At 73.9% G+C, this 44,959-nt stretch carries 34 protein-coding genes and 1 pseudogene (1 of these 35 only partly in view); 17 read left to right on the top strand and 18 right to left on the bottom strand.

Translation table 11 applies throughout. The annotated features are described in order from the left end of the window. Positions 1-194: 194 nt before the first annotated feature. The 4 genes and pseudogenes from ACTSKS_RS07010 to ACTSKS_RS06995 all read right to left on the bottom strand — a co-directional run. Positions 195-832: pseudogene (locus ACTSKS_RS07010) on the bottom strand (transposase); the annotation flags it as partial. Positions 833-1,015: 183 nt separating this feature from the next. Continuing rightward, positions 1,016-3,718, bottom strand: coding sequence for an aconitate hydratase AcnA (acnA, locus tag ACTSKS_RS07005; RefSeq protein ID WP_020625084.1), 2,703 nt, complete (start codon positions 3,716-3,718; stop codon positions 1,016-1,018). A gap of 201 nt (positions 3,719-3,919) precedes the next feature. Then, positions 3,920-5,392, bottom strand: coding sequence for a class I SAM-dependent RNA methyltransferase (locus ACTSKS_RS07000; protein ID WP_237069098.1), 1,473 nt, complete (start codon positions 5,390-5,392; stop codon positions 3,920-3,922). A gap of 159 nt (positions 5,393-5,551) precedes the next feature. Then, complete coding sequence (locus ACTSKS_RS06995; RefSeq protein WP_144820216.1) at positions 5,552-7,504, bottom strand: APC family permease; 1,953 nt, start codon at positions 7,502-7,504, stop codon at positions 5,552-5,554. 134 nt (positions 7,505-7,638) lie between these two features. On the opposite strand from ACTSKS_RS06995, the gene ACTSKS_RS06990 reads away from it, so the two are divergent. Both ACTSKS_RS06990 and ACTSKS_RS06985 read left to right on the top strand, forming a co-directional pair. Then, positions 7,639-8,340, top strand: coding sequence for a potassium channel family protein (locus ACTSKS_RS06990; RefSeq protein ID WP_010078554.1), 702 nt, complete (start codon positions 7,639-7,641; stop codon positions 8,338-8,340). Beyond that, positions 8,337-9,050: a potassium channel family protein gene (locus ACTSKS_RS06985; protein WP_041104627.1), complete on the top strand. Its 714-nt coding sequence runs from the start codon at positions 8,337-8,339 to the stop codon at positions 9,048-9,050. The genes ACTSKS_RS06990 and ACTSKS_RS06985 overlap by 4 nt, the downstream gene beginning before the upstream one ends. Here ACTSKS_RS06985 and ACTSKS_RS06980 read toward each other — a convergent pair. From ACTSKS_RS06980 to dut, 4 genes are read right to left on the bottom strand one after another with little or no spacing between them, the layout of a single operon-like run. Next, positions 9,002-9,706: a DUF3159 domain-containing protein gene (locus ACTSKS_RS06980; RefSeq protein WP_041104626.1), complete on the bottom strand. Its 705-nt coding sequence runs from the start codon at positions 9,704-9,706 to the stop codon at positions 9,002-9,004. The genes ACTSKS_RS06985 and ACTSKS_RS06980 overlap by 49 nt on opposite strands. A gap of 23 nt (positions 9,707-9,729) precedes the next feature. Beyond that, positions 9,730-10,047, bottom strand: a complete 318-nt coding sequence (locus tag ACTSKS_RS06975; RefSeq protein ID WP_041104625.1) for an OB-fold nucleic acid binding domain-containing protein — start codon at positions 10,045-10,047, stop codon at positions 9,730-9,732. Next, positions 10,044-10,820, bottom strand: a complete 777-nt coding sequence (locus ACTSKS_RS06970) for a DUF3710 domain-containing protein (RefSeq protein ID WP_442927410.1) — start codon at positions 10,818-10,820, stop codon at positions 10,044-10,046. The genes ACTSKS_RS06975 and ACTSKS_RS06970 overlap by 4 nt, the downstream gene beginning before the upstream one ends. Next, a complete protein-coding gene (dut, locus tag ACTSKS_RS06965; RefSeq protein WP_036382821.1) occupies positions 10,817-11,299 on the bottom strand; it encodes a dUTP diphosphatase in 483 nt (160 codons plus the stop codon). Before dut ends, ACTSKS_RS06970 begins: the two co-directional genes overlap by 4 nt. A gap of 117 nt (positions 11,300-11,416) precedes the next feature. On the opposite strand from dut, the gene ACTSKS_RS06960 reads away from it, so the two are divergent. Continuing rightward, positions 11,417-11,959 carry a DUF3093 domain-containing protein gene (locus tag ACTSKS_RS06960; RefSeq protein ID WP_230297437.1) on the top strand — a complete coding sequence of 181 codons (543 nt, stop codon included), beginning with the start codon at positions 11,417-11,419 and terminating at the stop codon, positions 11,957-11,959. 19 nt (positions 11,960-11,978) lie between these two features. Here the strand turns inward: ACTSKS_RS06960 and ACTSKS_RS06955 are convergent, their stop codons facing one another. Continuing rightward, positions 11,979-12,278: a DUF4193 domain-containing protein gene (locus tag ACTSKS_RS06955; protein WP_041104622.1), complete on the bottom strand. Its 300-nt coding sequence runs from the start codon at positions 12,276-12,278 to the stop codon at positions 11,979-11,981. Between the two features lie 291 nt (positions 12,279-12,569). Here ACTSKS_RS06955 and sepH point away from each other — a divergent pair, with 291 nt between their 5' ends. Further along, the gene (gene sepH, locus ACTSKS_RS06950) at positions 12,570-14,009 is read left to right on the top strand and encodes a septation protein SepH (protein ID WP_442927409.1); all 1,440 of its coding nucleotides are present in this window, start codon (positions 12,570-12,572) and stop codon (positions 14,007-14,009) included. Between the two features lie 24 nt (positions 14,010-14,033). Here the strand turns inward: sepH and ACTSKS_RS06945 are convergent, their stop codons facing one another. The 3 genes from ACTSKS_RS06945 to ACTSKS_RS06935 are packed head-to-tail and all read right to left on the bottom strand — an operon-like array spanning position 14,034 to position 18,667. Beyond that, positions 14,034-15,215, bottom strand: a complete 1,182-nt coding sequence (locus tag ACTSKS_RS06945) for an alkaline phosphatase family protein (protein ID WP_442927408.1) — start codon at positions 15,213-15,215, stop codon at positions 14,034-14,036. Next, positions 15,212-15,880: a DUF5998 family protein gene (locus ACTSKS_RS06940; RefSeq protein ID WP_442927407.1), complete on the bottom strand. Its 669-nt coding sequence runs from the start codon at positions 15,878-15,880 to the stop codon at positions 15,212-15,214. Before ACTSKS_RS06940 ends, ACTSKS_RS06945 begins: the two co-directional genes overlap by 4 nt. A gap of 57 nt (positions 15,881-15,937) precedes the next feature. Beyond that, positions 15,938-18,667, bottom strand: a complete 2,730-nt coding sequence (locus tag ACTSKS_RS06935; RefSeq protein WP_442927406.1) for a bifunctional acetate--CoA ligase family protein/GNAT family N-acetyltransferase — start codon at positions 18,665-18,667, stop codon at positions 15,938-15,940. A 48-nt stretch (positions 18,668-18,715) separates the two neighbouring features. On the opposite strand from ACTSKS_RS06935, the gene ACTSKS_RS06930 reads away from it, so the two are divergent. From ACTSKS_RS06930 to ACTSKS_RS06915, 4 genes are all read left to right on the top strand, one after another. Further along, complete coding sequence (locus tag ACTSKS_RS06930; RefSeq protein WP_442927405.1) at positions 18,716-21,322, top strand: DNA gyrase/topoisomerase IV subunit A; 2,607 nt, start codon at positions 18,716-18,718, stop codon at positions 21,320-21,322. Between the two features lie 139 nt (positions 21,323-21,461). Continuing rightward, positions 21,462-22,493, top strand: a complete 1,032-nt coding sequence (locus ACTSKS_RS06925; RefSeq protein ID WP_145951517.1) for a 3-oxoacyl-ACP synthase III — start codon at positions 21,462-21,464, stop codon at positions 22,491-22,493. Positions 22,494-22,511: 18 nt separating this feature from the next. Next, on the top strand, positions 22,512-25,448 hold the full coding sequence (locus ACTSKS_RS06920) for an alpha/beta fold hydrolase (protein ID WP_442927404.1): 2,937 nt from the start codon (positions 22,512-22,514) through the stop codon (positions 25,446-25,448). Continuing rightward, a complete protein-coding gene (locus ACTSKS_RS06915) occupies positions 25,445-26,518 on the top strand; it encodes an NAD-dependent epimerase/dehydratase family protein (protein ID WP_442927403.1) in 1,074 nt (357 codons plus the stop codon). Before ACTSKS_RS06920 ends, ACTSKS_RS06915 begins: the two co-directional genes overlap by 4 nt. Positions 26,519-26,660: 142 nt before the next feature. On the opposite strand, the gene ACTSKS_RS06910 is transcribed toward ACTSKS_RS06915, so the two are convergent. Then, a complete protein-coding gene (locus ACTSKS_RS06910) occupies positions 26,661-28,766 on the bottom strand; it encodes a DNA gyrase/topoisomerase IV subunit B (protein ID WP_442927402.1) in 2,106 nt (701 codons plus the stop codon). 252 nt (positions 28,767-29,018) lie between these two features. On the opposite strand from ACTSKS_RS06910, the gene ACTSKS_RS06905 reads away from it, so the two are divergent. Next, the gene (locus ACTSKS_RS06905; RefSeq protein ID WP_002858172.1) at positions 29,019-29,228 is read left to right on the top strand and encodes a DUF7455 domain-containing protein; all 210 of its coding nucleotides are present in this window, start codon (positions 29,019-29,021) and stop codon (positions 29,226-29,228) included. 65 nt (positions 29,229-29,293) lie between these two features. Here ACTSKS_RS06905 and ACTSKS_RS06900 read toward each other — a convergent pair whose 3' ends face one another. The 3 genes from ACTSKS_RS06900 to ACTSKS_RS06890 all read right to left on the bottom strand — a co-directional run bounded on the left by ACTSKS_RS06900 (position 29,294) and on the right by ACTSKS_RS06890 (position 33,011). Further along, positions 29,294-30,844: an RNA polymerase sigma factor gene (locus ACTSKS_RS06900; RefSeq protein ID WP_309544285.1), complete on the bottom strand. Its 1,551-nt coding sequence runs from the start codon at positions 30,842-30,844 to the stop codon at positions 29,294-29,296. A 160-nt stretch (positions 30,845-31,004) separates the two neighbouring features. Further along, a complete protein-coding gene (locus ACTSKS_RS06895; protein ID WP_115260985.1) occupies positions 31,005-32,063 on the bottom strand; it encodes a DUF4192 family protein in 1,059 nt (352 codons plus the stop codon). A 36-nt stretch (positions 32,064-32,099) separates the two neighbouring features. Then, the gene (locus ACTSKS_RS06890; protein WP_256972011.1) at positions 32,100-33,011 is read right to left on the bottom strand and encodes a PAC2 family protein; all 912 of its coding nucleotides are present in this window, start codon (positions 33,009-33,011) and stop codon (positions 32,100-32,102) included. A 279-nt stretch (positions 33,012-33,290) separates the two neighbouring features. Between ACTSKS_RS06890 and ACTSKS_RS06885 the strand changes: the two genes are divergently transcribed. The 4 genes from ACTSKS_RS06885 (at position 33,291) to ACTSKS_RS06870 (ending at position 38,646) form a co-directional block, all read left to right on the top strand. Continuing rightward, positions 33,291-34,823 carry a leucyl aminopeptidase gene (locus ACTSKS_RS06885; RefSeq protein ID WP_442927401.1) on the top strand — a complete coding sequence of 511 codons (1,533 nt, stop codon included), beginning with the start codon at positions 33,291-33,293 and terminating at the stop codon, positions 34,821-34,823. Between the two features lie 116 nt (positions 34,824-34,939). Then, a complete protein-coding gene (gene lpdA / locus ACTSKS_RS06880; protein ID WP_442927400.1) occupies positions 34,940-36,319 on the top strand; it encodes a dihydrolipoyl dehydrogenase in 1,380 nt (459 codons plus the stop codon). Positions 36,320-36,417: 98 nt separating this feature from the next. Next, entirely contained in the window at positions 36,418-38,283 is a 1,866-nt protein-coding gene (gene sucB, locus ACTSKS_RS06875; protein WP_442927399.1) for a 2-oxoglutarate dehydrogenase, E2 component, dihydrolipoamide succinyltransferase, read from the top strand. 18 nt (positions 38,284-38,301) lie between these two features. After that, on the top strand, positions 38,302-38,646 hold the full coding sequence (locus tag ACTSKS_RS06870) for a hypothetical protein (RefSeq protein WP_010078527.1): 345 nt from the start codon (positions 38,302-38,304) through the stop codon (positions 38,644-38,646). 116 nt (positions 38,647-38,762) lie between these two features. Here the strand turns inward: ACTSKS_RS06870 and ACTSKS_RS06865 are convergent, their stop codons facing one another. Further along, entirely contained in the window at positions 38,763-40,436 is a 1,674-nt protein-coding gene (locus ACTSKS_RS06865; protein WP_442927398.1) for a serine/threonine-protein kinase, read from the bottom strand. Between the two features lie 108 nt (positions 40,437-40,544). On the opposite strand from ACTSKS_RS06865, the gene lipB reads away from it, so the two are divergent. The 3 genes from lipB to ACTSKS_RS06850 are packed head-to-tail and all read left to right on the top strand — an operon-like array spanning position 40,545 to position 43,089. Next, positions 40,545-41,246, top strand: coding sequence for a lipoyl(octanoyl) transferase LipB (lipB, locus tag ACTSKS_RS06860; RefSeq protein WP_442927397.1), 702 nt, complete (start codon positions 40,545-40,547; stop codon positions 41,244-41,246). Further along, complete coding sequence (lipA, locus tag ACTSKS_RS06855) at positions 41,243-42,250, top strand: lipoyl synthase (protein WP_036383060.1); 1,008 nt, start codon at positions 41,243-41,245, stop codon at positions 42,248-42,250. The genes lipB and lipA overlap by 4 nt, the downstream gene beginning before the upstream one ends. Positions 42,251-42,276: 26 nt before the next feature. After that, the gene (locus ACTSKS_RS06850; RefSeq protein WP_036314203.1) at positions 42,277-43,089 is read left to right on the top strand and encodes a DUF4191 domain-containing protein; all 813 of its coding nucleotides are present in this window, start codon (positions 42,277-42,279) and stop codon (positions 43,087-43,089) included. 122 nt (positions 43,090-43,211) lie between these two features. On the opposite strand, the gene ACTSKS_RS06845 is transcribed toward ACTSKS_RS06850, so the two are convergent. Continuing rightward, a complete protein-coding gene (locus ACTSKS_RS06845) occupies positions 43,212-43,712 on the bottom strand; it encodes an RDD family protein (protein ID WP_049146950.1) in 501 nt (166 codons plus the stop codon). 151 nt (positions 43,713-43,863) lie between these two features. Between ACTSKS_RS06845 and glnA the strand changes: the two genes are divergently transcribed. Further along, positions 43,864-44,959, top strand: partial view of a type I glutamate--ammonia ligase gene (gene glnA, locus ACTSKS_RS06840; protein WP_036314201.1) — the 5' portion only. 329 nt of this gene lie beyond the right edge of the window; only the first 1,096 of its 1,425 coding nucleotides appear in the window; it begins with the start codon at positions 43,864-43,866; its stop codon lies beyond the right edge, outside the window.

Raw genomic sequence — 44,959 nt, 5'->3', positions numbered from 1 at the left:
CTGCCAGACCACCGGAGACTCCGTACGGATGACCCAGGCAATGGCCGGGAAGGGAGTCATGCCACTGAACTGATCCCATCACGGTGGCCAGCACCACCACCCAAACGGGCAAACCAGCTGGCCACCAGTGGGCAGTTCTGATGGCCACCAGCGGGAAGAAACACTGGCCGCCTATGGGCAGAACTCAATGGCCCTTGACACTCGATCACGTTCCGGCCCGTGTAAGCCTCCGAGTCCAGGCCCACGGTTCGGCCGCCGGCCGAGCCGCGGCGTCTGCGGTGGCCCTGCTGGTCAGCCGGTTGGGGAGGACGGCCTTGATGCCACCGGCGCGCAGATGGGTGCCGATCGCCCGCGATGAGTACGCCTTCTCGCCCAGCACCGTCGACCAGCTGATGGGTCTTCGTGCTCAGCCCGCTCCGTGAGCGCCCGAGGCCGTGATCGGCGGGCTCTTCACGCGGATTCCTTGTCGTTCGATCCAGCCCCTCTGAGCCGGGTGGTGTTCCTCGCGTGCTGATGGGCGCGGGCGATCGTGGAGTCGACCGAGACCGACCAATCGATCAGGATTTCGGCATCCGCTGCGGTGGTCCGTGTTGCCAGCACCGTGTCCCAGGTGCCCTCTTCGGCCATGCGCCGATGCCAGGTCCACACGATCAGCCAGGGCCCGGAGACCTCGGGCAGGTCCCGCCACGGGATCGAAGCACCTGTCCCGGTGGATGATGGCTTCGACCCTCGTGCGGTCATCGGCGAACGGCCGGCCCTGCCGGCCCGTGCAGGCGGGGAGCATCTGGAACCGGGACGTGTCTTCGAGGGCGCCAGCCGACCCTGGATTCATTGTCAGACACGCCCTAGGCCCGTCTGGCCCGAGGGTGAGCCGGACTCTGAACTGGGGGATGAAGAGCGGTCGTGCACCGGGGTCGGCCCCAGCGGCCACGACGACGGCGGCCCGCCGCCCTCCGTGCGGAGGGCGGCGGGCCGCCGTCGTCGTGGTGCCCGCGCGCGGGCGGTGTCCCGTGGATCAGGCCTTCGCGGCGATCTGACGGAGCACGTACTGCAGGATGCCGCCGTTGCGGTAGTACTCGGCCTCACCGGGGGTGTCGATGCGGACGACCGCGTCGAACTCGGTGACCCTGCCGTCCTCACCGGTGGCCGTGACCTTCACGGTCTTCGGCGTGGTGCCCTCGTTGAGGGCGGTGATGCCGGAGATGTCGAAGGTCTCGGTGCCGGTCAGGCCCAGCGAGTCGGCGTTCTCACCCTCCGGGAACTGCAGCGGCAGCACGCCCATGCCGATGAGGTTCGAGCGGTGGATGCGCTCGAAGGACTCCGTGATCACGGCCTTGACGCCCAGGAGCGCGGTGCCCTTGGCCGCCCAGTCACGGGAGGAGCCGGAGCCGTACTCCTTGCCGCCCAGGACCACCAGCGGGGTGCCCTGCTCGGCGTAGTTCTGCGCCGCGTCGTACACGTAGGCCTGCGGGGCGCCCTCCTGGGTGAAGTCGCGCGTGAAGCCGCCCTCCACGCCGTCGAGCAGCTGGTTCTTGATGCGGATGTTCGCGAACGTGCCGCGGATCATGACCTCGTGGTTGCCACGACGGGATCCGTAGGAGTTGAAGTCCTTGCGCTGCACGCCGTTCTCCAGCAGGTAGCGGCCCGCCGGGGTGTCCGACTTGAAGGAGCCGGCCGGGGAGATGTGGTCCGTGGTCACGGAGTCACCCAGCTTGAGCAGGACGCGGGCGCCGGAGATGTCCGACACCGGGTCCGGCTGCATGGTCATGCCCTCGAAGTACGGGGGCTTGCGCACGTAGGTGGACTTCTCGTCCCACTCGAAGGTGGAGCCCGAGGGGGTCTCCAGGGACTGCCAGCGCTCGTCGCCGTCGAAGATCGTGGCGTACTGCGAGGTGAACATCTCGGTGTCGATCGACGCGTCGATGATCTGCTGGACCTCGGTCGGGTCCGGCCAGATGTCCTTGAGGAAGACGTCGTTGCCCTCCGTGTCCTGGCCCAGGGCCTCGTTCTCGAAGTCGAAGTCCATGGTGCCGGCCAGGGCGTAGGCGACCACCAGCGGCGGGGAGGCCAGGTAGTTCATCTTCACGTCCGGGTTGATGCGGCCCTCGAAGTTGCGGTTGCCGGAGAGCACCGCGGTCACGGACAGGTCGTTCTCCTGGATGGCCTCGGAGATCTCGGACTCCAGCGGGCCGGAGTTGCCGATGCAGGTGGTGCAGCCGTAGCCGACCACGTTGAAGCCGAGGTCGTTGAGGGACTCGCGCAGCCCGGACTTCTCGTAGTAGTCGGTCACCACGCGGGAGCCCGGGGCCACGGAGGTCTTCACCCACGGCTTGGACTTCAGGCCCTTGGCGACCGCGTTGCGGGCCAGCACGCCGGCCGCCATCATCACGGAGGGGTTGGACGTGTTGGTGCACGAGGTGATCGAGGCGATGGACACGGCACCGTGGTCCAGCTGGAACTGGCGGCCGTCCGGCATGGCCACGTCCACGAGCTTGGACGGGCGGCCCTCGCCGGCCTCGTCCTGCGTGGCGTAGTTGTGCAGGTCCTTGCGGAACTGGTCCTTGGAGTCGGTGAGCTCGATGCGGTCCTGGGGACGCTTCGGGCCGGAAATGGAGGGCACCACGGTGGACAGGTCCAGCTCGAGGTACTCGGAGTAGGCGACCTCGGAGGACGGGTCGTGCCACATCCCCTGCTCCTTGGTGTACGCCTCCACGAGGGCGACCTGCTCCTCGGAGCGGCCGGTCAGGCGCAGGTAGTCGAGGGTGACCTCGTCGATCGGGAAGATCGCGGCGGTGGAGCCGAACTCGGGCGACATGTTGCCGATGGTGGCGCGGTTGGCCAGGGGCACGGAGCCGACGCCCTCGCCGTAGAACTCGACGAACTTGCCGACCACGCCGTGCTGGCGGAGCATCTCGGTGATGGTCAGCACCACGTCGGTCGCGGTGGCGCCGGACGGGATGCTGCCGGTCAGCTTGAAGCCCACGACCCGCGGGATCAGCATGGACACGGGCTGGCCGAGCATCGCGGCCTCGGCCTCGATGCCGCCGACGCCCCAGCCGAGCACGCCCAGGCCGTTGACCATGGTGGTGTGCGAGTCGGTGCCGACGCAGGAGTCCGGGTAGGCGCGCAGCACGCCGTCGACCTCGCGGGTCATCACGGTGCGGGCCAGGTTCTCGATGTTGACCTGGTGGACGATGCCCATGCCCGGGGGGACGACCTTGAAGTCGTCGAAGGCGGTCTGGCCCCAGCGCAGGAACTTGTAGCGCTCGCCGTTGCGCTCGTACTCGATCTCCATGTTCCGCTCGATGGCGGCGTCGTTGCCGAAGGAGTCGATCTGCACGGAGTGGTCGATCACGAGCTCGGCCGGGGAGAGCGGGTTCACGCGCTCCGGGTCGCCGCCCAGGTCCTGGATGGCCTCACGCATGGTGGCCAGGTCCACGACGCAGGGCACGCCGGTGAAGTCCTGCATGATCACGCGCGCCGGCGTGAACTGGATCTCGGTGTCCGGCTGGGCGTTCGGGTCCCAGGCGGCCAGGGCCTTGATCTGGTCGGCGGTCACGTTGGCGCCGTCCTCGGTGCGCAGCAGGTTCTCCAGCAGCACCTTCAGGGAGTAGGGCAGCTTCTGCGCCCCCTCGACCTTGTTCAGACGGAAAATCTCATACTCGGCTCCCTTGACGTCCAGGACGCCCTTGGAGCCGAAGCTGTCGACGGTGGTCACGAGAGGACTCCTCTTCCCGCCCGGTTTCCTCCGGGCGCTCGTCCAGTGGGGGGTGGTCACCCGCGGCCGCGGACCGCGCGCCGTCCGGGACGGGCGTCGTCTGCGTCACAGGTGCCGCACTGTGTCCCAGGGTACCGCGCCGGTCGCGTGTGACGCGGGCATGGCGCGCGGCGGCCCGCAGGCCGCCGCGCGGGCGCCGGATCAGATCTCGACGACGGCCGGGGCCGGTGCGCTCTGGGCGGCCGGCACCAGCACGGTGACCGACTCGAGGTGGTGGGTGTCCGGGTAGAGGTCGAACACGCGGGCGCGCTCCACCTCGTAGCCGCCGTCGCGCAGCCACGCCAGGTCGCGGGCGAACGAGGCGGGGTCGCACGAGACGTACACGATGCGGCCCGGCTCGAGCGCGAGGATGCGCTCGATCGCCCGCCGCCCCGCGCCGGCCCGCGGCGGGTCCAGGACCACGGTGTCCAGCGCGACCCCGCCGAGGCCGCCGTCGGCCACGGGGCGCTCGGGGTACTTCAGCCAGCTGCCGAGCACCTTGTCCGTGGGGCCGTTGAGCACCGAGGCCTGCGGCTGCTCGTGCAGGTTGCGGCGGGCGTCCTTCGAGGCCTGACGGGAGGCCTCCACCGAGTACACGCGGCCCTCGGGTCCCACGGCGTCCGCCAGGTACGCGCTGAACAGGCCGGCGCCGCCGTAGAGGTCGGCCACGACCTGGCCCGGCTCGACTCGGGCGTCCTCGAGCACCGCGTCCACGAGGGTGGCCGGGGCGTGCTGGTGGACCTGCCAGAAGCCGTCACCCGTGACGCGGAAGCGCTTGGTGCCGCCGCGCTCGGACTCCACGGTCTCCTCGACCCAGGTCTTCCCGGTGATGCGCTCGACCTTGACCGGCTGGAACTGCTTCGGGCCGGGCAGGGCCAGGCCGGCGGAGACGTCCACGCCGCACGCGTTGGCGGCCTGGCGGATCCGGGTGCGCAGCCGGCCGAGCTTGACCTCGTCCGCCCGCGTCTGCGGGGTGGGCGTCACCAGCACGAGGGGGCGGGAGCCGGAGGCCGGCGTCGCGACGTCCACGCGGGCGGCTCCGGTGAAGTCCCAGTCCCACAGGGCGAGCGCATCGAGGGCCGGCACGCCGAGCGGCATGTTGCGCACGGGCAGGAGGGTCGCCGAACGGTAGGCGTGCATCGCGATGTGCCCCTGGGGGGTCACCGCGAACGCGTTCCGGGTCCGCCAGCGCTGGCCGGTGGGCTCGTCCTCGGAGCCGGCGAAGCACACCTCCGGCTCCACCGCGAGGTCGGCGATGCGGTGCACCGTGTCCCGGAAGACCTGGGCCTTGAGCCGGCGCTGGTGCGGGACCACGATGTGGCCGAACTCGGCGCCGCCCACGGGCGGGCGACCCGAGGCGTGGGCGCGCAGCATGTCCGCGAGCTTCCACTGGTGGATGCGGCGGAACTCGGAGGGCCGCAGCACCTCCACGACGTCGCCGCGCCAGAAGCGGGCCCCGTCCTCGGCCTCGGTCAGGGCCACCCGGACCTTCTCGCCGGGCACGGCGTGGCGCACGAAGACGACCCGCCCCTCGTGCCGGGCCACGCAGTGGCCGCCGTGGGCCATGGCCCCGACCTCCACCTCGATGGTCCTCCCGATCCCGGTGACGTCTGTGGACGTGTCGACGACTGCCATGTCTGGCTCCTCTCGCATCGCAGCGCGCTTCAGGTCTTGCCCTGAGCATCGACTGGTCAGATCATCATCATCCTTGCAGACCGATGCGGCTGTGTCGCCTCGATCGTGGGCGCGCCGTCGGACGGCGTCATCCGCCGCTCCCCGGGGGCGCCGGGGCGGTCAAGAGCCCTGGCCCTCGTGGACCTGCCACGGCACCGAGCCCACCATCACGCCCGGCTCCCGCTGCAGTCGCCGCGTCTGACGGGTGGCGGTCCGGTTGTGCAGGAGCGTGCGCCAGCCCGGCCGGACCACGTACTCCGGGATGAACACCATGGTCAGGTCCCGCGGGGAGCGGCGTCGGTGCTCGCGCACATGCCGCACCAGGGGGGCCACCGTGTCGCGGTAGGGCGAGGCGATCACGGTGAGCGACATCGGCAGGCCGGCACGCTCCCAGGCGTCGATCACCTCCAGGGTGGCGGCGCGCTCGGCGTCCACGACGACGGCCTCGAGGGAGGACGGCCGCGACGCGCGGGCGTAGGCCAGCGCCCGCAGCGCCGGCCGGTCCAGCGTGGTCACGACGACCACCACGTGGACCCGCGAGGGCAGGGCCCGCGCGTCGTCCTGGGGGTCCGGTGCGAGCTCGCGGTCCACGTCCGAGTAGTGGCGGCGGATCCGCCCCATCACCAGCGAGCCGAGCACGATCGCCAGCAGCGCCACCCACGCGCCCTGCGTGAAGCGGGTGACCAGGACGACGACGCCCGCCAGCGCCGTGACCACCCAGGCCACCGCCGTGATGATCAGGCGCAGCCGGACGGCCGCCCGGGCCCGGGCGCCCGGTGTGTGCACGAGCCGGCGGCGCCACAGCCGCAGCATGCCGGCCTGCGCGAGCGTGAAGGCCAGCAGCACGCCGATGACGTAGAGCTGCACGAGCAGGGCGGTCCGGGCCTCGAAGAACAGCACGAGTGAGAGGGCCACGGCCCCCATCCCGAGGACACTCCACGTGTGCACGAGCCGGTCGCTGCGGACCCTCAGCTGCCGGGGCAGGTAGCCGTCCTCGGCCACGCGCGCGGCCAGGGCGGGGAACGAGCGGAACGCCGACTTGGCAGCGAACAGCAGGAGCAGGGCGGTGGCCGCGATGGTGGCGACGGACAGGACGCTGCCCGGGCCGTACACGGTGTCCGCGAGCTGGGCGAGCACGGGGGCGGGGGCGCGGTCGGGCGTGACCTCCCCGCCCGCGGCGTCCCGGAGGTTCTCCAGCTCCAGCCCGACGACGACGCCGGTGCGCTGGGCCAGATGCATGACGCCCACGGTCAGCGCGCCGAGGGTGAGGGCCATCACGGTGAGCACCCACCGCACCGTGGGCACGGCCGGCCGGGCCATCAGGCGGGTGCTCGAGACCGGCACCTCGACGCCGGTGAGCAGCACCGATCCCGCGCTGAACGCGCGCAGGGCGAGCAGCGCCGTCGCCACGGTGCCGACGGTCCCGCCGACCCCGGCGCCCTCCTGCGTCCACCCGGCCGTCGGCGCCGCGCCGAGCAGCCCACGGCCCTCCTGCCACAGACCCGCCAGGACGAGCAGCGCGGTCAGGGCGACGAACACGCTCACGAGCACGGGCAGCACCCACCGGGACAGCCGCACCCCGCGGAGCGCGGCCAGCAGCACGCCCACGAGCGCGGCCGAGGCCACCAGCACGCGGCTGCCGACGGTGAGTCCGGGGGCCAACGCCGCCACGAAGTGGGCGAAGGCGGCCACGGAGACCGCGGCGGTGAACACGAAGTCCAGCAGGAGCGCGGCCGAGGCGACGACGCCGGCCCTCGGGCCGAACTTCGTGCCGGCCATGTGGTAGATGCCGCCGTGCGGAACGGCGGCGACCGCGGCGCGGAAGGACACGACGATGAGCAGCATCACCGCGACGACGGCCCAGCCGACGGCGGGTCCGAGCGCGAGCGCGGACGTGCCGGCGGCGACCAGGGTGAGGATGATCTCGTCCGGGGCGTAGGCGAGGGAGGACAAGGCGTTCGACGACGTCACAGGCAGCGCCCGCCACCGGTTCATGCGGGGCTCGTCGGCGGCGTGCGACGTCACGGGGCGACCGAGGAGGCCGCGGCGCAGGAGGGAGGACAGCGTGGCCACCGCACCACGGTACTCCCGCCGGGCCCGGGTGCTGGGGCGACGCGGATACTCCCGGACGTGCCCGCCGGATGCGAGGATGGAGCCCGCGTCGGCTCCCCGGCGCACGGAGCACCGCACGAGAGGCAGGGACGGGCATGGCCCACTACGTGATCGTCGGCGGCGGACGGGTGGGCACCCGGCTGGCGGCCGCGCTGGACGCGGCCGGTCACGGCGTCGCCCTCGTGGACCGCGACCCGCGGACCGTGGAGGGGCTGGCCCCCGGCTTCTCCGGCGAGCTCGTGGCCGGCGTGGGCTTCGACCGCTCCGCGCTGCGCGCCGCCGGCATCGACCGCGCGCAGGGCCTGGCGGCCGTGACCGCGGACGACAACACGAACATCATCGCCGCCCGCGTGGCCCGCGAGACCTTCCACGTGGACCACGTGGTGGCGCGCATCTACGACGCCGACCGGGCCCGGCTGTACCAGCGCCTGGGCATCCCCACGGTCGCCTCGATCCAGTGGACGGCCGACCAGGTGCTGCACCGGCTGCTGCCGGCCGGCACCGCCGCCGCGGAGCACCGCGACGCCTCCGGCCGGCTGCTCGTGACCGAGCTGGTCCCCCACTCCTCGTGGTGGGGCCGCCGGCTGAGCGACGTCGAGTCCACGGTGGGGATGCGCATCGCCTACCTCACCCGGCTCGGCGACGGCCAGCTGCCCCGGCCGGGCGACCGCCTGCAGGAGGGCGACGTGCTGCACGCCGTCTACCCGGTGGACCGCCGGGACCGGGTGGAGGCCGCCCTGCAGGGCGAGGCACGCGTGCCGGACGGCGCGGACGAGGACGAGGAGGGACGGGCATGAGGGCTGTCATCGCCGGAGCGGGCGCCGTGGGCGCCTCCATCGCGCGGGAGCTGCACGCGCACGGCCACGAGGTGGTCGTCGTCGAGGCGCGCACGGACGCGGCCCGCAAGGCCGACGTCGGCGGCGCACGCCTCGTCCTCGGGGATGCGTGCGACCTGACCGTGCTCGAGCAGTGCGGCGCCCTGGAGGCGGACGTGCTCGTCGCGGCGACCGGCGACGACCGGGTCAACCTCGTGTGCTCCCTGCTGAGCCGCTCGGAGTTCGGCGTCGGCCGCACCGTGGCCCGCGTCAACAACCCGCTCAACGACTGGCTCTTCGACGAGTCGTGGGGCGTGGACGTGGCCGTGTCCACCCCCTCGATCATGACGGCGCTCGTGGAGGAGGCCGTGGAGACCGGGGACCTCGTGCGCCTGCTCAGGCTGGAGGCCGGCGGCGCGGCGCTGTCCGAGTTCCGGGTCCCGGCGGAGCACTGGCTCGAGGGCCGGCGCATCGGCACCGTGTCCTGGCCGCAGGAGGCTCCGCTCGTGGCGGTCGTGCGCGACGGTGCCCCCCGGCAGGCGTCGGCGGACGAGGTCCTGGAGGTGGGCGACGAGCTCTTCTTCCTGGCCGCCGGCTCCGCCGAGCCGGCCCTGCGTCGCCTCCTCGTCGGCGAGGGCCGCGCTCAGGGGCGCTCGGAGGCGGCGGAGTCCGCCGACACGCCGTCGTCCTGACCGGGCGAGCTGACGGACCAGGCGAGCCAGAGCCCCAGGGCATAGAGCGGCAGGCCCATCACCAGGCGGGCCACCCCGAGCGCGGTGACGGCGTCCCCGAGGTAGAGGGGCACCTGCACCGCCAGGCGCAGCGCGAACACGGCCACGAGGATCCAGGTGGCCGCGGCGTAGGCGCGGCGCCGAGGCCGGTGGGCCCGCCAGCGGGTGCCCTCGGCGCGCACGAGGCCGAGCACCAGGCCCGCCGCGGGCCAGCCCACGAGGGCGGACACCGCGAACGCGAGGCCGTAGGCGGCGTTGGTGACGAAGCCCCACAGGTAGTAGTCGCGGGCCTGGCCGGTGGTCAGGGAGACCACGACGGACAGGACGACGACGGCGAGGCCGGCCAGCACCTGGACCGGCGACTGGCGCTGGACGAGGCGCGCGACGCCCAGCACGAGAGCGACCGCGACGGCGGCCACGCCGGAGGGCCACACCTGCTGGGTGGCGACGTAGCCGACCATGTAGACGAGGGTGGGCAGGGAGGCCTCGACGATGCCGCGCCAGCCACCGACGCTGCCCAGCGCGTCGAGGCGGCCGCGCTCGTCCAGGCGGGCTCGAGACGGCAGGGGGCCGGCCCCGTCCGGGGCGGCGGTGACGGGGCCACGCGGCTCGGTCATGGGCTCTCCTCTCGGGGCCGTGCTCAGAGCGTGGCCTCGGGCGCGTCGACCAGGTCGAACTCGGGGTTGTGCAGGGTGGGCACGCCGTCCATCTGGGTGACGCGGCCGCGGACCGTCAGCCACTCCCCCGGCATGACGCCGGGCACGCGGCGCCGCCCGTGCCAGACCAGCTGCAGCGTCTCGGCGGGCGCCATGCTCCCGGGTGCGGGCAGGCGGTCGGCCAGGGCCGCGCGGAAGACGGTCGCCTCGTCCGCGCCGGGCAGCGTGACGGAGGCGATGACGCCGCGGCGCTCGATACGGCCTGCGGCGCCGGTCGGGCGGGCCGCGACGGCGGGGCTCACCGGATCTCCGTGATCTCCGGACCGCGCTCGGGCAGCGCGGTGGTCTCCGGTGCCGCGCCGTCCCCCGGGCCGGCGGCGGTGTCCGCGAGCACGTCCCGGCCCTCGTCCGGGGCCGGGCGGCGACGCTGCAGCGGGCGCGCGTTGGGCGGCGGACGCAGGGGCAGCAGCTCGCGCGGCGGGAGCGGCTCGTCGCCCCGCACCACGACCAGGTCGGAGAACACCTGTTCGAGCGGATCGGCGGCCTCCGGCTGGAAGGCGGCCTCGCCGTGGAACACGCCGCGCACGAACCAGCGCGGACCGTCCACGCCCACGAACCGGGCGACGTTCCACCCCGGCGAGCCGTCCGGCAGCGCCGCCGGCACGCGCGTGAGGATCTCGATGCCGAAGCGGCCGGTCTGCTCCTGCACGGTCGCGTGGGCCGTGGTCGACAGGGAGTCGTGCAGCTCGGCGCGCAGGTCGTCCCACAGACCCGTGCGGCGCGGGGCGCTGAACGCCTGGACCTGCAGCGCCGAGCGGCCGAGGCTGACGGTGGCGGCGACGATCCGCTTCGTCGCGTCCTCGACGTCGAGGCGCAGCTTCATGCCCTGGACCGCCCGCAGGCGCAGCGACCCCAGGTCGATCATGCCGGCGGGGTCCGGGCGGGTGGCGAGGTCGTGCGGGCCGACGTCGGCTGCCTCCGGCGCGGCGGCGATCTCGAGGTCGCGCTCCTCCAGCAGCTCGGCCGGCAGGCTGACCTGCTCGTGGCGCACGGTGCGGTTGCGTCCGAAGATCACGACGTCCTCCCAGGGGTGGTGTCGGCGGTGAAGCCGCCGGTCGAGCCGAAGCCGCCGGCCCCGCGCTCGGAGTCGGGCAGCGCGTCCACGGGCTCGAAGCGGGCCCGCACGACCGGCTGCAGCACGAGCTGGGCGATCCGGTCGCCGCGGCGCAGCACGATCGGCTCGGTCGGGTCCAGGTTGATCAGGGGCACCTTGATCTCGCCGCGGTAGCCGGCGTCGATGGTGCCGGGGGCGTTGACGACGCTCAGGCCGTGGCGGACCGCGAGGCCCGAGCGGGGGTGCACGAACCCCGCGTGGCCCTCCGGGATGGCCAGCGCCACGCCGGTCGGCACGAGGGCACGCTCACCCGGGGCCAGGGTCACGTCGACGGCGGTGCGCAGGTCCGCGCCCGCGTCGCCCGGCTGCGCGTAGGCGGGCGGGGCCAGGCCCGGATCGAGGGCGTGCAGGGGCACGGGCAGCTCGGCGGAGTCGGTCACGAGGCCCGACCCTACACGAGCACCCGTCGGCCCGGGGCCGCGTCGAGGCGGCCGGGCGGGCGCCCTTGCCGGTGCCGCGCGGCGGGACCGGAGTCCGGATGTGGGAAGCTGGGACCCATGCGTGATCCCCAGCAGCACCCCGTCGCCGATGCCTCCCGTCGCGCCCCCGAGGGCGCTGCGGCGGGACCCGATCCGGTCCTGTTCGAGGAGCGGTTGACGCCCTCCCCGGGGGTCTGGGCCGTGGCGCTCATGCTGGCGGCGCTGACGATCCTCGTGTTCGCGCCGATCGACCTCGGGGTGGGCATCGCGGCCGCCGTCGCGTTCTTCGCCGTCGAGGTCCTGATCCTGGTGGCCACCACCCCGCGCATCGTGGTGCGCGAACGCACCCTCCAGGTGGGCCGCGCCAGCATCGAACGGCACCACGTCGGTCAGGTCACGGGGTATCGCGGCGAGGACGCCCGGGCCCAGCGCGGCCCGCTGCTGCACGGGCTGGCCTTCGTGAACGTGCGCGGCTGGATCGCGCCCGTCGTGCGGATCCAGCTGACCGACGAGCGCGACCGCACACCCTACTGGCTGACCAGCACCCGGCGTCCGGAGGAGCTGGTCGCGGCCCTCGGCGGGGCCATGGCCCGGCAGGAGGGGGCGGCCGAGGACCGCTGACCGCCCCGGCGGCGGGGGCTCAGCCCTCGCAGTCGCTGCAGTAGATCAGGCCGTTCTTCTCACGCGCGGCCTGCGAGCGATGGCGGACCAGGAAGCAGGAGGCGCAGGTGAACTCATCCGACTGGGCGGGCAGCACCCGCACCATCAGCTCTTCACCCGAGAGGTCGGCGCCAGGCAGCTCGAACCCCTCGGCGGCCTCCGCCTCGTCCTCGTCCACGACGGCGGACTGGGTGTCCGTGCGCCGTGCCTTCAGCTCCTCGATGGAGTTCTGGCTCAGCTCTTCCTCGTTCTTGCGAGGGGCGTCGTAGTCAGTGGCCATGGGGTTTCACGCTCCGCTGGTGGGGGACGGCACCGGGACCGGTGCCGGCACTGCGCGGACGGCGTCGTGGGCGGACCACGCGTCACCGGCCTGCGCCGTTGCGCGTAGATTGTGCACCATGGCCGAACCCGTGCCAAATGTTGACGGGCACGCTCGCCCAGGGCGGATTCCCGCGGCCGCTCGTCCCTCGCCCGGGCCGTGGTCTGCGGCACGGCGGCTAGGATCGGGGCATGCCCGGCCGGGCGTCCACATGCCCGGTGACCAGAACACGATGTGGGAGGGACCACCGCCATGGCAGAGCTGCGACTGACCGGACCCACCGAGGACGGCGACGCGCTGCGCCTGTCGGGGCCCGAGGGTGAGGAGCACACGCTCGCCCTCTCCCCCTATCTGCGCCGGCTGGTCATCGAGGGCGCTGCGCCCGAGGCCGTGCGACCGGCCGAGGGCGGCCCCGCGGCCTGGCACGACATGACGGAGACGGACGTCCCCGGGACGGGCGACGAGGACGCCGAGGGACCGGTGGACGCGACGACGCAGGCCGACGATGCCGCGGAGGAGGGCGAGCGGGCTCCCGACGTGCCCTCCGGCCCGACCCGTCCGGACGAGGACCTCGCGCTCACCCCCCGCATCGACCCGCAGCCCGCGGCCGACGATGAGACCGCAGACGGCCCGACCCCGGCGCCGCTGACCGACCAGGAGTCCATCAAGGCCGCCGCGACCCACGAGGCCGAGCCCCTCACCCCCCGGGAGATCCAGCAGCGCATCCGTGCGGGCGCCTCCGTGGAGCAGGTCGCCCGGGAGAGCGGGAACGCGTTCTCGCGCATCCGCACCTACGGTCACCCCGTCCTGGCCGAGCGCGACTGGATCGCCCGACAGGCCCGCGCCGTCGAGGTCTGGGTCGGCGGGCCCGACCTCTACGCGGACCTCGTCCAGGACGGCGGCCCCACGACGCTCGGCGAGCTCGCCGCGCACCGACTCGCCGAGCTGGGCGTGGACGAGGCGAGCCTCGAGTGGGACGCGTGGCGCGAGGACCAGGCCGGCTGGACCGTGGCCGCCCGGTTCGCCGTGGCCGGCGCGAGGAGTCTGCCCACCCGCGAGGAGCCGCCGGCGCTCTGGACGTTCAGCCCGGCCGGACGCCACCTCGAACCCGAGAACGCCTGGGCCCGCGCCCTGTCCGAGGCGGAGGCCTGGGACCTGGTCCCCCGCGCCCCCGCGGCCGAACCGGTGACGGACGACGTGGACGCCGAGGACGCCGTGACCCCCGCGGGTGCGCACTCCCCGGCCGCCGACCGCGACGCCGATCTGCTGGAGATCCTGCGGGTGCGCCGGGGTCAGCGTGTGGGCGCGGACCTGGAGTCGGACGACGCGCTCGCGCACCTGATCGCTCGCGAGCACCAGGACCGGAGTCGGCGCGAGGCCGCCCAGGCGCCCGAGCGGCTCGCCCCGGTCGACGCCGAGGGGGCCCTGACGACCGCCGACGACGCCCCGGTCGTCGACGAGCCGGAACCGGCCACCGAGACCGACCGCGCCGAGGACACTGCCGCAGAGATCGCGGACACGGAGGTCGCGGACGCGGGTGTCGAGGACGAGGGGGCGGAGCCCGCGCCTCGCGAGCGTGCCGCGCGCCCTGCCATGCCGACCGTCACGCCGCGCCCCCGGGCCCGCTCGGCCGCTCGCCGCGCGTCCGTGCCCAGCTGGGACGAGATCGTCTTCGGCCGCAAGGGCGACTGACCCCGGCCCGGCCCCGGGGCGGGCTCAGCGGTGCCAGGTGAGCAGCGGGACCTCCCGCTCGGCGCGCGTGGGCGCGCCGTGCTGGCCCACCATCTCGAAGGCGTGCGGGGGCACCCGCCGGCCGTCGTAGAGGGCCAGATCCCCGTGCACGGCGACGAGCAGATCCCCGATGCGGGCACGGACCCGGTCCTCGACGACGGCGCCGAACCAGCCGGCGTCGACGGCCTCATCCCGCGTGAGCACCCACGCGTGCGCCCCGTAGCGCTCGGCCCAGGCGCGCCGCACCCTCTCGCGCACGTCCGGACCCGCGTCGGATCGGAAGTGCAGCTGCACGAGGCGAGGCTCCCCCGCGGTGTGCGCGATCCCCTCGAGCAGCGCGGCGTCGGCGAGCTCCCCGGCCTCGTCCAGGGCGGCGTAGTCCACGCGGCGCGACGGCGGCACGTCGACCATGCCGTGGTCGCCGGTGGCGAGCACCACCGTCCCAGCGGGCACGCGGTCCACCAGGCGCCGCACCGCCGCGTCGATCTCCTCGAGGGCGTGCAGCCACCGGTCCGAGCCCACGCCGTCCCGGTGGCCGGCCTTGTCCAGCTCGTTGACGTAGACGTAGACGAGCGTGGGCACGCGGGCGTCCTTCAGCACGCGTTCGGCGGCCTGGGCGCGGGCGATCAGGGTGCGACCGGCCACGAACCGGCCGCCACGCAGCCCCGCCCGTGTCAGGGCCGAACGCTCGAAGGCGGGCAGCGAGACCGTGACGGCGTCCACGCCGGCCACGGCGGCACGCTCGAACACGGTGGGCTTCGGCTGCCACCCCACCGGGTCGGTGGCCTCGTCCCAGCCGCCCAGCTGGTTGATCACCACGTCCCGGTCCGGGTCGAGCACGTCGTAGCCGGCCACGCCGTGCTCCCCGACCTCCAGCCCGGTGCCCAGGCTCGTGAGGGAGGCGGCCGTCGTGGTGGGCACGGCCACCTCGAGGACGCGGCCGCCGTCGGCCATCGCGGCGCGCAGCGTGGGGGCGTGGCCGCCGAAGCGCTTCAGCAGGGACCGGCCGAGGCCGTCCACCAGGGCGACGACCACGCGGCGGCCCTCCGGGACCGCGAGCGCGTTCTCACAGCCCGGGACGCCGAGGGCGGCCGCGGCGGAGGTCAGGACGGAGCGCAGGGCACGGTCGGCGGGGACCACGCCGTCGGGGAGGGCGGGCCCCGTCACGTGGTGGCCGCCAGGTGGGCGCGGCGCAGGGCCCGGGCGAAGGCCAGAGCGCCGTCGACGGCCCCCTGCCCGTCGGCGTCGGCGGCGACGCGGATCACGAGGTCCTCGCGGGTGGCGGTGCCGGTGTAGCCGTGGTCGAGGTCGCACTGGGGGTCGGCGCAGCCGGCGGGCTGCAGGTCCAGGCGCTGGCCACCGGCCCACATCAGCCCGAGGGTCATCTCGGCCACGGGGTCGGACGGCCGGAAGCGGGCGGGGTCGGCGTGGCCCGTGGTCAGGACCACGGAGCCGAGGGCGCGGACCGGGACTATCTCGGTGGAGACCTGGGCGAGGACCGCCTGGCCGGCCGGGTCGGCGGCGTGGTCGTCGAGGTGGACGGCCAGCAGGGTGTCCCCGGCGAGCACGAGGGCCGTGATGTGCCGGTGGATCTCCTCGTAGTCGAAGTGCGTGTCCACGTGGACGAGGTGCGCGTCCGGGGCGCGGCCTTCGAGCTCGACGGCGATGGCGTGCGCCACGAGGTCCGGGTAGAAGCCGGCGCGGACGAGCGAGGCGTCGAGGCCGCCGCTGCCGTCCAGGGTGCGGGCCTCGCGCTGCCGGCCCTCGGCCTCGGGGGCGTCGGGGCGGTGGTCGAAACGGCCGGGCTCGTGACTCCTGCGGAACGGGCTCATGTCCCCCATGGTACGGGTCCGGCGCCGGGCCGCCCGGGCCCGCTGTGGACGGGCCGGTCAGCGGCCGCGCAGCGCGCGCCGGGCCGAGTCGGTGCGGCGGGCCGCGTTGGCGACGTGCACCTCGGCCTGCAGCACCGTCACGCCCTCGGGGGCGGCCAGCACGGGCGCGAAGCGCAGGCGGGCGACCTGCGGCAGGTCGTCCTTGAGGACGCTGACGCGGCCCACGAGGTCCTCCAGCGCGGCGAGGTCGACGGAGGGCACCCCGCCGGTGCCGCGCAGCTTCACGGCGGCGCGGGGGGCGCGGACCATGCGGGCCACGTCCCGGTCCGTGAGCGGGGGCACACGGTGCACCCAGTCCCCCAGCAGGTCCGTGGCGTCGCCGGCGATGCCGAAGGAGACCACGGGGCCCAGCAGCGGGTCCTCGAGCGCCGTGAGCATGCAGGCCTGCCCGGCGGGGGCCATGGCCTGGACCTCGAGCTCGCGCACGCCGAACGGCGCGAGCAGACGGCGCATGTGCTCGACGTTGCGGCGCAGGGAGTCGGCGTCCACCACGTTCAGGCGGACGCCGCCCAGGTCGAGTCGGTGCCGCAGGTGGGGGTCCACGGCCTTGAGCGCCACGGGGAAGCCGAGCCGCTCGGCGGCCGCCACGGCCTCGTCGGCGGTCTCGAACCGGGCCGAGGGCAACACGGTGATCCCGTAGTGGCCCAGCAGCGTCTCGGTCTCCTCGTCGGAGAGCCGGACGAGTTCGGTGCCCTCGGCACGCGCGGCGGCCGCCTCCACGAGCTCCTCGGCCTCGTGCGGGTGCAGGCCGGTCGGCTCGAGCGGCTCGCCGACCTCCTGGCGGCGCCAGTGGACGTAGTCCGCGAGCGCGCCGAGCACGGTCATGGCCTGCTGCGGCGACGGGTAGAAGGGCAGGCCGGGCTGCAGGGAGCCGGGCTCGGCGTCGTCGTCGACGGGCCCGGTGGCGCCGAGCGTGGCGCCGCGGTAGCGCGGGGAGACGACGTCGGTCAGGCAGCCGAGCACGGGGATGCGGGCGTCCCGGGTCGCGTCGGCGAGGGCGTGGGCCAGCCGCTCCGGCTCGTCGTCCGCCTGGTGCAGGCCGAGGCGGGCCAGCACCACGACGGCGTCGGCCTGCTCGTGGCGGACGGCGTCCCGGACGGCGGAGACCAGCGTCTCGGCGGGCGGGGCGATGCCCTGTTCGCTGCCGACGAGGCCGACGGTGGCCGTGACCTCCAGCCCGGCCTCGGCCGCGGCGTCGCGGCCCAGCCGGTCCAGGGCGAGCGAGTCGGCCACGAGGACGACGCGGTGGCCCGTGGGCAGCGGCTGGCTGGCCACGGCCATGAGGATGTCGAGCATGGCCTCGTGCGTGTGGGCCTCGAGCACGCCGGTCTGGTCGAGCATCGAGTCCACGGCGCCCTCGGGGGCCTGGGTGGTGCGGGTCTCGTGGCCCGGGGGCAGGAAGCGCCCGGTGACGTCGGAACGGACCACCACGACGGGCTTGGTGCGGGAGAGCCGCCGGGCGATGCGGGAGAACTTGCGCGGGTTGCCGAACGACTCGAGGTACACGCCGACGGCGGCGGTGTGGGGGTCCGCCTCGAAGAACTGCATGGCGTCGTTGCCCGAGACGTCCGCACGGTTGCCGGCGCTGATCGAGGTGGAGATCCCCACCCCGCGGCGCTTGACGCCGGCGGAGACCATGGCGCCGACGGCGCCGGACTGGCTGAACAGGCTGACGGGGCCGCGCTGGGCCAGGCCCGGTGACGGGGAGGCATTGAGGCGGATCGCGGGGTCCGTGCGGACCAGACCGGTGGAGGCCGGGCCGATCACGCGCATGCCGTGGGCACGAGCGAGGGAGACCAGGCGGCGCTGGGCCTCGAGTCCCTCGGCGCCGGCGTCGGCGTAGCCCGAGGTGAGGACCACGAGCCCCTGGGCCCCGGCCGCGGCGGCCTCGGGGATGAGGGCCTCGACCTCGTCGGCGGGCACCGCGACGACGACGAGGTCGACCGGCTCGCCGATGTCGGCCAGGGAGCGGTGGGCGGTGAGGCCCTGAACGTCCTCGGCGGCGCGGTTCACGGCGTGGACGGTGCCCGTGAAGCCCGCCTCGAGGACGTGGCGCAGCACGAGCGAGCCGACGGCCTGCGGATCGCGGGAGGCGCCGACCACGGCCACGGAGGCGGGCTCGACCAGTTCGGCGACGCTGCGGGACTCGGCCCGGTGCTCGCGGGACTCGACGACGGCGCGCCACCGGGCGGTGGGATCGATGGGGAACTCGACGGCCACGACGCCGTCCTCGAACCGGCGGGTCACCTCGAAGCCAGACTCCTGGAACACCGAGAGCATCTTGCGGTTCTCGGGCAGGACCTCGGCGGTGAAGCGGCGGATGCCGTTCTCGCGGGCGGCCGCGGCCAGGTGCTCCATGAGGATGGAGCCCAGTCCGCGGCCCTGCGCGGCGTCGGAGATGTTGAAGGCGACCTCCGCGGCGTCGGAGTCCCCGTACCGGTCGTAGCGGCCCACGCCGAGCAGGCGGCCGCCGCGGGTGATCACGAACGCCACCCGGTCCCGGTGGTCCACGTGGGTGAACCGGTCCAGGTCCTTGGCGCTCAGCTCGGACTTGTACGTGAAGTAGCGCAGGTAGATGGAGTTCTCGGACTGCCCGGCATGCATGCGCTGCAGCTCGGCGGCGTCCTCGGGCGAGATGGGCCGCAGGTGGGCCGTGGCGCCGTCACGGAGCACCACATCGGCCTCCCAATGGGAGGGATATCCGCGGTCGGCTTCAGTCTCACCCATAGGATCACTGTAGACAATCCCCGACGCCGTGAGGACTCCCCGACCACCATGATGGCCCGTTCATCCCGTTCCCGCCCCGCCGAGCAGGACGCCCCGCGCCCGCTGCCGCTGGAGCAGGAGAACATCGTCGACGTCGACGTCTCCGAGGAGATGGAGGCGTCCTTCCTCGAGTACGCCTACTCGGTGATCTACTCGCGCGCCCTGCCGGACGCCCGCGACGGCCTCAAGCCGGTGCAGCGGCGCATCCTCTACATGATGTCCCGCATGGGCCTGCGCCCGGACCGCGGCCACGTGAAGTCCGCCCGTGTGGTGGGCGAGGTGATGGGCAAGCTGCACCCCCACGGCGACGCGGCGATCTACGACGCGATGGTCCGCCTCGCCCAGCCGTTCTCCCTGCGCCTGCCCGTGGTGGACGGGCACGGCAACTTCGGCTCGCTCGACGACGGCCCCGCGGCTCCGCGCTACACGGAGGCCCGCATGGCCCCGGCCGCCCTGGCGCTCACCGCGGACCTCGACGAGGGCACCGTGGACTTCGTCCCCAACTACGACAACCAGCTTCAGCAGCCGGCCGTGCTGCCCGCCGCCTACCCCAACCTGCTCGTCAACGGCACCACCGGCATCGCCGTCGGCATGGCCACGAACATGGCTCCGCACAACCTGCGCGAGGTCGTGGCGGGCGCGCGCCACCTGCTCGCGGACCCCGAGGCGGACCTCGAGGCGATCATGGCCCACATCCCCGGCCCCGACCTGCCCTCGGGCGGCCGGATCGTGGGGCTCGACGGCGTCCGCGACGCCTACGCGACCGGCCGCGGCACGTTCCGCATGCGGGCCGCCGTCGCCGTGGAGCAGGTCTCCGCGCGTCGCACCGGCCTGATCGTCACCGAGCTTCCGTACGGCGTCGGCCCCGAGAAGGTCATCGAGCGGATCAAGGCCGGCGTCGACGCGAAGAAGCTCAGCGGCATCGCCGACGTCGTGGACCTGACGGACCGCAAGAACGGGCTGCGCCTGCAGATCGAGCTCAAGTCCGGGTTCAACCCCCAGGCCGTGCTGGCCGCCCTGTACCGGCACACCCCGCTCGAGGAGACGTTCGGGATCAACAACGTCGCGCTCGTCGACGGCCAGCCGCAGACCCTGGGCCTGCTGCCCCTGCTGCGGGTCTATGTGGACCACCGTCTGGACGTGGTGCGGCGCCGCACCGGGCACCGCCTCGGCAAGCACCGCGACCGCCTCCACCTCGTCGAGGGCCTGCTGCTGGCGCTCGTGGACATCGACGAGGTCATCGAGATCATCCGTTCCTCGGACGACACCGCGGCCGCGCGCACCCGCCTCATGGGCGTCTTCGACCTCACCCAGGTGCAGGCCGACCACATCCTGGAGCTGCGGCTGCGCCAGCTGACGAGATTCTCCCGCATCGAGCTGGAGGCCGAGCGCGACGAGCTGCAGGCCGCGATCGCCGAGCTCGAGGCGATCCTCGCCTCCGACGCGCGGCTGCGTGAGGTGGTCTCGGCCGAGCTGCAGGCCGTCGCCGACGAGCACGGCGACGACCGGCGCACGGTCCTGCTCGAGGCCGAGACCGCCGCGGCCCCCGCCGCCGGGCCCGCGCCGTCCGGGCCCACCCCCGCCGGCGCCGCGGAGGCCGGGGTGGACCTGATGGTCCCGGACACGGCGTGCTGGGCCCTGCTCTCCACCTCCGGACGCCTGCTGCGCACCGCGGACCGCACGCCGATCGTCCCGCAGGGCCGGCGCCGCAAACACGACGCCTTCACCTCCGTGGTCCCGACGACGGCCCGCGGCGAGATCGGGGCCCTCACCTCCGCCGGCGCGCTGCACCGCCTCCAGGCGGTCGACCTGCCGGCGGCCGGCGAGCCGTCCGCGGCCCCCGCGATGACCGCGGCCCTCCCCGCCGCGGAGCTGGTGCCCCTGGCCAAGGGCGAGACGCTCGTGGCCCTGGTCCCCCTGGACGCCGTCCTGGCGCTGGGCACCGCCCACGGGGTCGTCAAGCGCGTCCGGCCGGAGTGGCCCCTGAACCGCCAGGTCGTCGACGCCGTCGCCCTGAAGGACGGCGATGCGGTGGTCGGCGCCGCCCCCGCCCCGGACGAGGCCGACCAGCTCGTCTTCCTCACCCGCACCGGCCAGCTGCTGCGCTACGCCGCCTCCGCCGTGCGCCCCCAGGGCCCGGCCGGCGGCGGTGTCGCGGGCATCCGGCTGGCCGCCGGCGACACGGTGCTCGCGTTCGGGGTGGCCCCCGCCGCCTCCCTCACCGAGACCGGTGCGGATGCCGCGGCCCACCCTCGGCCCGCCGTCGTGGTGACCGTGACGGACGGCGAGGCGGACGTGCTCGGCTCCGCCCCGGGCTCCGTCAAGGTCACGCCGCTCGGGGAGTATCCGGCCAGGGGCCGCGGCACCGGCGGCGTGCGCGCCCACCGGCTGCTCAAGGGCGAGAGCGGCCTCGAGCTCGGCTGGATCGGCGCCGCGCCCGCGCTCGCGGCCTCGCGGGCCGGGGTGGCCCGCGCGCTGCCGATCGAGTACGGGCGTCGGGACGGCTCGGGCGTGCCCGTGGACCAGCGCATCGAGGCCGTCGGCGCCGGCGCCTCCCCCGACCTCGTCTCGGCCCCGCCCGCCGAGGACGACGCCGTGGCCGTGTCCGCCCACTGACCCGGCCCGGGGCGAGCCTGTTCGCCTCGGGCCGATCGACGCCCCCGATGGGCGCCCCACCCGGCCCCTCCGATACAGTGGGCTGTCGTCTCACCGCAGGTGAGCGCCCCCTCCCCCGACCCCCCGCAGATTGGTCCTGGTGACGAACGTGTCCGGCAACGCCAGCTACGAGTACTCCCGCGCCGCCCTCCTGGCGGTCACCGAGGTGGAGGCCCCCGTCGAAGTCACCTCGCGGGACCTCGACGACCAGCTGGCGGAGGTGCTCACCCGCCTGCGCCTGCCCGGCTCCCTCCTGGAGCGGGTGGCCGGTGTGCGCAGCCGTCGGAACTGGGACGAGACCGAGGACTTCCAGGAGGCCGCCGCCCGCGCCGGCGTCGCGGCCCTGGAGCAGGCCGGCGTCCCCCGGGAGCGGGTGGGGCTGCTCGTGAACACCTCGGTCACCCGGGCCACGCTCGAGCCCTCCGTGGCCGTGCGGATCCACCACCTCATGGGGCTGCCGACCTCGGCGACCAACTTCGACATCACGAACGCGTGTCTCGGGTTCGTCAACGGCCTCATGCTCGCCTCCACGCTCGTGGACGCCGGCCAGATCGACTACGCGGTCGTGGTCGCCGCCGAGGACGCCTCGAAGGTGCAGGCCGCCACCGTGGCCAACCTGCACGCCGAGACCACGCACCGCGGCAACTTCATGGAGCAGTTCGCGTCCCTGACGCTGGGCTCCGGGGCCGCCGCCGCTGTCGTCGGCCGCATCGAGGACCACCCGGACGCCCACCGGATCGTCCGCGGGATCACCCGCGCCGGCACCGACCACCACGGCCTGTGCGTGGGCGACCACCACGGCATGTACACCGACTCCACCGCCCTGCTCAAGGACGGTCTCGAACTCGTGATGGACGCGTGGCACGACGTCCCGGCGGAGTGGGCGTGGCCGGAGGCCGACCGGTTCATCACCCACCAGGTCTCGCAGATGCACACCGACGCGATCGCGGAGTCCGCCCACCTGGACCCGGCGCGCATCCCGACGACGTTCCCCACGCTGGGCAACGTCGGCCCGGCGTCGCTGCCCATCACCCTCGTGCGGGAGATGGACTCCCTGGAGGACGGGGACACAGTGGTCTGCCTGGGCGTGGGCTCGGGTCTGAACACCGCGATGCTCGAGATCGAATGGTGAACTGAAGGAGCCAGAGCCATGCCCCAGATCCCCGCCGCCCCCGCCGCCCTGCCGCCGGCCGACCGACTGCCCGGCTGGGACCCGGCGTGGTCCCGCCTCGTGGAGATCCGCTCCGCCGCGGACCCGGAGGGGACCGTGCGGACGCTGCACGTGGCGGACACCGGTCCCGTGCTCGCGGCGGCCGGGGCGGAGATCGTCGGCACGATCGTCGCGGTGCACGGCAATCCGACGTGGTCCTGGCTGTGGCGCTCCCTGCTCGCGGAGACCGTGCGCCGGGCACGCCGGGGCATGGCGGCGTGGCGCGTCGTGGCGCCGGACCAGCTGGACATGGGCTTCTCCGAGCGCCTCGCGCACGCGGGCTCGCCGTCCGCCGCGTCGATGGGCCGCGCGGGCGACACCTACCGCACGCTGGGCGGCCGCATCGCCGACCTGGACGCGCTGCTGACGGCCCTCGGGCTGCGCGACCTGGCGGCCACCGGCCACCCGCTGATCACGCTCGGCCACGACTGGGGCGGCGTCGTGTCCCTCGGCTGGGCGGCGCGTCATCCGGAGCTGGTGGCCGGCGTCGCGACCCTGAACACCGCGGTCCACCAGCCCGAGGGGGCGCCGATCCCCGCCCCGCTGCAGGCCGCCCTCGCCGGGCCCGTCCTGCCGGCCTCCACCGTCACCACGGACGCCTTCCTCTCCGTGACGACCTCCCTCGCCACCCCGGCCCTCGACCGCGAGACCCGAGCCGCCTACCACCTGCCCTACGACACGGCGGCCCGACGCGGCGGCGTCGGCGGCTTCGTCGCGGACATCCCGGCCGACCCCGGCCACGGCAGCCATCCCGAACTGCAGCGGGTGGGCGAGGACCTCGCCGCCCTGGGCCGCACCGATGTGCCCGCCCTGATCCTGTGGGGCGCCGACGACCCGGTCTTCCTGGACCGCTACCTCGACGACCTCCGCGACCGCCTGCCCCACGCGCGCGTGCACCGCTACGAGGGGGCGGGGCACCTGCTCGTGGACGACCGCGACATCACCGCGCCTCTGCTGCAGTGGGCCCAGCTGCTGCGCGCCGGCCAGCTCTCCGACCCCGCCTCGGGGCTGCCGGGCCCCGTCCCGCACGCCACCGCCGACGCGGCCGCCGACCCGGGCCTGGAGGTGGACCTCGGGGAGGAGCCCGGAGCCCGCGAGCCCGGCATGGTCCGGCTCTGGGACCACCTGCGCGACTGGGGTGCCCCCGGCTCGGACCACCGCGAGTACACCGCACTGGTGGACATGGCCGGCGCCCAGGCCGGCCGCTCGCTCGTGGGCACCGCCCGCCGACCCGTGGCGGTCACCTGGGGCGAGCTGCAGGAGATGGTCTCGGCCATCGCGACCGGGCTGTGGGCCGCGGGCATGCGACCGGGCGACCGGGTCGCCATGCTCGTGCCGCCGGGTCGCGACCTGTCGGCGGCCCTGTACGCCGTGCTGCGCGTGGGCGCCGTCGCCGTGGTGGCGGACCAGGGCCTCGGGGTCAAGGGCATGACCCGGGCGATGAAGTCGGCCCGCCCCCGCTGGATCATCGGCCGCACCCCCGGTCTGACGCTGGCCCGCGCCCAGTCCTGGCCGGGCACCCGGATCTCCGTGACCGAGCCGGGCGCCGCCCAGCGCCGCCTGCTCGACGTCTCCGACTCGCTCTACGCGATGGTCGACCGCCACCGCGACCCGGCCGCGGGCGACGCCGTCGACGAGCACGGCACCGTGCTGCCCGAGCCCGCCCTGGACGCGGACGCCGCGGTGCTGTTCACGTCCGGCTCCACGGGCCCGGCCAAGGGCGTCGTGTACACGCACGAGCGGCTGGGCCGCCTCGTGGCGCTGATCGCCCGCACCCTGGGCATCCGCCCGGGCGGGTCCCTGCTGGCCGGCTTCGCCCCGTTCGCGCTGCTCGGACCCGCCCTCGGCGCCGCGTCCGTCTCCCCGGACATGGATGTCACCCAGCCGGCCACCCTCACCGCGCAGAAGCTGGCCGACGCCGCGATCGCCGGGCAGTCGAGCGTGCTGTTCGCCTCCCCCGCCGCCCTGGCGAACGTGGTCGCGACCGCCGACGGGCTCGACGCGCCCCGGCGCGAGGCGCTCGACGCCGTGCGTCTCGTGCTCTCGGCCGGCGCCCCCGTGCACCCGCAGCTGATGCGTCAGGTCTCGGACCTGATGCCGAACGCCCGGGTCCACACGCCGTGGGGCATGACCGAGGGGCTGCTGCTCACGGACATCGACGGCGCCGAGGTGCAGCGCCTGCGCGCCGCCGACGACGCAGGCGTCTGCGTGGGCTCCGCGCTGCCCACGGTGTCCCTGGCCATCGCGCCGCTGCTCGAGGACGGCAGCGCCGAGGACGTCATCCTCGACCCCGCGCGGGGCCACGGCGTGCTCGGTGAGATCGTGGTCAGCGCCCCCCACCTGAAGGACCGCTACGACGCGCTCTGGCACACCGACCAGCAGAGCAAGCGCGACGGGCTGTGGCGGCGGGACGGCCGGGTGTGGCACCGCACCGCCGACGTCGGCCACTTCGACGCCGAGGGCCGCGTCTGGCTCGAGGGTCGGCTCCAGCACGTGATCACCACGCCCGAGGGCCCGGTCGGTCCGGGTGGGCCCGAGAAGACCGTCGACGCGCTCGGACCGGTGCGGCGCAGCGCCGTCGTCGGCGTCGGGCCCCGAGGCACGCAGGCCGTGGTCGTCGTCGTGGAGGCGGCCGTGCCGGCCACGCGCCCGGCGCGGCGCCCGGGTCACCACCGGGACGGCCGGCCCAAGCAGGGCCTCGCCCCGACCGCGCTGGCCTCCGCCGTGCGCGCGGCCCTCGAGCCGCTGCCGGTGGCCGCGGTGCTCGTGGCCGATGAGATCCCCACCGACATCCGGCACAACTCCAAGATCGACCGCGCCCGGGTGGCCGACTGGGCGGAGGCCGTGCTCGCTGGCGGGAAGGCGGGTGCGCTGTGAGCGGCTTCGGCTACGACGTCGGCCTCGATTGCGCCGGCATGCCCGACCTCGTCGAGCGCCTCGCGTCGCGCCGCGTCCTGGTGACCGGCGCCTCGGGGCTGCTGGGCGCGGGCGTCGCCCGGGTGCTCGCCGATGCCGGCAACGACGTGACCACCCTGCAGCGGCGCCCCTCGGGCGTGCCCGGTGCGCGGGACGTGCGCGGGTCCGTGACCGACCCGGCCGCCGTCGAGGAGGCCCTGACCGGCGCGGACACCGTGGTGCACGTGGCCGCGAAGGTGTCCGTGTCCGGCCCCGAGCACGAGTACGAGGCCGTGAACGTCGAGGGCACGCGCATCCTCCTGCACGCCGCGCAGCGGCACGGCGTGCGACGCTTCGTCCACGTCTCCTCCCCCTCCGTGGCGCACGCCGGCGACTCCATCGTCGGCGAGGGCGCCGGAGCCGCCAGCCCCGAGCACGCACGCGGACCCTACGCCCGCACGAAGGCGGCCGGCGAGCGGCTGGCCCTGGCCGCCGACCGCGACGACTTCCGCGTCCTCGTGCTGCGCCCCCACCTGATGTGGGGGCCCGGGGACCTGCAGCTCACCGACCGCATCGTGCAGCGCGCGCGGGCCGGGCGGATGCCCGTGCTCGGCACGGGCGCTCCCCTGGTCGACACGCTGTACACGGCCAACGCCGTCGAAGCCGTGGTGGCGGCCGTGTCCGCGGCGGACGTGCACCACGGCGAGGCCCTCGTGGTGACCAACGGCGAGCCGCGACCGGTCGGCGAGCTGATCCGCCAGATCGCGCTGGCGGGCGGCGCCGCGGAGCCCGAGCGCCGCGTCCCGGCGGGCCTGGCCCGGCGCGCCGGCGCCCTGATCGAGCGGGCGTGGGAGCGGGATCTGTTCGGGCTGCGGTCCCGGGGCGTGGGCTCCGACGACGGCGAGCCGCCGCTGACCGAGTTCCTCGCCGAGCAGCTCTCGACCGCCCACTGGTTCGACCAGCGTCGCACCCGCGAGGTCCTCGCGTGGACGCCGACCGTGAGCATCGACGAGGGCCTGCACCGCGTCGCGGCGTACTACCGCGACCGCTGACGTCCGCCGCGGTCGGAGCAGCCGCCCGCCCAGGGCTTTCGTTCGGGAAACGGCGCGGGTCACGCCGCTTTCGTTCGGGAAACGGCGGCGACTGCGCCGCCGACGCCTCGGTGCCCGCCGTTTCCCGAACGAAAGTGGGGGGTCAGGCGTCGATGCGCTCGCGGTCCAGCTCGTCGGCGTGGGAGACGATGAAGTCCTTGCGGGGGGCCACGGCGGAGCCCATGAGCAGGTCGAAGACCCGCTCGGCGGCCTCCACCTCGGCGATGTTCACGCGGCGGAGCATGCGGTGGCGCGGGTCCATCGTGGTCTCGGCCAGCTGGTCGGCGTCCATCTCGCCCAGGCCCTTGTAGCGCTGGATCGGCTCGCGGTACGAGCGACCCTCCCGCTCCAGGCGGGCGAGCGTCGCGTGCAGCTCCTGCTCCGAGTACGTGTAGATGACCTCGCGTTCCTTCACGCCGCGGGTCACCGCCTCGATCCGGTGCAGCGGCGGGACGGCCGCGTACACGCGCCCGGCCTCGACCATGGGACGCATGTAGCGGAAGAAGAGCGTCAGCAGGAGGGTGCGGATGTGGGCACCGTCCACGTCCGCGTCCGTCATCAGCACGACCTTGCCGTAGCGGGCCGCATCCAGGTCGAAGCTGCGCCCCGCGCCGCCCCCGACGACCTGGATCAGCGCCGCGCACTCGGCATTGGCCAGGATGTCCGAGACGGAGGCCTTCTGCACGTTCAGGATCTTGCCCCGGATCGGCAGCAGGGCCTGGAAGTCGGAGGACCGGGCCAGCTTGGCGGTGCCGAGCGCCGAGTCGCCCTCGACGATGAACAGCTCGGAGGAGGCGACGTCGTTGCTGCGGCAGTCCGCCAGCTTGGCCGGCATCGTCGAGGTCTCCAGGGCGTTCTTGCGCCGCTGGTTCTCCTTGTGGGTGCGCGCGGAGATGCGCGACTTCATCTCCGCGACGACCTTCTCCAGCAGCGTGTGCACCTGCTGCTTCTGGGCGCGGGCCGTGGAGGTGAGGCGGGCGGTCAGCTGCTTCTCCACCACCTGGGAGACGATCCGCCGCACCGCGGAGGTGCCGAGGATCTCCTTGGTCTGCCCCTCGAACTGCGGTTCGGCGAGGCGCACCGTCAGGACGGCGGTCATGCCGGCCAGCACGTCGTCCTTCTCCACCTTGTCCGACCCGGCCTTGAGCCGGCGCGCGTTGGCCTCGACCTGGGCGCGGAACACCTTCAGCAGTGCCGCCTCGAACCCGGACTGGTGGGTGCCGCCCTTGGGTGTGGCGATGATGTTCACGAAGGACCGGAACACGGTGTCGTAGCCGACGTCCCAGCGCAGGGCGACGTCCACCTCGCACGTGCGCTGCACATCCTGCATGGAGGTGCGCCCGTCCTCGCCGAGCACCGGGACCCGCTCCTTGAAGGTGCCGGAGCCCTGGATCCGCCACACGTCCGTCGCCGGGGTGGCGGGCGTGAGGTGCTCCACGAACTCGGAGATGCCGCCGTCGTACTGGAAGACCTCCTCGACCGGGCCGTCGGCACCGGGCGTGCCGGGTCGGCGGCGCAGGTCCTTGACCGTGATCCGTAGGCCCGGGATCAGGTAGGCGGTCTGGCGCGCCCGCGACTGGAGCTCCTCGGCGGAGAACGTCGCGTCCTTCACGAAGATCTGCTCGTCCGCCCAGTAGCGCACGCGCGTGCCGGTCTGCCCGCGCTTGGCCTTCCCGACGACGTCCAGCGGCGAGGCGTCCGTGGACGGCTCGAACGGGGCGTCTGGCGACGGGCGCGACCCGTCCTGGAAGCGGCCCGGCTCGCCGCGCCGGAACGACATCTGGTGGACCTTGCCGCCGCGCAGCACCTGCACGTCCAGGCGCGAGGACAGGGCATTGACCACCGACGCGCCCACGCCGTGCAGGCCACCCGAGGCGGCGTAGGAACCGCCGCCGAACTTGCCGCCGGCGTGGAGCTTGGTGAACACCACCTCGACACCGGACAGGCCGGTGCGCGGCTCCACGTCCACGGGGATGCCGCGCCCGTTGTCCTCGACCTCGACGGAGCCGTCCGGATGCAGGGTGATCTCGATCGACTGCCCGAAGCCGGCCAGAGCCTCGTCCACCGAGTTGTCGATGATCTCCCAGAGGCAGTGCATGAGGCCGCGGGAATCGGTGGAGCCGATGTACATGCCCGGCCGCTTGCGGACGGCCTCGAGCCCCTCCAGCACGGAGAGGTGGCGGGCGTTGTACTCGGTGTTCGCGGGCACGGGGCGGGCCTTTCGGTGGACGACGGCGGCCGGTCCAGCCTACTCCGCGGGCCGGACACGCCAGGGTTCGGGCCGGACGTCCCTGGGCAGCCCGGCCCGGGCGCTCGCGTACGCGGGTGGCGAAACGCGGGTGCGGGGCGGGCGCGCGGGGAAGTTCCCTGCCATCCTTGCTGTTCCATGGGACAAGAGGAGGACCGACCCGCCCCACCGGCGTCGTCGCCCTCCAGCCCCGAGAGACCCGAGGAGGACACCATGTCCATCACCGCCGTGGCCGAGCCGGCCGCCCTCACCCGTTCCGACCGCTGCGACCGCTGCGGCGCGCAGGCCTACGTCCGCGCCGTGCTGCACTCGGGCGGTGCCCTCCAGTTCTGCGCCCACCACGCCCGCGCCGTCGAGGACGCGCTGCGTCCCCAGGCCGCGCTGTGGCAGGACGAGACGGACCGCCTCACCGCCGGCGCCTGACGCGCCCGGCATGACGAAGGGCCGGACCCCCGCGGGGGTCCGGCCCTTCGTCATGCCGCTGCGACTCAGTCCAGGTAGTCCCGGAGCACCTGCGAGCGGGAGGGGTGACGCAGCTTGGACATGGTCTTCGACTCGATCTGGCGGATGCGCTCTCGTGTCACTCCGTAGACCTTGCCGATCTCGTCCAGCGTCTTGGGCTGGCCGTCGGTCAGGCCGAAGCGCATGGCGACGACACCGGCCTCGCGCTCGGAGAGCGTGTCCAGCACCGAGTGCAGCTGCTCCTGGAGCAGCGTGAAGGAGACGGCGTCCGCGGGCACGACGGCCTCGGAGTCCTCGATCAGGTCGCCGAACTCGGAGTCGCCGTCCTCGCCGAGCGGGGTGTGCAGGGAGATGGGCTCGCGGCCGTACTTCTGCACCTCCACGACCTTCTCCGGGGTCATGTCCAGCTCCTTGGCCAGCTCCTCCGGGGTGGGCTCGCGGCCGAGATCCTGGAGCATCTGCCGCTGCACGCGGGCCAGCTTGTTGATGACCTCCACCATGTGCACCGGGATGCGGATGGTGCGGGCCTGGTCCGCCATGGCGCGGGTGATGGCCTGACGGATCCACCACGTGGCATACGTGGAGAACTTGAAGCCCTTGGTGTAGTCGAACTTCTCGACGGCGCGGATCAGGCCGAGGTTGCCCTCCTGGATGAGGTCCAGGAACAGCATGCCGCGACCGGTGTAGCGCTTGGCCAGGGAGACCACCAGACGCAGGTTGGCCTCGAGCAGGTGGTTCTTGGCCTTGCGCCCGTCCGCGATGATCAGCTGGATGTCCCGGCGCTCGCGGTAGTCGTCGGAGGCCTCGTGCTGCACGACGTGCTCAGCGTAGAGGCCGGCCTCGATGCGCATGGCCAGGTCCACCTCCTGCTCGGCGTTGAGCAGGGCGACCTTGCCGATCTGCTTCAGGTAGTCCTTCACCGGGTCCGCCGTGGCGCCCGCCACGACCACCTGCTGCACCGGGGCGTCGTCCTCGGAGTCGTCCATGACGAACGCGCCCTTGGACTGGGCCACCTTCTGGCCTGTGGCGGCCGTCGTGCCGGTCACGGCCTCCGCGTCCATCGCCGGGCGCTCCGGAGCGTCCGAGCCGTCCGCGTCCTCATCATCAGAGTCTTCGGTGGCGGTCTCGTCCGCCACCACGTCCTCCTCGACGGCGTCCGCGGCCTCGGTGCGCTCGCGCGTCTGGACGAGCTCCTCGTCGTCCTCGGCCTGCTCGGCGGAGGCGGCGGACGCGGTGGCCTTCTTGCCCCCGGTCGTGGCGGTCTTCTTCGCGGCGGTGGTCTTGGCCGTGGCGGTGGTCTTGGCCGCGGTGGGCTTCCGGGTCGCCTTCTTCTTGGCCGTCGGCGTGGCAGCGGTCTTGGTCGCCGCCGACTTCGTCGCGGTCGTCCGCGTCGTGGCGCCCTTGGTCGTGGCGCTCTTCGTGGCTGCCGACTTCTTGGCTGCCGTGGAGCGGGTGCGCGTGGTCGTGGCCTCGGAGGCAGTGGTCTCCTTGCCGTCCTGCACACCGCTGGTCGTCGAAGTGGTCACTCGAGGCCTTTCCGTCTCGTCCGCGGCCACCCGCGGATCCTTGCAGTCCATAGACACGTGACCCTGTCAAGTCGCGGCCTCGGACGACCGACGTCGTCCGGGCCCGCCGACTGCAGGGTCCGTGAGTGCCAACGACGGCTGAGACCGATCTATTCCGAACCCGGGAAACGGGCTGCGGTCGGCCGTGCCGTCGTGAAGCCGCATCATTCTCTCATGGGCGGCCACCGTCGGGCCGCCACGCGGTGGCCGGGTCGGTCGCCCAGCCTGCGACGCACCCCGCAGCCACGATGCGTCGCAGGACGGAGACGAACGGGTCGCCGGGACTCAGCGCCGCCGCCGCGGTCAGGTGGGCGTCCGCGTCGGAGCCGTGGCCGCGGGCCCAGCCGACCCACCCGGCCAGTGCCAGGGCCTGAGCCGCCACGGCCGGCGTCGCGACGGGCACGAGCGCGCGCAGCCCCGCCCGCAGGGCGTCCAGCCGGTCCCAGGCCGGCGCCCGGCGCGAGGCCGCGGTGAGGATCCGTTCCTCGTCCCCCGGATCCCCCGTGGCCGCGCCGGACGGCGCGGCGGCATGGAGCAGCAGGCCGTCGCGCCAGGCCGGACGCGTCAGCGGCGAGCCCAGCACGGCGGGTGCGGGCGCACCGCGGCCACGCGCCGTGCCGGTCAGCACCGGCTCCCACTGCGCCAGCCACGCGCGGCGTGCCGGGGGCGCGTCCTGCTCGGGCGGCCACCACCGCGCGTCGTCGGGCCGGGCCGCGGCGGGACCACGACGCGGGACCGGGTCGGACACCGCCGCGCGGTCCCAGACCGAACCGCGGGTCATCAGGTGCAGGGACAGCGGCGCGGCTCGGGGGTCGAGGGTGCCCTCCTCGGCGATGCTGCTCCCCCACCAGGGGCGCGCCCGTCCGTGCGCGCACGTCCAGGCCGCGGCCAGGGGGCGACCCGCGGACGCCAGGGCGTCGTCGAGCGCTGCGGCCCAGCCGGGACGGGTCAGCGTGGCTCGGGCGCCGTCCGGCAACGCGAGGCAGAGCGTCGCGTCCGCTGCCGCGTCCCGCCGGCACACCTCGGCCACGGCGCAGGCCCAAGCGTCGACGTCGACCTCCTCGGGAGGCAGATCGACCCGTACCACGGCGCGCAGGCGCCCGTCGTGCAGGGTGAGGAGGACGAGGCTGTCCTCGGGCAACCGCCCGAGGGCGTGGCCTACGTAGGCGAGCAGGTCCTCCGGGCCGCGGGCCGGCAGGACGGGGGCGTCGAGCGAGGTGGGGGCTTCCATGCCGCCACCCTCGCCGACCGGGCCCCCGCGGTGGAATCAGTCCCCGTCGTCGGTGGACGGACGGCCGGGTCCGTCCTCCTGTGCAGGAGCGGACCCGCCGCCGGCGTCCCGCGCGGCGAGGTACGCCTCGACGGCGGAGGCGAGTTCGTCGCCGTCGGGCAGGCCCTGCTCGGTCTCCAGCAGCGATCGCTCCTGGTCCTCGGCGTTCTGGTCGTAGTTGCGCTCCAGACCGGCGATCATCTGCTGGATCTCTCCGGACCCGGAGACCTGACGCTCCAGCTCGGCCTCGATGTCCCGCGAGGCGTCTCGCAGGTCGTCCGAGGGCAGCATGAGCCCCATGGCGGCCCCCGCGTACTCGAGCGCGGCCACGGCCGCCTGGGGGAAGGACGCCTCGGCCACGTAGTGCGGCACATGGACGGTGTAGCCCGCCGTCGGCAGGTCCGCCTCCTCGGCGCGCAGCTCGAGCATCTGCAGCAGCCCCGCGACGATGTCCGCCTCCGGGCTCCACGTGGACAGCCCCTCCACGGCGTCGGCGCGGGACCCGTGGGTCGTGACCCCGAGCCGTCGCGTGTGCGGCACCGGCAGCGGGGCCGCGTCGAGGAACGTGAGCGAGTCCACCTCCCACTCCTGCGCGAGGCCGAGCACGGCCTCCGTCACCGCCTGCCACCGGAAGTCCGGCTCGGGGCCGGACAGCAGCAGGAAGGGGTGACCGAGCAGGTCCTCGACCAGCTGCACCTCGAGCGCCGGCAGACGCAGATCACGGTAGCGGTCCCGGTCGAACCGGAGCCGGGGACGCCGGGCGCGGTAGTCGAACATCGAGTCGACGTCGAAGGAGACGACGGTCCGGTGGGTCAGGTGCTCGTGGAGCGCCGCCCGCACCTGCCGAGCGACCCGGCCCGCGTCCATGTGCCCGGTCAGGGCCACGAGCATGCCCAGGCCGGGGGGCACGGGTGCCCCCTCATGACGGGTGTACAGCGGCGCGGCGTCCTGCACGTCTCGTTCCCCTTCCGGTGGTCCGTCTGCGGGAGAGTCGTCCCCGCCGCCCGGATGGCGACGGACGCACATCCCTCCCTGTCCTCTGGCGTCAGTCAACCACGGCACGGCACCCTCCTATTCCGCGCCCGCGCGCCCTGGACGGGCGCGCGAGCCCTCTGACTAGGATGACGCGGGACGGCCCGGCCCACCCCGCCGGGCGCATCCCCCCACCCCCGGAAGAGAGGCCCGTCCGTGATCACCCTGGACCGCCCGACCCTGACCGCCCGCGCCCTGGAGGACCTGACCGCCTCCGCCCTCGTCGTGGGGGTGGGCACCGGCCCGGACGGCCCCGTGCTCCTGACGGACGCGCTGCCGGCCGAGGCAGCCACCGCCCTCGAGGCCTCGTTCGAGCTGCTGGGCGTGCGGGGCGCCGAGGACGAGGTCCACCGCCTCCCGGGGCTGGGCGGCGTGCCGGTGCCGCTGCTGGTCCTGGCCGGCGTCGGCAGTCTGGACGACGACGGCGAGGCCTCGGACGAGTCCCTGCGCCGCGCCGCCGGGGCTGCCGTGCGCTCCCTGGCCGGCACCGACGCCGTGGCCCTGGCCCTGCCGGCCGACACCCCGGCCCGACTGGCCGCCGTCGCCGAGGGCGCCGTCCTGGGTGCGTACGCCTTCACCGCCCAGAAGTCCGAGCGCGCCCGCGCCGAGGCGGACTCGTCCCGTCCCGTCCGCGAGCTCGAGGTCGTCACCCCGCTCGCCGCCGCGGACGCCGGCCCCGTGCTGCGCCGGGCCGCCGTCGTGGGCGACGCGGTCTGCGCCGTGCGCGACCTGGTGAACACGGCCCCCTCGCACCTCTACCCGGCCACGTTCGCGGACGCGGTCACGGAGGACCTCGCGGACTCGTCCGTGAGCGTGGACGTGTGGGACGAGGACCGCCTGCGCGCCGAGGGCTTCGGCGGCATTTTCGCGATCGGCCAGGGCTCCTCCCGCCCGCCGCGGCTCGTGCGCATCGAGCACGCGCCGGCCGACGCCGCCGCGCACATCGCGCTGGTGGGCAAGGGCATCACCTTCGACACGGGCGGCATCTCGCTGAAGCCCGCCGCCTCGATGATGACGATGAAGTCGGACATGGCCGGCGCCGCCACCGTCTTCGCCGTCGTGCGCGCCGCCGCGGCCCTGGACGTCCCTGTGAAGGTGACCGGCTGGCTGGCGCTGGCCGAGAACATGCCCTCGGGCACCGCCATCCGCCCGTCCGACGTCATCACGATGTACGGCGGCAAGACCGTGGAGGTCATGAACACGGACGCCGAGGGCCGCGTCGTCATGGCCGACGCCCTCGTGGCGGCCACCGACGAGCGCCCCGACGCGGTGCTCGACGTGGCCACCCTCACCGGCGCCCAGCTGGTCGCCCTCGGCGTGCGCCACACGGGCGTCATGGGTGACGACGCGCTGCGCGACGAGGTCGTCGCCGCGGCCGACGCCGCCGGGGAGCTCGCGTGGGGCATGCCCCTGCCGGAGCAGCTGCGCGCCTCGCTCAATTCGCGCGTCGCGGACATCTCCAACATGGGCGACCGCTTCGGCGGCATGATGACCGCCGCCACCTTCCTGCGCGAATTCGTCGACGCCGGACGGCCGGAGGGCGACGCCGCCGCGCGGACCCCCTGGGCCCACCTCGACATCGCCGGCCCCTCCTTCAACGAGTCGGCCGCGTACGGCTACACCCCGCAGGACGCCACCGGCGTGATGGTGCGGACCCTGGTGGGTCTCATCGAGGGGCGTGCCCGGTAAGGTTGGTCCCGATGTCCACCGCGTCCCCCGGCCGCGCGGCCCGCCGCCGACGGCCGGGGGTGGCGGTGACGCACCACCACCACGATCCACCGACCCCAGCACCAAGGAGCAACACCGTGGCCGACAAGGCAACCGCTCAGGAATTTGACGTCCTCGTCCTCGGCGGTGGCTCCGCCGGGTACGCCGCAGCCCTGCGTTCCGTGCAGTACGGCAAGTCCGTCGCCCTCGTGGAGAAGTCCAAGGTCGGCGGCACCTGCCTGCACTGGGGCTGCATCCCCACGAAGGCCTACCTGCACGCCGCCGAGGTGGCCGATGAGACCCGCAACGCCGCCAAGTTCGGCGTCAACGCGACCCTCGAGTCCGTGGACATGGCGAAGGTGCGCGACTACAAGGACGGCATCGTCGCCGGCAAGCACAAGGGCCTGGCCGGCCTGCTGAAGATGCGCAAGGTCCAGGTCATCGAGGGCGAGGGCAAGCTCGTCTCGCAGAACGAGGTCGAGGTTGACGGCACCCGTTACACGGCGGAGAACATCGTGCTGGCCTCCGGCTCCGTGGCCAAGACCATGGGCCTGCCCATCTCCAAGAAGATCATGACCTCCACGGAGGCCCTCGAGCTGGACTACACCCCGAAGTCGGCCATCGTGCTCGGCGGCGGTGTCATCGGCTCCGAGTTCGCGTCCCTGTGGAACTCCTTCGGCGTCGACGTCACCATCATCGAGGGCCTGACGACCCTGGTCCCCAACGAGGACCCGGCGATCATCAAGGTCCTCGAGCGCGAGTTCAAGAAGAAGGGCATCAAGACCAACCTGGGCACGTTCTTCGACAAGGTCGAGGAGACCGACTCGGGCGTCAAGGTGACCCTCGCGGACGGCAAGGAGTTCGAGGCCGAGGTCTGCCTCGTCGCCGTCGGCCGCGGCCCGAACACCGAGGGCCTCGGCTACGAGGAGCAGGGCGTCAAGATGGACCGCGGCTTCGTCCTCACCGACGAGCGTCTGCACACCGGCGTCGGCAGCATCTACGCCGTGGGCGACATCGTTCCCGGTCTGCAGCTGGCGCACCGCGGCTTCCAGCAGGGCATCTTCGTGGCCGAGGAGATCGCCGGCAACAAGCCGATGGTCGTCGAGGACATCAACATCCCGAAGGTCACCTTCACCGAGCCGGAGATCATGTCCGTGGGCTACACCCAGCCCAAGGCGGAGGAGAAGTTCGGCAAGGACAACGTCGAGGTCGCCGAGTACAACCTGGCCGGCAACGGCAAGTCCTCGATCCTCGGCACCGGCGGCATCATCAAGATGATCCGCCAGAAGAACGGCCCGATCGTGGGCGTGCACGGCATCGGCAAGCGCATCGGCGAGCAGATCGGCGAGGCGCAGCTCATCGTGAACTGGGAGGCCTACCCCGAGGACGTCGCCCAGTTCGTGCACGCGCACCCCACGCAGAACGAGGCCCTGGGCGAGGCCGCCATGGCCCTGTTCGGCCACCCGCTGCACAGCTGACCCACCGCACTGACCATCCCGGGTCCGTGCGTCGGGCCCACCTCGCAACCCCGGGTGGGCGCCCCCGGCGCCCACCCCTCATGAGGAGCATCGGAACCATGTCTGAAACCGTGAACCTGCCCGCCCTGGGCGAATCCGTCACCGAGGGCACCGTGACCCGCTGGCTCAAGGCCGTCGGCGACGAGGTCGCCGTCGACGAGCCCCTGGTGGAGGTCTCCACCGACAAGGTCGACACCGAGATCCCGTCCCCCGTGGCCGGCGTGCTCGAGGAGATCCTGGTCGAGGAGGACGACACGGTCGAGGTCGGCGCCCCGCTGGCCACGATCGGCGACGGCTCCGGCGGCGGCTCCGCCGACGCGTCGGAGGACGACGCCGCGGCCGAGGAGCCCGCCGTCGAGGAGGCGCAGCAGGACGACGCCCAGCAGGAGCCCGCAGGCGAGCCGGCTCCGGAGGAGCGCGCCTCCACCGACCAGGGCTCGGACGGGGCCCCGTCGGCCGGCGGCGAGGCCTCCGAGGTCACCCTGCCCGCGCTGGGCGAGTCCGTGACCGAGGGCACCGTGACCCGCTGGCTGAAGTCCGTCGGCGACGAGGTCGAGGTCGACGAGCCGCTGCTCGAGGTCTCCACCGACAAGGTCGACACCGAGATCCCCTCCCCCGTGGCGGGCACCCTCCTGGAGATCCGTGCGGAGGAGGACGACACCGTCGAGGTGGGCGCCGTCCTCGCGCTCGTCGGCTCCGGCTCCGCCGGCGGCGGCTCCGCCCCGTCGGAGGGCTCCTCCGGTCAGGACGAGGCGTCCGCCGAGGAGATCGAGGACAAGGCGACCGAGGCCGAGGCCCCCGAGGAGACCGAGGAGGCCGCCGAGGCCGCCGGCGCCGAGAAGTCGGAGAAGACGCCGGAGGCGTCTCCGTCCGAGGAGGCCTCCCGGCGCGAGTCCGCTGAGCGCGACTCCGCGCAGGCCGAGTCCGCCGAGGCGCCCTCCGCCACCGAGCCCGGCCAGGGCTACGTGACCCCGCTGGTGCGCCGCCTGGCCCACCAGAACAACGTGGACCTGTCCACGGTTCGCGGCACGGGCGTCGGCGGCCGCATCCGCAAGCAGGACGTGCTCGCCGCCGCGCTGGCCTCGCAGGCCGCCGCGGGCGGGTCCGAGGCTCCGGCCGAGCAGGCCTCCGAGGCTGCCGCCCCGTCGTCCGCCCCGGCCGCTGCGTCCGCCCCGGCCGCGAGCTCCTCCGTGGACCCCTCGGTCCGCGGCGAGGTGGAGAAGGCGCCGCGCATCCGCCAGGTCATTGCCCAGCGCATGCGCGAGTCCCTCGACCTGTCCACCCAGCTGACCCAGGTGCACGAGGTGGACGTCACCCGCATCGTGCAGCTGCGCAAGAAGGCCAAGGCCTCCTTCCAGCAGCAGGCCGGCGTGAACCTGACGTACCTGCCGTTCATCACCAAGGCGGTCGCCGAGGCCCTCAAGCAGCACCCCAAGCTGAACGCGTCGTTCTCCGAGGACAACAAGGAGATCACGTACCACGCGTCCGAGGACATCGCGATTGCCGTGGACACGGAGAAGGGGCTGCTGGTGCCCGTCATCAAGGACGCCGGCTCCCTGAACCTGACGGGCCTCGCCCAGAAGATCGCCGATGTGGCCGAGCGCACCCGCACGAACAAGATCTCGCCGGACGAGCTCTCGGGCGGCACGTTCTCGATCACGAACATCGGCTCCGTGGGCGCGCTGTTCGACACGCCGATCATCAACCAGCCGCAGGTCGCGATCCTGGGCACCGGTGCGATCGTCAAGCGCCCCATGGTGGTGACCGACGCGGACGGCAACGACTCGATCGCCATCCGCCACATGATGTACCTGTCCCTGACCTACGACCACCGCCTGGTGGACGGGGCCGACGCGGGCCGCTTCCTGACGACGCTGCGTCAGCGTCTCGAGGGCGGTCAGTTCGCCGACGAGCTTGGTCTCTGACGGAAAGGGAGAAGGACTGTGGATATCCTGCACAGCATCCTGGTGGCCGTGCACATCGTGTCCGCCGCAGCGATCGTGGGCGGTTGGTTCGCGCACTTCCGCAACCCGACCGTCACCACCTCGCAGTGGTGGGGCTCCGTGGGCATGATCGTCTCCGGCGTGGTGCTTTTCGGCCTCGCCATGAGCGGGGAGCCGAACCACATGAAGCTGGGCGTCAAGTTCCTGATCGGCGTCATCGTCTTCGTGGCCGCCCTGATCGGCCGCCGCAAGTCCAACCGCGGGGAGGTCGTGCCCACGGGCCTGGCCCACGCGGTGGGCGGTCTGGGCCTGGTGAACATCCTGGTCGCCGTCCTCTGGCAGTGATCAGCCCAGGCGGCTGACGCCGCACCACGCCGCGGGCCCCGGGGAGCTTCTCCCCGGGGCCCGCGGCGTCCCCCCGTCTGGACCGCCGGCCTCCGGCGCTGGATCCGGGCCCGGGGTCAGCGCGGATCGACGGTCTCGACCCGCCACGTCCGACCCGCCGCGCCGCCGTCCCGCCCCTCGGGGCCCTCTCCGTGGCCGCTGCGCAGGACCAGCACGACCTCCTCGGCCGTCGCCTCCCGATGCGCCGCCACGCGTCCCGCGCGGTCCAGCACGGTGTGGGCCGACGTCCGGAGCACGGCGTCGACACGCAGCGCGTCGTCCCCGGCCCGCCGGGCGGGTCCGGCCTGCTCCACCGTCACCTCGAGGCCGGAGAAGGCGAACCCCTCGTCCGTCAGCCGGCGCAGCAGATCCCGGTCGTTCTCCCACGCCGGTCCCCCGGGCACGGCGTAGGCGTCCAGTCGCGCAGGCTCCGGGTCGATGAGCGCGGCAGTCCGGGCGTGGCCGACCGCGGCCAGCGCCTCGCCCACGTCGACGGCGTCCTCCCCGGCGGCGTCCTCCCCGGGGGCACCCGCGTCCGGCACCCTCGCCGGCGTCCCGCTCTCCGGCGTCCCGTCCGCCGGGCGCGCCGCGTCCACCGAGGTGCCGGCCGGCACCGCGCCCGCCGGCTCCGGCGCCCCCTCCGTCGCGTCGCCCAGGGACGCCGGCCACCACAGCCCGGCGGTGCCGCCGCCGACGGCCAGCGCGGTGGCCAGCCCGGCGGCCACGAGGACGCCCCGGCGTGGCGCCGCCCCCCGTCGGCGCGCGAGCGCGCGCCGTCTCGGAGCCGCGCGTCGTCCCCGGCGTCGCCGCGTGGGCCCGGAGCCCGGCAGCACCGTGGGCAGCAGGTGCGCCACCTCGGCGGGGGCGGCCTCTCCCAGCGGGACCGGCTCGGGCCGGGCCGTCGCGTATACGGCTGCGGCGGCCTCCTCCGCGCTCGGCCGCGCCGCCGGGTCCGGGGAGAGCGCCGCATCGAGCAGCAGCGCGAGCTCGGGGGACGCTTCGGGGACCAGGACGGGCAGCGGCGCCCGATGCCCGGCGGCGCCCGGCGCCCGACCGGTGAGCGCGTACCAGCCCAGGGCGGCCCACGCATGGACGTCACTCGGCGCCCCCACCGCCGGAGACGCCCCCGGTTCCGCCCCGGCCCCCTCCACCGCGGCGAGCGCCTCGGGGGCCGCGAAGCCCGGCGTCGCCCCGGCCCCCGACGCCCCGCCGACCACCCGGGCGACGCCGAGGTCGGCGAGGGCCGGGCTGCCGTCGACGCCGAACAGGACGTTCGCCGGGGACACGTCGCCGTGCACCACCCCCTCGCGGTGCAGGCACGCGAGAGCCTGGGCGATCGGGACGAGCACGGTGACGGCCTGCCCCGGGCTCAGGGGTCCGACCCGCTGCACCATGTCCTGCAGCGTGCCGGCCGCGCGGTGCTCGGTGAGGACTCCGAGGCCCCGGTCCGTCTCCACCACGCCGAGCACGCGCAGCAGATGGGGATGCGCGACCCGTCCGGCCTGCGCCTCCGCCGCCAAGGCGTCCGGCGCCGCGCCGGCACGGGGCACCTTCAGGGCGGCCCGGACGCCCCGGCCGTCCTCGACGAGCCAGACCTCCGCCTGGGCGCCCGCGCCGAGCAGCCGGACGGGTGCCCAGCCCGGGGCGCGCGGCGCAGCCGTGCCCAGCTCCGACGTCCTCTCCGGTTCCGTCTCCGGCCCGCCGCCGACGCGTCCCACCGCGCCGTCGTCCGCCTCGTCCCAGTCCCGCATCCGGCTCCCCTCTCCGCCGCGCCGTCCGTTCCATCCCAGGGTGCCGCATGTCCCCGGGCGTCACGGCGGTTGTCCACAGGTCCGGGCCCGAGGACTACAGTGGACGTCATGCCCGAGACCCTTCTGCCGCCCCTGCGCGTGCTCGGCCTGGCGCCCGACCTGGTGGACTACCACGCCGCCTGGGACGCCCAACGCGCCCTGCACGCGGACGTCGTCGCCGGCCGCTCCGACGGCGAGTTCCTCCTCCTGGAGCACGAGGCCGTCTACACGGCCGGTCGCCGCACCGAGGACGCCGAGCGCCCCACGGACGGCGCCCCCGTCGTGGACGTGGACCGCGGCGGCAAGATCACGTGGCACGGCCCGGGCCAGCTGGTCGGCTACCCCGTGGTCCGACTGCGCGACCGTGCCCACGTCAAGGACTACGTCTGGTTCCTCGAGGAGCTGCTGATCCGCACCGCCGCCGAGTTCGGCGTCACGGCCGTCCGCGTGGACGGGCGGGCGGGCATCTGGGTCCTCGCGGACCGGGACGACGACGGCACGGCCCGCCCGGACCGCAAGGTCGGCGCCATCGGCCTGTCCATCCACGACGGCGTCTCCATGCACGGCCTCGCGCTGAACTGCTCCAACTCCCTGGCCCCCTACGAGGGCATCATCGCGTGCGGCATCACGGACGCCGCCACCACCACCCTGTCGGTCGAGACGGGCCGGACCATCACCCCGGCCGACGTCGTGCCGGTGCTCACCCGTCATCTGGACGAGCTCGGGCCTGCGTACATCGCCGTCACCCCCACGGAAGGAATCCCCGCATGAGCCTCGCCCCCGAAGGACGCCGCCTGCTGCGCGTGGAGGCGCGCAACGCCGAGGTGCCCGTCGAGCGCAAGCCCGAGTGGATCAAGGCCAAGGTCCACATGGGCCCCGAGTACATCGGCCTGAAGAACAAGGTCAAGTCCGCCGGCCTGCACACCGTGTGCGAGGAGGCCGGCTGCCCCAACATCTTCGAGTGCTGGGAGGACCGCGAGGCCACGTTCCTCATCGGCGGGGACATCTGCACCCGCCGGTGTGACTTCTGCGACATCACCTCCGGCAAGCCGCGCCCCCTGGACATGGAGGAGCCGCAGAAGGTCGCCGAGAACATCCGCGAGATGGACCTGCGGTACGCCACCGTCACGGGCGTGGCCCGTGACGACCAGAAGGACGGCGCGGCGTGGCTCTACGCGGAGACCATCCGCCGCATCCACGCGCTCAACCCGGGGACCGGCGTCGAGATCCTGCCGCCGGACTTCGGCGCGGTGCCGGAGCTCGTCCAACAGGTGTTCGACGCGCGGCCCGAGGTGTTCGCGCACAACCTGGAGACGGTGCCGCGCATCTTCAAGCGCATCCGCCCGGCCTTCACGTACGAGAAGTCCCTCCGGGTGCTCACGATGGCCAAGGCCGACGGGCTCGTGACCAAGTCCAACCTCATCCTCGGCATGGGCGAGGAGGACCACGAGATCGACCAGGCCCTGGTGGACCTGCACGAGGCCGGCTGCGACATCATCACCATCACGCAGTACGTGCGGCCCTCGAAGCTGCACCACCCCATCGACCGCTGGGTGAAGCCGCAGGAGTTCGTCCAGTGGTCCCAGCGCGCCGAGGAGATCGGTTTCCAGGGCGTCATGGCGGGCCCGCTGGTGCGCTCGTCGTACCGCGCCGGCAAGCTCTACGCGCAGGCCATGCAGCGCCTCGGCCGGACCCTGCCGGAGAACCTGGCGCACCTGGCCGGGGAGAAGACCGCCCGCCAGGAGGCCTCCGCCGTCGTCGCCCAGATGTCCTGAGCCGCCCGACTAGACTGGACCCCGCCATGACGAAGAACAGCCAGCCCCCCGCGTCCTCCTCCGGCTCCACCTCCGCCACGCTCAAGGAGGTCAAGGCCATGCAGCGCGAGCGTCGCCTCCGCGAGAAGGAGCAGGCGAAGGCCCAGCGCCGGGACAAGCGCGCCACGAAGGGCCCGGGCGTGATCTCCCAGCTCAAGCAGGCCTACGCCATGACCAAGGCGCACGACCCCAAGGTCGGACTGTGGATGCTGCTGGCCTTCCTGGGCGCCCTGGTCGTCGGCCTCGTCATCGGCCTCCTGCTGGACAACTGGATCACGTGGCTGCTCATCGCGATCCCGTTCGGTGTGCTCGCCGCCGTCGTCATCCTGAACCGGAAGGCGCGCCGCGCCGGGTTCGCCCAGCTCGAGGGCCGCCCCGGCGCCGCCGGCGCCGCGCTCTCCACGCTGGGCCGCGGCTGGATCGTGTCCGAGCAGCCGGCCGCCGTGAACCCGAAGACCCAGGACCTCGTCTACCGCGCCGTGGGCCGGCCGGGCGTCGTGCTGGTGACGGAGGGCCCCTCCCCCCGCGTCGCCGCGCTGGTGGTCAAGGAGGAGAAGGCCATGCGCCGCTTCCTGCCCGGCGTGCCCGTCACCGTGGTGGAGTCCGGCAACGGCCAGGGCCAGGTCCCGCTGCACGAGCTGCCCGGCACGCTCAAGGGCATGAAGAAGGCCCTCACGGCGCAGGAGGTCCAGGCCGTGGACAAGCGTCTGACCGCGCTCAACACCAACCGGCTGCCCATCCCCAAGGGCGTCGACCCGAACAAGGTGCGCCCGAGCCGGCGCGCCATGCGCGGCCGCTGAGCGCCGACGCACCCGCGCGAAGGGGGGGCGCCCCGCCGAGGATTCGGCGGGGCGCCCCCCTTTCGTCGTGTCCGGCCTCGCGTCGAGTCGGATCCGGCGTCGTCCGGCGCGGGCCGGTGCGCTCACATGCGGATCTCGACGGTGCCGGCGACCTTGTCGTGCATGCCGCGGCCGTCCGGGCCGACGACGACGGCCGGCAGCACGAGGCACAGCAGCGCCGTGCGCACCACCACGCGGTGCACGGGGGCGGTCCGGCCGCCGAGGCGCACCACCTGGGTGCGGCACACGGCCTTGCCCACGGTGGTGGCCAGCAGGGTGATGCCCAGGATGTGCATGGTGGCGAAGACCATCAGGGTGGCGATCGCGTCGGAGTCGAAGAGCAGCCAGGACACGCCCAGGGCCAGGAACCAGTCGATCACGAGGGCGACGGCGCGGCGGGCCGCAGTGGCCATCGAGGTCGGGCCGTGCTCGGGCAGGCCCAGCAGGTCCCCCGGCCAGCGGCCGCCGGCCAGGCCGCCGCCCGGACCGTCCACCCAGCCGGCGAGGTCGCGCCGGGTGATCAGCGGCTCGTCGCGGCGGGTCGGTTCGGGCTCTTGCGCGGGGTCGGGTGCTCTGCGTGCCACCGGCCCAGCCTACCGGCGCGGAACCGCGAGGCTCGCCGTGGGGCGTCACCGACGCCCACGGAGGCCGCCGGGCAAGTAGGGTGATGACACCCGCCACGCCAGCGCCGCCGTGCCGGACATGCCACCATCGTCACGACCACAGGAGCGCACCATGTTCACCTCCCCCGCGGACGTCCTCGCGTACATCAAGGATGAGGGGATCGAGTTCGTCGACGTCCGCTTCACCGACCTCCCCGGCATGCAGCACCACTTCAACGTGCCCGCCTCGAGCGTCGACGAGGACTTCTTCGTCACGGGCCAGCTCTTCGACGGCTCCTCGATCCGGGGCTTCGCCGGCATCGCCGAGTCCGACATGCAGCTCATCCCGGACGTCGCGACGGCCTTCGTGGACCCCTTCCGGGTCCGCAAGACCCTCACGATGAACTTCTCCATCGTGAACCCCCGCACCGGCGAGCCCTACCTGCGCGACCCGCGCGGCGTGGCCCAGCGCGCGGAGGCCTACCTGAGCTCCTCCGGCATCGCCGACACGGCGTTCTTCGCCCCCGAGGCCGAGTTCTTCATCTTCGAGGACGTCCGCTACGAGTCCTCCCCCCGCGGCTCGTTCTACGCCGTGGACTCGGACGAGGCCTGGTGGAACGCCTCCCGCGAGGACGAGGGCGGCAACCTGAGCCACAAGACCGGCCTCAAGGGCGGCTACTTCCCCGTCTCCCCCACGGACAAGCAGGCCGACCTGCGCGACGAGATCTGCTCGGTCCTGGCCGAGGTCGGCCTCGAGGTAGAGCGCTCCCACCACGAGGTGGGCGCCGCGGGCCAGGCGGAGATCAACTACCGCTTCAACACGCTGACCCACTCGGCGGACGACCTGCAGAAGTTCAAGTACGTCGTCAAGAACGTCGCCAACATGTTCGGCAAGTCCGCGACCTTCATGCCCAAGCCCGTCTTCGGCGACAACGGCTCCGGCATGCACTGCCACCAGTCCCTGTGGAACGGCGGCGAGCCGCTGTTCTTCGACGAGAAGGGCTACGCGAACCTCTCGGACACCGCCCGCTGGTACATCGGCGGCCTGCTGAAGCACGCCTCCGCGGTCCTGGCCTTCACCAACCCCACGGTGAACTCCTACCGCCGCCTGGTGCCGGGCTTCGAGGCCCCCGTGAACATGGTTTACTCGCAGGGCAACCGCTCGGCGGGCATCCGCATCCCGATCACCGGCTCCAACCCGAAGGCCAAGCGCATCGAGTTCCGCGCCC

The sequence above is a fragment of the Micrococcus sp. TCR-5 genome (assembly GCF_052220525.1).
GTDB lineage: Bacteria > Actinomycetota > Actinomycetes > Actinomycetales > Micrococcaceae > Micrococcus > Micrococcus luteus.
This window is presented reverse-complemented; position numbering and strand designations above follow the sequence as displayed.

Bases quoted from the DNA above. Each gene is read 5' to 3' on its own strand.
- ACTSKS_RS07000 (WP_237069098.1), bottom strand. From the start codon at position 5,392: ATGGCAGTCGTCGACACGTCCACAGACGTCACCGGGATCGGGAGGACC.
- ACTSKS_RS06990 (WP_010078554.1), top strand. From the start codon at position 7,639: ATGGCCCACTACGTGATCGTCGGCGGCGGACGGGTGGGCACCCGGCTG.
- ACTSKS_RS06985 (WP_041104627.1), top strand. From the start codon at position 8,337: ATGAGGGCTGTCATCGCCGGAGCGGGCGCCGTGGGCGCCTCCATCGCG.
- ACTSKS_RS06980 (WP_041104626.1), bottom strand. From the start codon at position 9,706: ATGACCGAGCCGCGTGGCCCCGTCACCGCCGCCCCGGACGGGGCCGGC.
- ACTSKS_RS06960 (WP_230297437.1), top strand. From the start codon at position 11,417: ATGCGTGATCCCCAGCAGCACCCCGTCGCCGATGCCTCCCGTCGCGCC.
- ACTSKS_RS06955 (WP_041104622.1), bottom strand. From the start codon at position 12,278: ATGGCCACTGACTACGACGCCCCTCGCAAGAACGAGGAAGAGCTGAGC.
- sepH (WP_442927409.1), top strand. From the start codon at position 12,570: ATGGCAGAGCTGCGACTGACCGGACCCACCGAGGACGGCGACGCGCTG.
- ACTSKS_RS06940 (WP_442927407.1), bottom strand. From the start codon at position 15,880: ATGAGCCCGTTCCGCAGGAGTCACGAGCCCGGCCGTTTCGACCACCGC.
- ACTSKS_RS06935 (WP_442927406.1), bottom strand. From the start codon at position 18,667: ATGGGTGAGACTGAAGCCGACCGCGGATATCCCTCCCATTGGGAGGCC.
- ACTSKS_RS06930 (WP_442927405.1), top strand. From the start codon at position 18,716: ATGATGGCCCGTTCATCCCGTTCCCGCCCCGCCGAGCAGGACGCCCCG.
- ACTSKS_RS06920 (WP_442927404.1), top strand. From the start codon at position 22,512: ATGCCCCAGATCCCCGCCGCCCCCGCCGCCCTGCCGCCGGCCGACCGA.
- ACTSKS_RS06905 (WP_002858172.1), top strand. From the start codon at position 29,019: ATGTCCATCACCGCCGTGGCCGAGCCGGCCGCCCTCACCCGTTCCGAC.
- ACTSKS_RS06900 (WP_309544285.1), bottom strand. From the start codon at position 30,844: ATGGACTGCAAGGATCCGCGGGTGGCCGCGGACGAGACGGAAAGGCCT.
- ACTSKS_RS06895 (WP_115260985.1), bottom strand. From the start codon at position 32,063: ATGGAAGCCCCCACCTCGCTCGACGCCCCCGTCCTGCCGGCCCGCGGC.
- sucB (WP_442927399.1), top strand. From the start codon at position 36,418: ATGTCTGAAACCGTGAACCTGCCCGCCCTGGGCGAATCCGTCACCGAG.
- ACTSKS_RS06865 (WP_442927398.1), bottom strand. From the start codon at position 40,436: ATGCGGGACTGGGACGAGGCGGACGACGGCGCGGTGGGACGCGTCGGC.
- lipB (WP_442927397.1), top strand. From the start codon at position 40,545: ATGCCCGAGACCCTTCTGCCGCCCCTGCGCGTGCTCGGCCTGGCGCCC.
- lipA (WP_036383060.1), top strand. From the start codon at position 41,243: ATGAGCCTCGCCCCCGAAGGACGCCGCCTGCTGCGCGTGGAGGCGCGC.
- ACTSKS_RS06850 (WP_036314203.1), top strand. From the start codon at position 42,277: ATGACGAAGAACAGCCAGCCCCCCGCGTCCTCCTCCGGCTCCACCTCC.